The following is a 55,795-nucleotide window of genomic DNA, read 5'->3' on the forward strand; positions in this document are numbered from 1 at the left end:
AAAGCCATCGAAGCTGTCGCGCTCGACGCAGAGCCCGACGCCGACGACAGTCCCCTGCGTTGCGACCAGCGCCACGGCCCGATCGATCAGCCCCTTCCGTCCGACGCATTCGTAGACCACCTCCGGTAGGCCGCCATCCTGCTCAAGACGTGCCGCCAGGGCGTCGTCCGACAGCTCGAACCGGGTGGCGCCCATGGCCAGGGCACGGTCCTTCTGATGCGGTGCGATGTCGGCGACCACGACCTCGGCTGCGCCCAGTCGGCGAGCCCAGAATGCCACCAGCAGGCCGATGGGCCCGGCCCCGAGGACGAGGACGCGGGCGCCCGGTCGCAGCGGACGGCGCATCACCGCATGCAGGGCGACGGCCGTGGGCTCGGCCAGGGCGGCATCTTCCAGCGCCACGCCCGATGGCACAAAGCGGCACTGCCGCGCGGCCGCGACCGTGCTTTCGGCATAGCCCCCACCCTGAAGCGCCATCTGCGCACACCACGCCGGCTGCCCGGCCCTGCAGCTAGGGCAATCTCCGCAGCCCCGGAGCGGCGCGACGGCGACCCGGTCGCCGACGGCGAACTCGGTGACCTCACTCCCCAGTTCGCGGATGGTGCCTGCGAATTCGTGCCCCAGGACCGACCCTTCTGTGATCCCGAAGGTTTCGGGCGCATGGGCCATGTGCAGGTCCGAGCCGCAGATCCCGCAGGCCGCGATGTCGAGCCGGACCTCGTCGGAGGCGAGGTTGCGCCGCGGGGCCTCACCCACCACCAGGGGACGGTCAGCCCCCGCGAAAATGATCGCCTTGACGCTCATTCGATCAGCCTCCTTCGCGTTGGAAACCAGGGCGCATCGACCACGCGGGTCAGGACCCCCCATAGCCCGCCGCGCAGGTAGAGCGCCACGAACAGCGTCAGCACGCCCAGGACGACCAGGTAGGTGGCCCCGTATTCGCCAAACCACTGGTCGGCGAAGTAGAAAATCATCGCACCGATCAGCACGCCCTCGATGGAGCCGATTCCGCCGATCATCACGATGAAGATCGCGATCGAGGCCCATTCCGCGCCATAGGCCGCGGGCGGCGTGATCCTGAGTTGCGACGAGAAGTAGATCGACCCCGCCAGCCCGGTCCCCACCGCGGCGGCGACGAAGATCAGGAAGCGCAGCCGACCGACATTCACCCCCTGGCTCGCCGCCGAGACGGGATTGTCGCGCATCGCCGTCAGCGCCAGGCCATAGCGCGATCGCAGGAGCCAGTAGCTGCCGCCCACGGTCGCGATCAGCATCAGCGCACACAGAATGCAGATGCCGATGGCGCGTTCCTGGGCGCTGAACTGGGTCATGACACGCAGGCTCATCCCGGCACCGGCGTTGACGTAGCCGACATTCGTGGTGATCAGCCGCACGACCTCGGCCACGACCCATGTGCCGATGGCGAAATATGGCCCGTCGAGCCGGTGCAGCAGGCCGTAGACGGGGACCGCGAGGATAGCGGGGGCGGCCAGGCTGAGGACGATGGCGATGTAGGGATTGATGCCGAAGTTCTGTGCCAGGATGAAGGTGACATAGGCCGCCACGCCGCTGAACGCCTGCTGGCCGACCGAGACGAGCCCCGCGTAACCCGCCAGCAGGTTCCACATCTGCGCGATGGCGATGTAGCAGCACAACTCTACCACTGAGCGGATGGTCCCTTGCTCTGCCCAGAACGGCAGGCTGAGGAGGGTCGCGATCAGGCCCGCACCGATGACCATGGCGACGATGCCCGAAGCCGTCTGGGTGCGGACCGTGACGGCGGGCTCGGAGAGGGGTTGGGTCTGTGACATGGGTTCAATTCCTTCCGAAGATGCCCTGTGGCCGCACCGCGAGGACCAGAAGGAAGACGAGGTGACCGGCAAGGATGCCGAAGCCGGGGTCGATACGGAATCCGATGGACTGGCTGATCCCCAGGACCATCGCCCCCAGAAACGCCCCCCAGACCGACCCCATGCCGCCGATGATGACGGCCTCGAAAGCATAGATCAGCTGTGCCGCCCCATCCGCTGGCGCGACGGTCGACCGCAATCCCTGGAACACGGCGGCAAAGCCCAGCACGCCCACGGCTATGGCCGTGGCCAGGGCATAGACCGTCTTGGGGTTCACGCCGGTCATGGCCGCAGCCTCCACATCGGCGGCCGAGGCGCGAAGAGCGCGCCCGAACCGCGTATGGGACATGAGTTGCGACAGGCCGCCGGTCAGACAGATGGCAGCGACCAGCACGATGACCGGCAGCACGCCGATATAGATCGATCCGATCTGCCAGCTGGCCTGTTCGATGCCCCCGCCCGGCAGCGAGCGTGTGTCGGCGGACCAGACCTGCAGCATGGCGTTCTGCAAGGCCACCGACAGGCCGAAGGTCGCGATGAGCGAGGGCAACGGATCTTCGCTGACCACCTTGTTGAGCACGGCACGCTGCAGCAGCCAGCCGATGGCGGCGGCGAGCGGCACGAGCAGGACCAGAACCATCCACGGACCAATACCCAACGCCGAGGACAGGGATATGCCGATCAGCGCCAGCAGGATCATCAGATCGCCGTGGGTCAGGTTGACGATCCGCATCACGCCGAACATCAGCGCCATGCCAAGCGCGTATTGCGCGTAGAGCCCGCCCAGCAGCACCCCCTGGATCAAACCGTCAAGCCACTGCATCGCTACCTCCGAAATACGCGGCCGCGATCTGGTCGCGGCTGATCTCGCCGGAGCGACCGGTCAGGGTGATCCGTCCCTCCAGCATGCAATAGAGCCGGTCGGACGCCTGCTTCGCCAGGCTCACATCCTGTTCGACCAGCACCACCGCCGTTCCCGCTTCGGAGATCTCCGGCATGATTTCGTAGATTTCGCGGATCACGCGCGGGGCGAGGCCGAGAGAGATCTCGTCGCACAGCAAAAGGCGCGGCTGGTTCAGAAGCGCCCGCCCGATGGAGACCATCTGTTGCTGGCCGCCCGACAGGCGCTGGGCCGGCTCGCGCCGTTTCTCCTTGAGGATCGGGAACAGTGAAAACACCCGGTCCAGCGTCCATGTCCCGTCGCGGCCCGAGGCGTTGTCGATGGCGACGCGCAGGTTTTCCTCGACCGTCATGCCCGCGAACAGGCGCCGACCCTCGGGCACGATGGCCACGCCGCCCGACACGATCCTGTGCGGCGGCTCGCCGCCCACGGGCCTGCCATCGAGCTGGATCATCTCGGGCTTCACGCGGATAAGGCCCATGATCGAGCGCAGGAAGGTGGACTTGCCAGCACCATTGGCCCCGATCAGCGCCACGGTCTCGCCGGGGGCAATCTCGACATCGACTCCGAAAAGAGCCTGGAAATCGCCGTAGAAGGCCGTCAGGCCCTTGGTGGACAGGATAGGCGTCATGCGTCGATCCCCATGTAAACTCGTTGCACCTCGGGGTCGTCCATCACCGCGCGGGGTGGCCCTTCGGCGATGAGTTCGCCGAAGTTCAGCACAATCATGCGCGAGGCGACCGACATGACGGCGTGCAGCACGTGTTCGATCCACACGATGGTGACCCCGCGGTCGCGCACCCGTCGGATCAGCTCCACCAGCTCGCGGCTTTCCTCGTTGGTCAGCCCGCCCGCGATCTCGTCGAGCAGCAGCAACCTGGGCCCCGGTGCAAGGGCGCGGGCCAGCTCCAGCCGCTTGCGGTTCAGCAGGGTCAGCTTGCCCGCTTCGGTATTGGCATGCTGGATCAGGTCGCAATCGCGCAGCACGGCAGCGCAGCGCGCGTATGTCTCGCCCTCGCGGCTGCGCCCGGCGAAGGCGGCCGAGACAAGCAGGTTCTCGAAGGTGGTCATCTTGGCGAAGGGCATGGGGATCTGGTAGGTCCGCCCGATCCCCATCTGCGCCCGCCGATAGGGCGGATCGGCGTTCAGCACATTGCCGTTGAACCGCATTGTGCCTGCCGTGGGCGCATGGTCGCCCGAGATCAGGTTGAAGAGCGTCGTCTTGCCCGCGCCGTTCGGGCCCAGCACGCCCAGGACTTCGCCCGCATCGACGGAGAAATCCAGGTCGTGCAGGACGCGGTTGGCACCGAAGGACTTGCCCAGTCCTTCGGCCGCCAACATCGGCGCGGCGGACCTGTTTGGCGCCTCACTCATCTCAGTTCGACCAGTCGAGCAGCTTCATCTCGGCCTCGGGCTCGAACAGCGCGTTCACACTGTTGTCGACGATCTTGAGGTCGAACGGATAGTCCTCTCCCTTGACCCACTGCCCGCCGAAGATCGCGGTGGTCGAAACGTTCGGGTGCGGCCCGGTCGAAAAGTTCACCGGCCCGACCAGCGTGGTCATGTCGGTGGCCGCCAGCGCGTCGCGGATCGCGGCCCGGTCGAGCGGATCGGAGGACCGCTTGAGCGTGTCGAGCGCGATTTCCCAGATCGCATGGCTGTAGCCCAGGGGCTGGGTCCATTGCTGGCCGGTCTCGGCCTCCCACGCGTCGGCCACGTCGCGGCTGGTCTCGCCGGTCATCGTGCTTTCGAACTCGAACGCCGGGGTCCACCAGACCTCGGACGACATGCCGTCGCCCAGATCGCCCATCGCCTCTATCCCCGAGGGGAACAGCAATGCCGCGGCCACGGTGATCGCCTTCGGCTCGAACCCCTGCTGCTTGGCCTGGTTCACGAAGGTCTTGAGGTCGTCGACGTAGGTGATGCCGCCGACGATATCAACGCCCTCGGACTTGAACTGCGCGATCTGCGCCGTGAAGTCGTTGGTCCGTGGCTGGAAGAACCCCGGCAGCACAACCTCGTAGCCCGCTTCCATCGTCGGTGCCGGCAGGCCGTACTCCATGTTGCCCCAGGTTTCGCCATCGGCGTTCTGCGGAAACAGCATGCCGACCTTCTTGTTGGTCTCGATGCTGTCCCAGAGCCCGACGAAGGTGTTGAGCGCCTCGTCGAGCCCCCAGAAGAAGTGATAGGTCCAGTTGAACGGCTGGTCGCCGCCGCCGCGCGGGAAGATGATCGCCTGCCAGGGCGCGCCGGTGGACAGGCACGGGCATTCGAACAGCTCGGCCTGGTCGGCGGCGGGGTTGATCGTGTCGGTGGTGGTCGCCGGGATCAGCAGGTGCACCCCTTCGTTCAGGATCAGGTCGGCGGCGACCTCGGCCGACCGGTTCGGGTCGGACTGGCTGTCGCGCACGATGATCTCGACGTCATAGCGCTGACCGTTGACCTCCAGCCCGTCGGCCAGCCGCTCCTGCACGCGGGCGACGGTGAACTCGTCGGTCGCGCCGAAGAGCGCGAGCGGCCCGGTCAGGGGCGTCAGGAAACCGATCCTGATCGTGCCCGCCGATTGCGCCCGCAGCGCGCCGGGCAGAGTGAAGCTTGCCACCCCGGCGCCGAATCCTGCCAGCACCGCGCGGCGCGATGCGGTCCAGCGTCCGTCGTTGCGTCTGGTCTTGGTCATTTTTCGTCCTCCTCCCACTGGGGCGTCTGCCCCGTTTCAAACCCGGGCGCGCACCCCTCCTCGATGCCCGCGCGGGTCCCTGTCCGAAGCGGCCGGTCAGCTGATCCGAAGCCGCGATCCTCCGTCGATGTTGATCTGCGCGCCGGTCACGTAGGACGAGCAGGGCGAGGCCAGATAGAGCGCCAGTCCCTTGATATCCTCGAGGGTGCCGATCCGCCCGATGAGCGACTGCGCCTCGAACGCGGCACGATCCTCGGGATTGTTGAGGCGCCCCCCGGCGATGTTGGTCATGAAGGGGCCCGGGTTGATGCAATTGACCAGGATGCCGAAGGCCCCCAGCTCCATCGCCATGTTGCGCACGAAGTGATCGACCCCCGCCTTGGCGGCCATGTAGGGCACCCCCACGATCGCCTCGTTGATCTGGGACGCCACCGACGAGGTGACCACGATCCGCCCACCCTGCGCGGCCTTCATGTGGATCGCCGCCAGTTTCAACGTGTTGTAGACGCCGGTCAGGTTGACCTCGACCACCCGGTCCCATCTGTCGTCGCCGAAATTCTCGATCTGTCCGTCGGGGTTGCGATGGCCCTCGGGGTCCAGGAACCCGGGGCCTGCGTCGATCCCGGCATTGGCGAAGACGACGTCGATCGCGCCGTGCCGCTCCATCACCGTGTCGAAGGCCGCCGCCAGCCCGGGCCGGTCCGTGACGTCGGCGACCTGCCCCCAGGTCTGGCCGCCGATCTCCTTCACCGTTCTGTCGATCCCCGCGGAATCGACGTCGAGGATGCACACGCGGGCCCCATGCTCGGCCAGGACCTCGGCGTATCCGCGGCCGATCCCGCTTGCCCCACCGGTGACGATGACCGATTTCCCGGCCACGTCGAACATCTTCTTCAGATCGGCCATGCATGTCCTCCGCCGACCCGTGGATGCAGCAAATCGCCGTGCCCCGGGGCAGTCTTGTCGTTTCACTTGTCGTGCTGGAACAGCACCCTCCCTGCCGGCCGCCCTATCGCTCTCCCCAAGGGCGGGCCGACACTGCAAGCTTAGCGACACGCATCCGTTTCCTGTCAAACGGGGTTCTGCGCCTCGACCCGTCCAAAGTGGCGCAAGAACCTGGAAACTAACGAATTTATTGAGGGTTTGCCTCGCTTGCAGTCACATCCTATGCTTGATGAGTACATCATATGATCACTTTCGTGCGCTATTTGGTAAAAAGAGGTCCACGTGAAGCTTCCCGTCCAAAGCGAACCCTTCACCGAGCGCGGGGGAAACCCCTCGGTGCGGGAGCTTCTGTCGCTCGTGGATTTCAATCCACTCAAGGGCATTATCGAGCTCAACGGCGCCCGGATCATCATGCAGCGTGCCAATGTGGGCCATGTCATGCGCCGCGAACTGCGGGCGACCCTCGGCGAAGAGGAAACGCGCGTATTCCTGATGCGGCAAGGCTACCTGACCGGCCGGTCAGACGCGCTATTCGTGCGCGAGAACTGGCCTAACCTGAACATAGGCGACGCCTTCACGGCCGGCACGCGCCTGCATACCTTCACCGGGACCGTCCGGGTTGAAACGGTGCATAACGACTTCGACTTCAAGACCAAGCGGTTTTCGGGCGAGTTCATCTGGCACGACAGCGTCGAGGCCGAACAGATCGCCAGGGACGGGCTGCGCAGCTCGGCGCCGTGCTGCTGGACCCTTGTGGGCTATGCCTCGGGGTATGCCACCGCCTTCTTCGGCAAGCCGATCCTCTATCAGGAAAAGTCCTGCATTGCCCAAGGCAAACCCCATTGCAGGGTTGTCGGCAAGCCACTCGAAGAATGGAAACCGGACGACCCGGCCGTGGTTCGGTTCCGCGATCGCGTCCTCGCGCGCGAGCCGTCAAAAGCCGCCGCGGGCGACACCCGTTCCACCCCGTCCTCGCCATCCGATCCGATAGCGGAGCCGGTTCGCGAGGCTCTGACCCTACGACTTAGCGCGGGATTGCCCTGCCTCCTGTCCGGCCCGCCGGACAGCGGACGCCGGCAGGTGCTGGAAGCGGCAGTGCAGACCGGTGCATCGACAAGCCTTGTCTGGTGGGACGGCGCGGACCTGACGCCCGAGGCGGTGCAGGGTGACGCGGCCGCGGGCCCTGGGCCGCTTCTGATCGACGGGCCGGAACGTTGCCGGCCCGAGGTTCAGACACTCCTCGCCCGGGGCCACGTGCCGTTCCATGGCGTGACGACCCTGTCCGCCGACAGATTGCGAACCGACTGGCGAATCTCGTCGGAATTTCTCAACCTCATGGCCGTCGGGGTGGTCGCGATGCCGGCGTTTACCCAGCGGGACGCAAGCAACCGGATCGATGTGGTGACCGGACTGGCGACCGCAGTCGCATCCCGGATCTCACGCCCCATCGCGCCCGACGCCATCGCCACGCTGGCCACGGCCCCTCGGGTCACCGGCCTGTCGCAGATCACCGGCATCCTCCGACTGCACGCCCTTACGGGATGCGACGTCGAGACGGCGATCTCGACCCTTGCCCGGCCCAACCCCGATCCCGGTACCGATCCGCGCTTGGCCGCCTGGATCGACGACGCGCTGGCCCATGGCACCCTTGATCTTGGCGCGCTCGAACGCCGCATCCGGGATGCGGCCCTTGCACAGGAGTCCGGAAACCTGGCCGCCGCGGCCCGCCGCCTGGGCCTCACCCGTGCGCAACTGGCCTACCGACTGAAGGTTGATACAGAAAGAGATTGACCATTTGAGAATGCGAATTTCTCAAAACATCATGGCGGCAAATATCGTGACCGACGCGGCTGTCTCGCTAGCCACCTGACACAAAAGGAAAATCCAGGTTTCCCCTGAACTTGCGGCGGACGGTTTTTGACCTGCCGGCGGCGCGGCAGGCATAGTTTCGACCTGTGTTACGCACATAAGGGAGAGAGGCACCATGAACGTCGAGAAGAAGATCACCCAACTGCCACCCGAACCTCATCAGGCGATGATCGACCGTTACGGGCGCGAAGGCGGATATATCCCCGGCGACGATCGCAACCCTTGGGTTCCGTTCGGAGAATTTGCCGCAATCAAGCATTTCTCGTTCGATGTTCGCACGAATACCGCCGCCAATATCCTGTGGGTCAAGGGTGGCGGGCGCATCGGCACCCACAAGCACCACGGCGTCGTCAGCGCGATCACGCTCGAAGGGTCGTGGGGCTATTACGAATACGACTGGATTTCGAAGCCTGGCGATTTCGTCTACGAGCTGCCCGGCGCAGCCCATACGCTTTATTCCGACGACCCCAACGGCATGAAGGCGATGTTCTGGCTGAACGGGCCGATCGACTTCTACGACGACAATGCCAACTTCGAGTTCACGGCCGACGTGTTCTGGTTCATTGAGCATTATACCAAGTATTGTGAGGCGAACGGCCTCGAGATCGATCAGAACATGTTCGTCTGAGGTCATCCCGGCGCGCCGTTTCGAACGGCGCGCCAGACAGATGCAGTAAACCGGTTGGCAACTCTGACCCCATGACGCGGTGATCGGCTGCGGATGCCTGCTGTGCGGACGAAGCTGTCGTTCAAATGCCATCGCGCGGGTTCATAGGCGTACGGCCAAGGACGACGCGAAGGAGCACCAACGGTATGACGTCGCTGCCGGACGTGATCGAAACCTACATCGACGCCTATAACCGCAAGGACGTGGATGGCATGATGGCGTGTCTATCTGACAAAGTCGTCTTCCAGAACATTGCTGATGGTCAAATCACGGCTGAAGCAGCTGGCAGGGAAACCTTTCGCGAAATGGCAGAATTTGGTGCATCAGCGTTCGAAAGGCGACGTCAGACTGTCACGAACACGGTGACAGTCGTCGACACGACGCTGATCGAAGTCGATTATTCTGCGGTCGTAGCCAAGGATCTACCCAATGGATGGAAAGCTGGGCAGGAACTTGTTTTCTCTGGAGCTTCGGCTTTTCGTATCGAGGACGGAATGATCGCAAGCATTATTGACGAAAGCTGAGAGTGTAGAAGGGCTCCTTTCGGCCGCCTGCTGCACGATGTTCGAGTGGCCGCCCCGGCTTGGCGTAAGATTTCACACTCTCCTGCAAATGCCCCCCTATCCGTTGATCTTCGGGCTTGCGTCAGCCGGGACTTGATGACGCGCCACCGGAGAGCACCCAGTCGCTGATCCGCTTCTTGTCCGCCTGTTTGCGCCCGCAATAAACATCCATGGCGTCGGTGTCGTAGACCAAGCCATGCACGTCCGACAGGCGGCGGAGCCAGGACGGGAACGACCTGAGCCCGTCAATCGGCGGAATCCCGTCCTTTCCCAAGCCGGTCTTCCCGGGGAAATGGGAGTAGCTGACCTTGGTGGAATGCCGAAGCTGCACCCTCCATTCGGGGCGGTGGGAGGGATTTATCTCAAGGCTCAGGCTGAGGGGGTTGAACCAGTCGTGCCCACTATCCTTCTCAGGCAGGCGCACCACGATGTCCCAGTCCCTGCTTTCGGCGATGTCGAGCCCGAGCTCACGGGCCAGAGCCATCGCCTCGCCCGCCTCCTCCTGGGCCGCCTGCTGGGCAGCCAGCTTGTCGAAGAGTGCCCGGCAGGTGCTGTCTTCGGGGCCGATATCGCCCATCACCGCCTCAAGCGTACTGTGCAGGATCGCCAGAAAGTCCCGCTGCCGAGGCGTGTCCGGTGGTACGTCCGAGAGATCGCGGCAGAGCCCTGTCCGGGTTTCAGGCGCGAGGGCGACAATCAGCATCATGGCCCAGAATGTCAGGTCGGTCAGTTTGAAGCTTTCGCCCTCGGGGGCGGGCAGGCCCAGGTAATCGGCGTGGCGCAGCACCTCGAGCAGGCGAGGCGCCTCGGGTGTGAAAGAGCGGAACCTCTCAAGCTTCGCGCGTTGCGCGGGAAGGTTGATGTATCTGCCGCACTGGGTCAGGGTCTTGAGTCGGGCCTTCAACTCTTTCGCGCTATCCAGGCCACCCGCGGGCAAGGCGCCTTCCGCGTCGAAGCCGAAAAGATAAAGTCCCACCAGTCTTGGAAAAGGCAGTGGACCGGGACCGGTCATGTGGGGCACCAGCTGCCTGTATCCTTCGATCAGCAGGGGGATCTCGCCCTGAGCCACCGCGGGCGCGATATGGGTGCGTCGAAGGTAAAGTCGATAGAACGCGATGCGCTCATCCGACTCGAGAACCCGCGCGAGTTTTGTCGCGATCGGCCTGATACGATTGTGGTTCATCGTCCAGAATTTTGGCTTCGTGTCTTTGCCTTCATCGGCAATGAAAGTACGCGCCAGCGTGGCAGGATCTGTCGACGACATGGGCGGGGCCTTTCGGTTCGGGTCGGCAGAGTTTGCGATTGTACCTCGATGATGTCCATCCATGCGGCCCGCGACAGAGGCTCTGGAAGCGCCGGCGCGGCCGGACGCGAATGCCCGCGTGGCGCATCGACAATGCCCGGCCCCGATATCGCGGATCGCCATCGGTTTAGGCCTGCAATGTCCAGCGTTTGATCTGGCCCGGCTTCAAGCGGACGCCCCCTATCGCCCCCATGCGTCATGGGAGGCCGAGACGCGGCCCTTGCGGCGCAGATGAAGAATTCTCCTCGCGGCCTTCGTCCAGAACCTCCGCAAACTGGCCAAGGTACTTGCCGCAACGCAGCAAGCGCGCAACGCCTCACGGAAAGCACTTCACGGCCCATTGCCGTCACCCTGCAGACTGGTCTCCGCTGCAGCGCGGCTTCCCTGTGCCGGCCCTTCTTGCATCGCGCAGCATTGTCCGACCGACCGATGTCCGCAGCGCGGACAAAGCGGACAGTTAGGGCACGGCTTGCACCAGCATCCACGCCACCGACAAAGCGAGGATCAGCGCCATGATGCCGTTGAACACTCGCATCTGGCTTTGGCCGATCCGAGATCCGCCCCATGCCCAAGCTGCCAGGGAGAACCAGCAGATCGCACCAAACAGGATGGTGAAAACGGCCATTCCGGTGAAGCGGTCCTCCAGTGGCAGCACGAAGGTCGAGATTGATGAGAACACCGCAAGCCAGGCTTTCGGGTTAAGCCCCTGCACCACGACCCCGGACCAGAAGCCGGGAACCCTGGCGTCACTGTCCGCAGGGTGTCCGCCACCGCCACGAAGCAGCCCGCATGCCATCCACAAAAGATAGGCAGAACCAGCAAGGGTCATCGGCCATGCGAACGCCAAGACCCACTCGGCTCCGATCAGCATCCCGCTTCCGACAATCACAAGCAGCGCGAGGAAGCTGGCGGTCGCACCGCTTACGAAGCGCAGAGCCCGCGGCGCTCCATGCGTCGCACCCGTCATTGCGCCGATGATATTGACCGGCCCCGGCGTCGCCGAGGACGCCAGCGCAAAGCCGCACATGGCCAACAGCGTCTCCAGAGACGGCATCAGCGCAACAACGGAAGGCTACCGCAGATCCGGTCTACAGCCTTTCGAGGCCCGTCCAGCAGGATTGCCAGCGGCGCGTGATCCGCCAGCGGCGCAGCAGCGATGCGCGCGGAATAATCCGCATAGTCGCGGGCCTCGAAGGCCGCGCGCATGTAAGCCAGCCGCACCGGAAGGTCAGATGCAGCGGCAAACAGCCTCGGCAGGTCGGCCGCCGAGGCACCGAGCACCGGGAGCGCAACCCTCGTGATCCCGCCCAGCACCTGACCGTCTTTCGTGGTGGTGTTGGCACCGACCAGCTCGGGGCGCAGTTGCCCCAGGCTCATGCCCAGGACGGCGGCGAAATTGGCCTTTAGGCCGGTGGGCAGGGTTTCGTCCAAGATGAGAACGGGTTTCTGTGACATGGCTTTATCCTTTTCGGGACCTGCCATGTCACACTGGTTGCCTGGTAGGATTGGACGAAATTGACCTTCAGTGCCGGATCAGAGCGCCCGGCGTCACACCGTAATGGCGACGGAACTGCCGGATCAGATGCGCCTGATCGCAGAACCCGGCAGCAATGGCTGCCTCGGCGGCAGGCGTGCCGTCCAGCAGCAGGCGACGCGCCAGATCGACGCGCGCCCGCAGCACATGGCCATGCGGTGTCAGGCCCGTGGCCCGGGTGGTGCTGCGGATCAGGTAGGACGGATTTAATCCAACCTGCTCGGCCAGATCGGACAGGCTCAGGCTCTCGCCCTCCGCGACGCCGGCCTCGATCCGCTCCAGCAGGGTGCGAATGGCGGCGGGTTCGCGACCCGACTGCCGCAATTCGGCACCGCCGTAATGGGCGAAAGCCTGTGCCAGTACCGCATGCACAGCCTCTTCAGCCTCCAGTCGGCCAGCATATTCTGTCGGATTATTGAGGCACCGCGACAACCGCGCCAGCGCCCTCGTCAGCCTCAACCCTCGATCCAGCGGAGCGATCTCGGCAAAGCCCCGCAAGTCACGCAGACCGAGCACCGCGCGCGCCGCCGTCTCCGAAGCATAGAGCATATTGTATCGCACACGACCTGCAGCTGCGCGGCCGGTATGGGGTTCATCGGGGTTCATAAGCGACAGCGACCCGGCGGGCAGCACCATGCTTTCACCCCGGCATTGGTATCCGCCCGCGCCCTCTTTGATCGCACCGATGGCAAAGCCTTCATGAGAGTGGCGGGCGAAAGTCTGATTGCTGAATGAGGCTTCAAAAAGTTCGATGCCATGAAACCAGCCCAGATGGTGATAGCGATTGCGCTGCATAGAGACGCTCTATAGTCGGTCCACCTCACCGCGAAAGGCCTCTTTGGCCTCTTCGCGTCGATGCTTCCCTGCAGTCGATAGAGAGTTTTTTCAGTGATACGGTGATCGCGGGCGTCGCGATCGCTGATCCAAAGGACAGCCGCGCCTCTGCTTCGCTCTGGCGCAGCTGACGATCTTTCATTTCTTCTTTCCGCCTGCCATCGGCCCGGCGATCCGAACACGGGCTCCGGTGGCGCTGCGCGGTGTCGAAAGGACAGCAATGCGGACAGAGCTGCCGTCTGACGGCTGCTGAATGCTCGTACCGATTGGTTGATGTCCCACTGTAGGATCAAAGGTTTGAACCGCGCCGGGTCTGCCGGAGGCTGTTTTTCGCTGTTTGCGCAGCGACGGCATCGGCTTCCAAAGCTGCTTAGTATCCTTCTTCGGCTTCGGCGGGCGGGATGTTCCCGATGGGCCAGAGCAGGCGGCGGGTATTGAAACAGCCGACCCATTCGAGCGTCGCGTATTCGACGGCCATGAAACTGCGCCAAGGGCCGCGGCGATGGATAACTTCCAACTTGAACAGGCCTTTGATGGTCTCTGCGAAAGCGTTCTGCGCCTTCGAACGATCCCCCGGAATCGGACCGGCTTGAACTCATAGCGGTCTCCGACGGCCGCCGAGCAACGCCATCGGTCCGCGTGACGATGGCGTCGACAGATGGCTCGAGACCGGGCTCGCGCAGACGCTCGGAATACTTGATGGACAGGTATTGAAATCCGCGATCCGGGCGACGGACAAGTCCCATGCCCCTCGCCGGCCGGCGCTCATGGACAGCCTGCTCCAGCGCATCGAGAACGAACCCCGCATGGGCCAACTTGCTTACCCGCCAGCCCACAATCCGTCTGGCGTAAGCGTCGATGACGAAAGCGACATAAGCGAAGCCTTTCCAAGTGGCCACGTAGGTTAAGTCGTCGCCCATTGCGCTCGGACCGATGGCGCCACAATGGGCAACCCCACAGCATGTTGGGCGCGGGCACGCGGAACTGCCGATTTACCTTGTCGAGTGGACATGGCCCCCTCTTGTCCGGCACCGTCGTGCGATGTGGCTTGCCGCGAATGATGCCCTGAAGACCCATGTCTTTCATCAGCCTGGCCACCGTGCTGCGCGCGACAGCGATCCCTTCGCGTCCGAACTGCCGCCAGACCCTGCGGACACCGTAGACCTGACAGTTCCCGGCGAACACGCGGTGGATCTCGTTCGTCGGGGAAACGCCCCCCCAGACGTTTTCCTGACCCTCCTCACCCTGGCGCAGATCGCGGATCTCCCACTCAAGCGCGCTGCCCGCTGTCCACCTCGGCCTTCTTGACCCGACTGTTCAAGGTGTTCGCGGCCACCGAGGCGATCGCCTGCCAGCGTGATCCATGCTGACCCGGATTGTCGGGGACCACGCGGACCGCACGCTCGCGGGCCTCAGGGGGAGAATTTGTTCGTTGTCTTGCTCATGATGGCTCCAGCCTACTCAAGGGTTGGCGCATCCGGCAGACCCGGCGCGGTTCACATCACCTCGCGAGACATTACGCCACGCGCCCAAGTTTGTTTACATGACGAAACTTTTACCTTACTTGAGTATATGCTTTGGAGGAACCTGCTGGCCGATTGCCGGGGCGTCGCACCGAAGCAGCATCAAAGGGAGGACAGCCTTATGAAGAAATTGACCACGACAATTCTCGCATCCGCCACGCTCATGCTTGCCGCGGGCGGTGCCTGGGCCGATGGCATTGGCGCATCGCTGCTGACGCAGCAGCACCCCTTCTACATCGAGATCGCCAAGGCGATGGAAGCCGAGGCCGAGGCAAAGGATGTGCCGCTCGAGATTTCGATCGCCAACCAGGACCTCTCCAAGCAGCTCGCCGATGTCGAGGATTTCATCGTCAAAGGCGTCGACGTCCTGGTGATCTCGCCTGTCGACAGCCAAGGCGCGCTGCCAGCGATCATGAAGGCCAAGGCTGCCGGCATCAAGGTCATCACCGTCGACGTGCCCGCGCAAGACGTCGATGTCGCCTCCTACATCGGCACCGACAACTATGCCGGTGGCGTCAAAGCTGCCGAGCTGATGGCCGAAGAGCTTGGCGGCTCCGGCAAGGTTGCGATCATCGACTACCCGACGGTGCAGTCGGTGGTGGCGCGGATCGACGGCTTCCGGAAGGGGCTCGAAGATTTCCCCGACGTTGAAATTGTGGCCCAGCAGACCGGCATCACCCGCGCCGAGGCTTTGGCCGCCGCGCAGAACATGCTGCAGGCCAACCCCGACATCGACGGGATCTTCGGCTTTGGGGATGACGCCGCGCTGGCCGCGGCCGTAGCGGTGAAATCGGCGGGCCTGCAGGAGCAGGTCAAGGTGATCGGCTTCGACGGCATGGAAGAGGCGCGCAACGCGGTCGACAGCGATCCCGTCATGGTCGGCGTGGTCCAGCAGTTTCCCGACCAGATGGGCAAGATGGCCGTCGACACCGCGCTTGAACTTATGGGGGGCGCCGAAGTGCCGGCCGAGCAGCCGATCGTGCCGGGCGTCTACACGGGCCAGTAAGTGCATCGGCCCGGTCTGTCCGAACCTCGCGTTCGGACCAGCGTCTCGGGTCGCGTTCGACGGGCCAACGACCAGGGCCTGCGCGTCGCTACATCGGGCTGCCCTGCTTGGCAGGGTGGCCCCTTTACCCACATTCCCTGGAAAGGATGACGGAATGGCCGAGGCCGACATCGTCCTGCACATGACCGGGGTCCGCAAGACCTTCGGACCGGTCGTGGCGCTCAGCAACATGGATCTGACGGTGCGTGCGGGCCGCGTGCATACCATCCTCGGCGAAAACGGCGCCGGGAAGTCCACGCTTATGAAGATCCTCGCGGGTGTGCAGCTACCCTCTGCCGGCGAGATCACTTTGGATGGCGCCCCCTTTTATCCCGTCACCCCGCAGGAGGCGGCTGCACGCGGGCTGGCCATCGTTTTTCAGGAACTCAGCCTGTGCAACAACCTCTCTGTGGCGGCGAATATCCTCGCCACCCGTGAACCGACGCGCATGGGGTTCATTTCAGACCGCAAGGTTACCGCACGGGCCCGCGCTCTGGTCCACGAGCTGGGGCTTCCGATCGACGTGACCGCGCAGGTGGGCGATCTGTCCATCGCGCAGCGCCAACTGGTCGAGATCGCCAAGGGACTTAGCCACGACGCAAAGGTGGTGATCTTCGACGAGCCGACGTCCTCGCTGTCCGACAACGAGGCCGAAATCCTGTTCGGCATCATCGAACGTCTCAAGGCACACGGGAAGGCGGTGATCTACATCTCGCACCGCATGGAAGAGATCATGCGCCTGTCCGACGACATCACGGTTGTACGTGACGGGGAATACGTCGACACCGTTGCACGCGAAGACACCACAATCGACGCGCTGATCGCCATGATGGTGGGGCGCGAAATGGCCGAGATCTACCCACCGCGCATCGGGGACGTTCCCGATACGCAGGCGACCCCTGCGCTGCGCGTGACGGGTCTGACCCAGACCGGCGCTTTCGAAGATATCTCCTTCGAGGTGCGGCAAGGCGAGATCCTCGGGTTCTTCGGGCTCATCGGCTCGGGGCGCTCCGAGGTCATGAACGCTCTGTTCGGTACCAGTATGGCACGCGGCACCGTCGAGATCGACGGCGAGCCGGTCACCATCCGCTCGGCCGCCGAGGCCATCGAGCATGGCATCGGGTTTGTCACCGAGAACCGCAAGGAACAGGGGCTGGTGCTCTCGCACGCGCTCAGGCCCAATGTGTCCATGGCTGCGCTGCCGCGTTTTTCCGTGCGCGGCTTCGTACGGAGCCGGGCCGAGCGGCGCGAGGCGCTCTCCGAGGTCGAACGACTTGGCATCCGCACCAACTCCATCGAGACCGTCACCGGCACCCTGTCGGGCGGCAACCAGCAAAAGGTCGTTCTGGCCAAGTGGCTGGCCACCCGGCCGCGCATCCTGATCCTCGATGAGCCCACGCGCGGCGTCGACGTCGGCGCCAAGTTCGAAATCTACCGCATCATTCGCCAGCTCGCGTCCGAGGGGACCGCCATCCTCATGGTGTCGTCGGAACTGCCCGAGGTGCTCGGGCTGTCCGACCGCGTGCTGATCATGTCCGAAGGCCGGGTCAGCCAGACCGCGCCGCGCGACACGCTGACACCCGAAAGGGTGATGACCTTTGCAACGGGACACGTCCAATGACCGAAACCGCGCACATGACCTCTAACCGACAGGCCTACCTTCGCACGATGATGCGCCAATATGCCGGCATCGTGCTGTCGCTGGTGGCGCTGTGCGTCTTCTTCTCGCTGACCAACGACCGGTTCCTGTCGGTGGCCAACTTCACCAATATCTTTCAGCAGGTCGCGGTGATCGCCATCACCGCATTTGGCATGACATGGGTCATCCTTCTGGGCGAGATCGACCTGTCGGTGGGTTCGATCATCGCCGTGGCGGGCATGGTCGGCGCGCAGATCATCGGGCTGGGCTGGGGCTTTGCCCCGGCGCTGATGCTGACGCTGGCGGCGGGGGCGGCCATGGGGCTGTTCAACGGCGTGATGACCGCCAAGCTCCTGCTGCCCTCCTTCATCGTGACCGTGGCCACCATGAGCATCTTCCGTGGCCTCGTGAGCCTGCCCACCGGTGGTGCGCCCGCGATGAACATGGACCCCACGTGGATCGCAATCGGGGCAAACAGCTTCCTCGGTGTACCGATCATCATCTGGGTCGTGCTGGTGCTGTTCGTGGTCAACCACGTGGCTCTGGCGCACACCACCTTCGGGCGCAAGACCTACCTGACCGGCGGCAACCGCGAGGCGGCGCTGTATTCGGGGATCAATGTCGACGCCATGAAGATCCGCATCTTCATGATCTCGGGCCTGATGGCGGCCATCTCGGGGATCCTGCTGTCCTCCCGCCTCTACTCGGCCCAGACCAACGCCGGGATGAGCTATGAGCTGGACGCCATCGCGGCGGCCGTTCTGGGCGGGACTTCCCTGTCCGGCGGCGTGGGTACGATGGTCGGAACGCTGATCGGCGCGCTGATCATCGGGGTGCTGAACAACGGCATGAACATGCTTTCGGTGCCGTACTTCTATCAGCTGATCGTGAAGGGGCTGGTGATCCTGATTGCCGTCTACCTCGACGTGCGCTCCAAACAGCGGCAGGGCTGAAGCGATGAGCAAGCTACTGACCGTGGGCGAGGTCCTTGTGGAGATCGTCGCGACCACGCGCGGCGACGGCTTTCGCGAAGCGCAGCCGCTGATCGGCCCCTTCCCCTCGGGCGCGCCGGCGATCTTCGTCGATCAGGTCGGCAAGCTGGGCACCCCCTGCGCGATCCTCTCGCGCGTCGGCGACGATGACTTCGGCCGTGTCACCCTCGACCGGCTTATCGCCGACGGGGTCGATGTCTCAGGCATCGAGATCGCGCCGGGCGAGAGTACAGGCTCGGCTTTCGTGCGGTACCGCGAGGACGGGTCGCGCGCCTTTGTCTACAACATCACGCACGCCGCCTGCGGACGGATCGATTCCACGCCGGGCGGCAACGCGCTGATCGAAACCTGCGACCACATGCATATCATGGGCACGGCGCTGTCGGCGCCCGGTCTGGCCCGCCGCGCCGGCGAGGCGATCGAGCGGATCAAGGCGCGCGGTGGCACGCTGAGTTTCGATCCCAACCTGCGCCCCGAGATGCTCGGCGCGCCCGGGCTGCGCGACGCGCTTGAGCGGGTGCTCGAGCAGACCGATCTTTTCCTGCCCTCCGGAGAGGAGATCTTTCTCTTCACAAAGGCCCAGGACGAGGCCGGGGCGGTTGCCGAACTGCTGGCCCGCGGCATCGGCGAGATCGTCATCAAGCGCGGCTCGGGTGGCGCAAGCCATTTCAACGCCAAGGGGCGAACCGACGTGGCCCCGATCCCTGTTGAGGAAATCGATCCCACCGGCGCCGGCGACAGCTTCGGCGGCGCCTTCGTCAGCTTCTGGCTGGCCGGTGCGCAGCCCCAAACTGCGCTGGCCTACGCCAACGCCGCCGGCGCCCGCGCCGTGACCCGTCTCGGGCCGATGGAGGGAACCTCGAGCCGGGCAGAGCTCGACGCCATGCTGGCCTCTCACCTTGAAGGATGAAGACATGACCAACCCGCTGCACGACATTGCCGCTTGGCGCGACCGCGCGGGCCCCTCGGGCATCCCTTCGGTCTGTTCGGCCAATGCCTTGGTGCTTGAGGCCGCCATGTCCGCGACGCTGCCGACCGCGCTGCCGCTGCTGATCGAGGCGACCTGCAATCAGGTCAACCAGGACGGCGGCTATACCGGCATGACCCCCGCCGATTTCCGCGCCTTCGTCGAGAAGATCGCCGCGAGCCTGTCGTTTCCGCTCGACCGTTTGATCTTTGGCGGCGACCACCTCGGGCCCAACCCCTGGAAATCGCTGCCCGCGGCAAAGGCGATGGACAAGGCCGAGGAGATGATCCACGCTTTTTCCGCCGCCGGCTTCACCAAGCTGCATCTCGACTGTTCGATGGGCTGCTCCGGCGAGCCGGTGGCACTGGATGACGACACCACCGCCGCGCGAGCCGCCCGTCTTGCGACCGCAGCCGAGGCGGCAAGACCCGGCGGCGACATCCCCGCGCCCGTCTACATCATCGGTACCGAGGTGCCGATCCCCGGCGGCGCGATGGAAGAGCTGGGCGAACTGGAACTCACCGCCCCCGCTGCCGCACGCACGACCGTGGAGGTGCATCGCGAGGCCTTCGCCGCCGCTGGCCAGACCGATGCCTTCGGGCGGGTCATCGCCGCCGTGGTTCAGCCCGGGGTCGAGTTCGGCAACCACAACGTCATCGACTACGACAGTGCCAAGGCGCAACCCCTCTCGGGCGTGCTGGCCGACCTGCCCGGGCTTGTCTTCGAGGCGCATTCCACCGACTACCAGCGGCAGCACAACCTCGCGGCGCTGGTGCAGGACGGGTTCGCCATCCTCAAGGTCGGCCCGGGCCTCACCTTCGCGCTGCGCGAGGCGCTCTACGGCCTCGATGCCATCGCCGAAGAACTGCATCCGAACGCCCGCCCGCATGGCTTGCGCGAGACCATGGAAGCGGTGATGCTGGCCGCGCCAGAGAATTGGGACCGCTACTACGAGGGCAGTGACGGCGAACGCGCGCTGCAGCGTCACTTCAGCTACTCGGACCGGATCCGCTACTACTGGCCCCAACCCGAGGCACGCGCCGCGCTTGACGCGCTTTTCGATCTGCTTGGCGACGAAGTGATCCCTGAAACGCTGATCGGTCAGTATCTTGGCGCACGCTATGACGCTGTGCGCGGCGGCCGGCTGTCCCCGCAGGCGAGGGCGCTTGCGCTTGCTTCGGTCGAGTCCGTCATGCAGGATTACATCTCGGCCTGCGGCGGCTGAGCGCAGCATTCCCGACGACAGAGGAGCCCCGCGCCGCATGGTGACCCCGCGAAACCCGCGACAGATCAGGACGATGGAGGATTTCTCGGCCTATGTCGGGCTTTCGCGGCCGACCGTCTCGAAGTTCTTCAATGACCCCAGTTCCGTGCGCGACAGCACGCGGACCAAGATCGAGGCCGCGCTGGCCCAGAGCGGCTTTCGCCCCAATCTCTTCGCGGTCAACCTCAAGCGGCGGCGCAGCAATATTCTCGGGATCCTCATCCCGAACTCGATCGACCCGTTCTACATGGAGCTCACGCGGTCGGTCGAGAAGCTGGCGCTCGAGGCCGGGTTCTTCGCCTTCATGCTTTCGAGCAATGGCAGCCAAGAGCTGGAAGGCACCGCTCTCGACCGTCTGCAGTCGATGAACGTGGCCGGGCTCATCGTGGTGCCGACCGGGGCAGAGGCCTCGAACGACAGGCTCTCCGACCTCGAACGCGAGCTGCCCTTAGTCTATGTCGACAGCCCCCCAGACCACGAGTGCATCTTCGTCGGAACCGACAACGCGCAGAGCATGGGCCTGATGGTCGACCACCTTTGCCGCTCGGGCGAGCCGCCTTGCTACCTCGGAATGCCCGAGGTCAACCGCAATGCCATCGATCGCCGCGAGGGCTATGCTGCCGCGATGCGCCGTGCGGGCCAGGAGCCGGTGTTGCTGCCGATACCTGATCAACAGACGTGGGATTTCGAGCGCTTTGGCCACGAGGCAGCGACGGCGCTCATCCGCTCGGGCCTGCCGAGCGACACGCTGCTCTGCGCCAACGACCGGGTCGCGCTCGGTGCGCAGCTCGCGGCCTGGGAGGCACGTCTGAAGGTCGGACGCGGTCCTGATGACGATTTGCGCATCGCCGGTCACGACGACCACCCACAGGCGCGCTATGCCTGCCCGCCCTTGACCACTGTAGCCCAGAACTATGGCGAGATGGCTCGTCTCGCGATGACAGAACTACTCGGACGGCTTGACGAGGACCCCGTCAGCGCCCCCTCTCGCATCCTGCTGCGCGCCGAACTGAAGCTACGCGCCTCGGCCTGAATTCTGACGACATGCGCCCGCGCCAAGGTGGTCTGCTTGGGCGTTGTCGGGAACAGGCTGATGTAGGAGCCATCTCGTATTTTAGAGTGGTAGCTGGAACTGCATAAGCAGACCCCTTCCGTCGAGCCTCAAGTTCGCGAATGGCCATGACCTGCCACGGGTTTCTTCCTCCGCCGTCGATTGGAGCCCGCCCCCCCTTGAGGACGGACAGTAAAGCGCGCGAGATTCACGGACGAGCAGATTATCGGCATCCTCGGCGAACACGGTCGACGTATACGTCGGCGGTTCGAAGCGCGCTGACCCTTGCCGCAGTTCAAGCGTCAAGCGAACGGTCCGGCGGACCGTTCGTAGCGTAGAACGGCACGTCGGTTGGCACCTTCTACAACCGGCAGGCCAAGTTCGGCGGCATGACGGTATCGGAGGCCAGGCGGCTGAAGACGCTCGAGGATGAGAGTTCGGCATGAGGCCGCCATCGGTCCGAAGCCCATGCCGGACAAGCTAAAGAAGCTTCTGGCCGAGCCGATGCTGGGCTTGGTTGCGATGAAGCAGCTGGTTTCAAAAAAGTGGTGACGATGATCCGGCAGCGTTGCCGGGACGAAGGATCGAAGATGACAAGACGGCCGAGATGGAGCAAGAGCCCTGTTTTCAAGGCGAAGGTCTCGCCGGCAGCCCTGAACGGTGACCGGACGATGAGCGAGCTGATGACACAGTTCGACTTGTACCATCACCAGATCAAGCTGGAGAAGGATCAGCTTCTCGAGGGCCTTGCGGACGTGTTCGACGACACGCCCGGGAGCAAGGAGCCTGAAATCCAGGTCGCATCGCTGCTCGAGAAGATCGTCCAGCCCACGCTAGAGGATGATTCTTCGTCCGGAGCGCTGGAAAAGGCCGGTCTGTTGCCTGGCAGAAAGAAGTGGCGGTCGAGGCCACCAGCTGAGCCTCACGCGACAGGCCGTGCTGCTGGGGATCAGCCGAGGCAGCTTTTCCTGTGCGCCGCGTCCAGCCGCAAACACGGCGCCTCGAAGCGCGGCCGTCAGCCGATCTGCGCAACCGCGCCGCTCCCGACCACCTAGTCCAGCCCGGCCACGCGGATCGCGTCACGCCTTTACCTTTCTGCGCGTCAAAGCCGTTACCGCAGGGACGCCGTGGATGGCAGTGACTGATCCCATGGCTCCGGCCTGCCGTATATCGGCAAACCGAAGCCATGGGATGATCCGAGCCAAACAAGTGCCAGGATTCGATCTCTCCGGGAGCTCACCTGACATCAAGACTGTCGTGGGCGACTATTGGCTGGGGCACGCAGTCAAGGGCTTCAGGCCAATTCGGGCTCGCGGTCACAGGCACGCCCCTCGGCATCGAACAGATGAAGATCCGAAGCGGAGAAGGCCAGATGAACGATGTCGCCCGGCTGGGGCGTGTCGTCGCCGGAATTCTCCACGAGGAAGACCGGCGCGCCTTCGATCTCCACGTGCAGGAGCGACCCACCGCCGGTGTATTCGCTGATGGAGACCCGGCCGCACAAGATCCCCTCGGCCTCGTCCACAATGCGAAGATGCTCGGGACGGAGGCCGGCCTGCGTGGCGCCGCCCGTAGAGAAGCCCGCGCGCTGCAAGGGTGACCGGATCGCCTCGACCGGGCAAACGTTCATCTTTGGACTACCGATGAACTGCGCAACGAAGACGTTGTCCGGCCTTGCGTAAAGCTCCTTGGGAGTGCCGACCTGCTCGATACGGCCGTCCCGCAGGACGACAATGCGGTCGGCCAGGGTCATCGCCTCGATCTGGTCGTGTGTGACGTAGATCGTGGTGTTGCCGAGCCGCCGGTGAAGCGCAGCGATCTCGGCGCGCATGTGTACGCGGAGTTCCGCATCGAGGTTGGAAAGCGGCTCGTCGAAGAGAAAGACCTGGGGATCTCCCACAATGGCCCGGCCGATGGCGACGCGCTGCCGCTGGCCCCCCGAAAGCTCGCGCGGGTAGCGGTCGAGCAGCTTGTCGAGCTGGAGCGTGCGGGCGGCCTCGTTCACGCGGCGCTCGATCTCGTCGACGCTTTCCTTGCGCACCTTGAGGCCGAATCCCATGTTCTGGCGCACGGTCAGGTGCGGATAGAGCGCGTAGCTCTGGAACACCATCGCGAGCCCTCGCTTGGCGGCCTGGACTTCATTGACCTTGCGGTCGCCGATCCAAAGCTCGCCGCCCGAGATGGTCTCAAGCCCCGAGATCATCCGCAGCAGCGTGGACTTGCCGCAGCCGGAGGGCCCGACGAAGACGACGAATTCGCCGTCGGCGACGTCAAGGTCGATGCCGCGGATCACCTCGAGCTTGCCGAAGGACTTGGTGAGATTTCTAACGGTCAGTCGTGTCATATCGTACCTTTCGCTTCAGCCTTTCACGCCGGACATGGCGAAGCTTTCGATGATCTGCCGCTGTGCGATCAGGTAGACGATCAGGATCGGCACCACGGCAAGGCTCGTCGCCGCAAGCTGCAGATGCCAGAGCGGCGCGCCGTAGGGGTCGGTGAAGTTCGACAGGGCCAGCGGCAGGGTGAAGTTCTCGAGGCTGGAGATGAAGACCAGCGGTTCGAGGAAGAGGTTCCACGAGAAGAGGAAGGTGATGATCGCCACGGCGGCAAGGGCGGGCCGCGACATGGGCAGGGCAATCTTCCACCAGATTCCGGCGCGGCTCAGCCCATCCATCTTGCCCGCGTCCTCGAGTTCCTTGGGCAGGGCAACGAAGTACTGGCGCATGAGGAAGGTCGCCATGACGCCGTGCGGGCCGAAAACCGGCAGTAGGATCAGGGGCACGTGCGTGTCCATGACGCCGAGCCACTTCATCAGGAAGAAGTTTGGCACGATCGTCACCTCTTCGGGGACCATGAGCGCCGACATCAGGAAGAGCATCAGCAGAGCCGCCCCGGCAAAGCGCATCCGCGCCAAGGCATAGCCCGCCAGTGAGGACAGCAGCAGCGTCAGCACCGTGACCGCGCAGGCGATGTAGATAGAGTTGAAATACTGGCGCGCGAAGGGCTGGTATTCGAACACCTCGACGAAGTTTTGCCAGCGCCACGTACGGGGGATGAGGCTCGGCTCGCCGAAGATCTCGGTCGGGCCCTTGAAACCGGACGAGATCATCCAGAGAAACGGGAACAGGAAGGGGATCGCGACCACCACAAGCGAGAGCATCCAGCAGATGCGTTTCACGGTGGCGAGTTGCGGTTGCGACAGGGCCATCAGGTCGATCCTTTCTGACGCAGGATGAGCTGGACGACCGTCAGGGCCAGCACGATGACGAACATGATCATCGCCAGCGCCGAGGCATAGCCAATCTCGAAGAACTCGAAGGCCTGCTGGTAGATGTAGAAGGCCAGCACGAGGGTGCCGTTCTCGGGGCCGCCGCCGGTCATCAGGTAGATGTGGTCAAAGACCTTGAAAGAGCCGATGGTGGTGATGACCATGATGATCAGGGTCGTCGGCGCCAGCAACGGCCAGATCACCATGCGGAAGATCTGCCATTCCGAGGCCCCTTCGAGGCGGGCGGCCTCCTCGTAATCACGGGGGATGGACTGAAGCGCGGCGATGTAGAGGATCATGTTGAGCCCCACCATCTTGAGCACGCGCGTCACGATCACCGCAGCCATGGCCCAGTTCGGCTCGCGCAGCCAGTTCGGACCGTCGATGCCGACCGTGGCAAGCATCTGGTTCACCGCCCCGGCATCGCCCTGAAGCAGGAACTTCCAGACGATTGCCCAGGCTACCGCCGAGGTGACCACCGGGGCGAAGAAAATCGTGCGAAAGAAGACGACGCCCCGGAAGGGACGGGCCAGCGCCATCGCGAGCGCCAGCGCGAGGGCCATGTTCATCGGAACGAGGCCGGCGGCGAAGATCACCGAATTGCGGATGACCTGCCAGAAGTCGGGGTTCTGCGTGAGAGCGTCCTCGTAGTTGGCGAGCCCGACGAAGATGGTGTCCTGGCTCAACAGGTTCCACTCGGACAGCGAGTAGAAGACCACCGCGATCAGCGGCCCGAGGAAGAAAATCAGGAAGCCGATGAGGGTCGGGCTCACGAAGAGCCAGCCCTCGATCGTCTCGCGGCGCTTCAGGGTCAGCCACGGCGCGCGAGGGGCGCGCACCGTGGTCCCGGGTTCGTTCAACGAAGCCATGCGCGGGGGCTCACAGCTCGTCCTGGATGGCAGCGCAGACTGCCGCGAGCGTCGCCGGCACGTCAGCATCGGCCCGGAAGAGCGCGTCGAAACGCGGCTTCATCGCGGCAAGGATTTTGGGCGCGTTCTCGTGGCTGGGCAGCACGCTGCCCTGCTTGATTGCGTCGCTGACATAGGCCATCTGCTCGGCCGGGATCAGCTCGTTCGCATCGATGAAAGCATCGCTGTCGAGAACCGAGGCCCGCGCCGGCGGGAAGAACTGCGCCATCACCGCGACGTTTTCGGCATTGGTCATGAAGGCGGCGAACTCGGTCGCCAGCTCCTTTTTGTCGCCTTGGGCGAAGACCGAGATGCCGGCCTGTCCGATGATTGGCGCGGCGCCAGCGGGGCCGGTGGGCAGCGGTGCGATCCCCCATTCAAAGCCCGCCTCGGGCATCTTCGAGGCGCGTGAGATCTGGTTGACCGTCATCGCGGCGCTGCCCGAGAAGAAATCGCCCTGTTCGCCCGGCGGCACGATCGATTGATCCTCGAAGATCATCCCGTGCAGCATGGTCACCGCCTCGACCGCCTCGGGATCGTCGAAGCCGCATTCGCCGTCCTGCCAGGCGTGCCCGCCATACGCGCGGATCGGCGGCATGATCGCGTGCATGATCCGGCTGTCGTAGCCTTCGCCGTCCTTGAATTCGAAGCCCCAGGCGTCGTTGGCCTCGGTCAGCTTCAGGGCGGCGTCGCGGAACGCTTCCATTGTCCACTCGCCGGCTTCGGCCATCGCGAGCGGATCCTTGAGCCCCGCGGCCTCGAACATCTCCTTGTTGTAGAAGACCATGAACGGCGAGGTGGAGAACGGGATGCCGTAGACCGCGTCGCCGTCGCTCCAGAGGTCCATCGCCGGGCCGGAGAAATCGTCAAGGTCGTAGCCCTCGGTCTCGCGCAGGGCGGGGCCGATGTCCTCGACGACGCCGGCGGCGATGAAGGCCGGGATGCTGTCCTCGAACATCCAGCCAAGGTCGGGCGGGTTGCCGCCCGCGATCTGGAAGGTCAGCTTCTGGGTGTAGTCCCCCGCCGGGATGGTCTCGAAGCGTACCGTCACGTCGGGGTGGCTTTCGCGGAAGCCCTCGGCGATGCCGTTGAGCATCGCGAGATGGGCGTCGTTGCCTGTCCACACGGTAAAGCGCAACTCCTGCGCGCAGGCGCCCCCGGCAAGCAGCGCCGATGCGACGACACCGGCGGCGAATAGTCCTTGTCTCGTCATGGTTAATCCTCCCTTTTTCATGATCTTCCACTCCTCCGTTATCCGGGCCGGGTTAAGGGCCCCGCACGCGGGGCACGGGCAGTCCGGCGACGCCGGCGTCGAGCGCCAGAAGCGCCCCTGCCCGCGGCTCCTCGGCCGCGGTCCGCCCCTCCGGCAGCACCGACATGCTGGTGACGCAGAGCGTTCGCATGTCGGGACCGGCAAAGCACAGGTTCGTCGGTCGGCTGACGGGCAAGTCGACGTGCATGAGTTCCCGCCCTTCGGGCGAGACCCGGACGATGCGCCCGGCGTCGATCGCGGCGAACCAGTAGCAGCCCTCTGCATCCATAGCGGCGCCGTCGGGCCGCCCGGTTGCGGGCCGGTGAAAGACGCGGCGGTTCGATAGCGCGCCAGTCGCGCGGTGGAGCTCGAAGGCCCAAATGACGCAGACCTCGGGATCGCTGTCGCTGAGATAGAGCGTCCGGCCGTCCGGTGACACGGCAAGGCCGTTCTGCGTGCGAAGGCCGTCCAGCACCCGGACCGGGCCTGTCGGGTCCAGCCGGTAAAGCGCACCGCCTTGCCCGCTGCCCCGGGGCATCGCCATGGTCCCGGTCCAGAACCGGCCCTGCATGTCGGGGGCACCGTCGTTCATCCGCCAGCCGTTTGCCGGACCGTCCGGCGCGGCGACCTCGGTGCAGGTGCCGTCGGCACCGACGCGGCTCCACCCGTTGCCGAGCGCGGCGAGGACCTCGCCCCCGGCGGTCAGTGCCAGCGCAGAAGGCTTGCGGTCAAGCGCGATGCTCTGGGCCGTGCCGCCGGACAGGTCAATGCTGCGAATGGCGTGACCTTCGATATCGCACCACCAGACACGGTCGCTGCCAGGATCCCAGAGCGGAGCCTCGCCGACGATGTCGGGCCCCGTATGAAGCACGCGGACGGAATGCGCCGATGCGGTCATCCCGGCACCTGCGGCAGCGCTCCGGGCGCGTCGCCCGCGGTCCAGCCACCATCCACCGGGATCTCCGCCCCCGTAATGTAAGAGGCACCCTCACTGCAGAGCATCAGGACCGGGGCGACGCAATCCTCGGGTGTCCCCTGACGACGCGCCGGGATCTTGGCGGTGACGGCTGCCAGGAACTCAGGGTCGGCGTAACGCCCGGCGGTGCGTTCCGTCTCGATCGCGCCAGGTGCGATGGCGTTCAGGGTCACGCCATTGGCCGCGACCTCCCGGGCGAGCGCCCGCAGCGCCGTAACCTGAGCCGATTTCATCGCGGCGTAAGAGAGGGTCTCGGCGCGTGGACGTGCCGCCATGACGCTGCTTACCGCCACAACGCGGCCCCAGCCGCGCGCCGCCATGGGCGGGACGAGGTGCTGGCAGAGCGTCAACAGCGATCCCAGATTGGCCGCGAGATGGTCCGAGAGGCCCTGCGCCGTGATCTCCTGCCAAGGGCCGCGTCGTTCGATTGCGGCATTCGCGATCAGGATGTCGACGGGGCCGCCGGACAGAACCCTTCGGGCAAGGCCCTCGGCCGCGCCGTCGCGGGTGAAATCGGCCTCGTGGATCTCGGTGTCGAGCGTTTCTCGCGCGCCGCCGGGGTTGCCGAGATGGTGCAGCACCACCTGCGCGCCCTCGGCCGCGAGGCCGCGCGCGATCGCCCGTCCGATCCCGGCATCGGCCCCGGTGACAAGGGCGCGGCGACCCGCGAGAGAGCCGGCCTCAACCATTGCCCCTCGGCTCCCCTGCCACTTCGAAGGACGCGATGTCAGCCGCCTCGTAATGGCGGTCGATCATGCGGACGGCGTCTTCGGGATTACCGTCGCGGATGGCGGCGAAAAGGTCGGCGTGGCGGTCCACCGTCGCTTTCCAGTCGGCGCGGGTGCGGCTCGACCGGCGCGAAAAGAGCTGCGAAACCTCGCGCTGGACCGAGCGCATGCCTTCGACCTGCATCCTGATCATTGTGTTACCGGTCGCCATCGCCATTCCAAGGTGAAAGGCGATGTCGGCAGCAGTGAAGCCGTCCGGCTCTTCAAGGCCGTCGTACATCTCGGCCAGCGCCTCCTCCATCGTGGCCAGCCCCTCGGGGTCGCGCCGCGTGGCAGCCAGGCGGGCGATCCCCGTCTCAACAAGGTGGCGCATCTCGTTGGCCTCGCGCAGACGCGTCAGGCTCGACCGGACGGCATAGCCATAGATCCGGTCCAGGGGCTCGCCGGTGATCGCCTTGGCGCGCGCGACCTTGCCCTGCTGGGTCTGGATCAGGCCGGCGCCGGACAGCTGGCGCAGCGCCTCGCGGGCGATGGGCTTGCTGACGCCGAATTCCCTGGCGATCTCGCCCTCGGACGGAAGGGCGTCGCCGGTGGCGATGCGTCCGTCGAACAGCGCCGAGGCAATGGCCTCGGACACCGTGTCGGCCAGGCGTGGCGGCGCGGTCAGCTTGGCGGCGAAGATGGGCTTGTCGGTCGTCTCGTCGGGCATCTCGAATCCTTTGGCTGTCTCCTTCCTAGCCGCTTCCTGACAACCTAGCAACTAAGTTGGTTAGTTGCCAAGAAGTCAGCTTGTGCTTACGGTTGCCCTGCGCCGGCCGCGTCGGCGCGCCAGAGGAGGATAATTCGTGCGAGAAGGTGACGCACACCGGATCACCGAGGTCATCGCGCATCCGCTGACCCACAGGCTGCCGGCCCCCACGCAGACATCCTGGGGTCGCTACGACAGGGTCTCGATCATGTTGGTCGAGGTGCGGACCGACACCGGGATCATCGGTTTCGGCGAATCGCTCGCGCGGTTCGCGCCCTGCGCCTACGCGGAGCTCGTGGAGACGGCGCTGGCGCCGCGACTGATCGGCCGCGACCCTCGCCACATCGGTGCCAATTGGGCATTGATGCGAAGAGCGCTCAGCGGCCGGGCGGGCGGGATGCTGATCGAGGCCATCGCCGGGATCGATATCGCGCTCTGGGACATCGCGGGCAAGGCGTCAGGACAGCCGATCTGGCGCCTCCTTCAAGGCGAGGGAACGCCGGCAGTGCCAGTCTACGCGGCCTCTGTTGGCTGGGGCGATGACGACAGGGCGGCAGAGGAAGAGGCGGTCGATTTCGTCGGCCGCGGCTTCACCAGCCTCAAGGTCAAGATCGGCGCACCGGTCATTGCGGCCTGCCGCAGGATCGAGCGCATCCGCGCGGCTGTCGGTGATCGGGTCGAACTGACCGCGGATGCGAACTGGGCCTACGACCTCGACTGCGCGATTGCCGTAGGGCAGGCCCTCGCCCGAAACGGCTACACCTGGTTCGAGGAGCCGCTGCGCCCCGAGGACGAGGATGGCTACCGCGCGCTCCACCGGCGATGCGAGGTGCCGCTTGCCGCGGGCGAGAGCAACTACACGCTCGACCAGGCAGCTCCGCTTGTCACCGACCAGACACTCTCGGTTCTGCAGCCCAACATCACCCGGTCTGGCGGAATTACCGAAACCTTGCGCATGGCGCGCCTTGCCGCGGCACATGGCGTCGCCTATGCGCCGCACGTCGGAATGTCCGGTATCGTTTGCGAAGCGGCCAGCCTCCACGTCGCTGCTGCCATGCCGAACACGCGGATCATGGAGTGCCCATGCAGCGCGAACCTCTTCAAGTCAGAGCTCGCCGATCTCGCGCCGGGCGCTGCTCGTGCCGAAGGCGGCATGCTTGCGGTTCCCGAGGGGCCGGGCCTTGGACTGGAGATCAACCGGGACGCGCTGTTGCGCATGAAAGCGCTGGCGCTTGAGGAGGTCGCATGAAGGGCGCGACCACCGGCGGCATCCGAATCTCGGACGTGATTGCCCATCCGCTCACCCAGAAGCTGCCGCGCCCGACTGTCACCTCGTGGGGCAGCTACGAAGAGGTCTCCATGGTCCTCGTCGAGGTGCGTACCGATGCCGGTATTGTCGGCATCGGCGAGACGCTCGGCCGCTTCGCGCCGCGGGCCTACGCGCGCCTTATCGAGACGGCGCTGAAGCCGCGCCTTGTCGGGCAGCCCGCCGCCTCGATCGGAACCCATTGGGCCGGCATGCGTCGCGCGCTGTCAGGCCGTGCAGGCGGGATGCTGCTCGAGGCCATGTCGGGCGTCGACATCGCGCCCTGGGATATTCTCGGCAAGACCGCCGGCCTGCCCGTCGCCACGCTGCTGGGCGGCATGAACCGGACCGAGATCGATGTTTATGCCGCGGCCGTGAACTGGGGCCCCCTGCCGGAAATGGAAGCGGAGCTTGCCGCGCTGATCGCGCAGGGCTTCCCGCTGATCAAGGTGAAGATGGCTCGCCCGGTGGACGAAGCGATCCGCCGGATTGAGGCCATGCGCCGAAAGGCTGGCGACGGAATTGCCCTCTGCGTCGACGCCAATTGGGCCTACGAGCTCGACGAGGCGATCGAGGTGGGGCACGCCCTTGCCGCCAACGGATACACCTGGTTCGAGGAGCCGCTCGCGCCGGAGATTGAGCAGGGATACGAGGAGTTGCGTCGCCGCTGCGCCGTGCCTCTTGCCGCAGGCGAAAGCAATTTCACCGTGGACCAGGCAAAGCGGCTCGTCACATCGCGCACGCTGTCGGTGCTGCAACCGGACGTGGCCCGCGCCGGCGGCATCACCGAGACCCGCCGCATGGCCGATTTCGCCGGGGCATTCGACGTGGCCTACGCGCCGCATATCGGCATGTCCGGCATCGTCTGCGAGACCGCCTCCGTCCATCTCTCTGCCGCCATGCCGAATTTCCGCGTGATGGAATGTGAGGGCGACCGCAGCCCCTTCAAGACAGAGATCGCCGATCTGGCCCCGGGCTGCCTGCGCCAGCGCGGCGGCAAGCTTGACGTGCCGGCCGGGCCGGGGCTGGGCCTCATGATCGACTGGGATGCGGTGGCGCGCCTTCGCAGCCCCGAATGACACAACCCGAGGAGCACACTATGGAAAACCGCGCCCCCGCGGATGAACTCGAGACACAGCTGCTGCGTGCATTGCGTCTGTCTGACCCCGACCTCAGCCGGTTCGACCCGATGCGGCGGATCATCAGCCATGACGACTTCTCGCGCGGCCACTGCGGCTGGTCGCAACTTGTCGGCAATTACGAGGACACACTGGACACGATGCTGCCGGGATATGCCCAGCACACAAGCGCCATGCTCTCGACCCTTGGCCATTGGGATGCGGGATCGCACGGTGGCATTGACAGCAGCTACGCACTGAAGATCGCAACCCGACCTCGCGCAGGCGCCCAGAACGTGGCGATCAAGCGGCTGACCATGCGGGCGCGCTGCCCGATCCGCTTCGAAGCCTACGTGACCTTCAAGCCGGAAGCGACCGAGCTGAAGCTTGGCGACACCGACGTCCGCTCGTTCGGCTTTCTCTTCGACCTCCAAGGGGGTGACCGCGATGACGGGGTGGAGCGCGTCATGCCCCACATGCGCTTTCTCAACGCGGCCGATGGCCAGCACGTCCAGAAATGGCAGTACAAATCCCAGACGGCCAAGATGCTCGACATCGGCGACGGCAGCAAGACCAACAGCCACTACCACCTCGCCCCCGAGGGGTGGGAGGACCTTCCCGGCGGCACGCAGCGACTCTGCTACAACGAGATCGCGACAAAGGTGAACTGGAGCTACATCCGCTTCGACTTCGACCTTGCCGAGATGAAGGCCCTGGCCTTTCAGTGCAACGACCAGGTTTTCGATGTCTCGGGGTTCGAACCGATGCGCATCCCGGCCATGAAGAACCTCTGGTGCATGCTCAACTTCGGCATGTTCACCGAGACCGACGTGGACAAGCGCGCCTTTCTCTACATCGACTCGATCTGCATCTCGGGGGACTTCTGATGCTGCCGGAGAATGTCACCGCCGTCGTCGCACGCAATGAAATCTGGTCCGGCCACTCTGCGACCGAACCCTACGAGGTCGGGTGGGCCCGCGAGGCGATCATCTTCGTGCGCGCGCTGAAGCAGCCGCAGGGCCACCAGCCCGAGGCTGTGGTCGAGCTGTCGCCAGACGGGATTCACTGGGTTCCCGAGGGGACGACCCTGGCGATGCCCAAAGCGAAAGATGCGGTCTCTTTCGCCCGCATCCTCCATTTCGGAAACTGGCTGCGTCTGCGTGCCAAATACGACGAGGGCGCCGAAACGACTATACTCGTGACAATTCACCTGAAAGCCTGAGTCGCGCAGACGGCAACGCCAGCTCGCGGGCAAACGGGCGGCAGGCGTGATTCAAGCTGGCAACTTCGATGTGGACCAGCTTGGCACGAGACCTGATGCCGGACGACGGGCGGTCAGTTGATCTCAAACGTTCATCTCGGCCGTCTACGCCCTGAAGGAAGGCAAGCCGAATGGCTACCGCCGTGTCCTCGATGGGATTTTCTGGAGCGCTTTAACCGGGCTCCAAGGCGGGACCTGCCCGTCATCGCGAAAGAGCCGAAAAAATTGAGCTTGCGGCGGCCCAAGCATGGGGAGCAGCGCAACAAAACTGCAGACTCTCGTTATGAATGAGGGACCCAAGAGGGGGCAGGTCAGCGACCGCGATCTTCTGGCTTTGAGAGAGAACGAGTCCCAAACCTGGAACCACCTCTCAATATGCGGCCAAGGTCTCCCCCGGCTCCGACGGCTTCGCTTGGTTCGAAGGAAACCAAACTCCGGCAGCGCAAGTTGCGTCAGATAGCAATAAGAGAGCTTCGTAATGAAACCAGTCCTTCTGATACTCCCATTCGTTGCAGTCGTGTCAGGTTGCACAGATCCCGCGCCCCAAGTCGAACGTCCGATGGACGAAGTTCCGGCGCAAAGCGTCCTGCCGACCGGCCAGCGGCAATACAGCTTCGAAAACGGCTGCGATGTCATTCTTGAGGCCAAGGCTGCAGTCCTTGTGCGCGAGGATCCCGAATGCGCTTTGCATCACCGTGACATCGCATTGCTCTACGCTTCCGGCGACTGACGCCAGAACCACCCGATCCAATTCATTTCGGCCGCCCTTTCGGGCGGCCTTTTTCATGGAGATTGCTACTTTCTAAGTGTCTAATCCCACGGTTTAATGGTGTGATCCTTTCGCAGGAATGGAAGGAAGCACGACCTGCTCCCCTGAACCGTCCTCGTTTTGAGGTTAGCCTGTTCTCCAGACGAGGAGACAGACGATGAAGAGAAGCCGGTTCAGCGAAGAGCAGATCATCGGCACCCTGAAGGAGCACCAGGCGGGGCTGGGCGCGAAGGAGCTGTGCCGCAAGCACGACATCAGCGATGCGGCCTTCTTCAAGTGGCGGTCGAGATATGGCGGCATGGAGGTGTCGGACGCCGGCCACTGAAGGCGCTGGAGGCCGAGAACGCGAAGCTGAAGAAGATTTTGGCCGAACGGATGCTCGATGTCGCGACGCTGAAGGAGATGTTGGGAAAACTTCTGAGGATGTGGCCATTTCCGCCATCGGTCCGAGGACAATGGACGCATGTTCGAGGCGGCGTGCCGGGGACTGGGCCATGACGGAGAAGGGCTACTCGCAGCGGCGAGCCTGTGCGCTGGCCGGGATCGACCCGCGCGTGTATCGAAGGCAGCCGACCAGGCCGGAGGACGGAGAGTTGCGCCAGCGGCTGCGGGACCTGTCCGGCGAGAGGCGACGGTTCGGTTATCGGCGTCTGTACATCCTGCTGCGACGGGAAGGCTGGGCGCTGAACTGGAAGAAGCTCTACCGGATCTACCGGGAAGAAGGCTTAACAGTCCCTAAAAGAGGCGGCCGCAAGCGGGCACTGGGGACCAGGGCGCCGATGGCGATCCCGCAGGCGCCGAACCAGCGCTGGTCGCTGGACTTCGTGTCGGACAGCCTGAGCGATGGCCGCCGCTTCCGGGTGCTCTCCGTGATCCACGACTTCAGCCGGGAAAGCCTGGCTGCGGTCGTCGACACCTCGCTGTCAGGGCAGCGCGTTGGCCGTGAGCTCGACAGCATCGCTCGGGTGCGCGGTTATCCATGCATGATGGTCAGCGACAATGGGACGGAGCTGACCTCGAACGCCATCCTCAAATGGCAGGAGGAGCGCCGGGTCGAATGGCACTACATCGCTCCGGGAAAACCGATGGAGAACGGCTTCGTCGAGCGCTTCAATGGCCGCCTTGGGGACGAATGCCTCAACGAGCATCTGTTCGCCAACCTGCGTCGTGCCCGCAGTCTGATCGCGGCGTGGCGCGATGACTACAACCATCACCGCCCCCACACGAGCCTCGACGGACTCACCCCGTGGGAGTATCACCAAAGGTCGAAAGAGGGCCAAACCCTGAACAGAGCCAACCTATAAACCCGGTCCCGAAGGGGAGCAGGTCGCTCAGGCGCGTATAGCCGCGGCACGAGGACCCTCTGCCGTATCCGCGACTTCATGCCACGAACCGCGCAGTCCATCCAGACGCGAAAGGCGCCGGAGCATCTGCCTCGGCGCCTATATCAAAGTCTTTCAGGAAGCAGCCCAGGAGCACGAAGTAGTACCTTCAACCCCTCACCCCCTTGCGCAGATTTATGCTTCCGTATGCGCATTCATCTGCTTTCTCTGACTACGTCTCGCCGAAGCGATCGGCCTCTCAGTTCAGTGGCTTCGACAGGAGCAACATGCGCACTGTCCAAGCCAGTCCATGCGAGAGGCGATGGTCGGTCGAAGCGTCTCACTGGACCAGATGCCGAAAGGAATACCCGCGAAGGCGACTGAACGCGGGTGCATCCACGTCCTTCGAAATAGACCCCGGCCGGATCTTGTGGCCTATTTGGCCGCAACTTGATCCCGATTTACAACCCTCAGTGCGTCCAGGCGCCGCGGCGGTCGGTGGCGAAGTTCTCGCCGTAGCCGCGGGCGCGGACGTTGGCGCCGCGCTTGCGGGGCTGCATGACCACCGCGTCGATGCCGTGGTGGCGGGCGTAGTCCAGCGCCTCTTCCTTGGTGTCGAAGCTCAGCCGTACCTGTGCCTGCGTGTCGCCCGAACTGGTCCAGCCCATCAGCGGATCGATCTCGCGCTGCTCGTCCGAAACAAAGTCCAGAACCCAGCGCTTGGTCCGGGCCATGCCCGAAGACATCGCGGTCTTGGACGGCTGATAGATACGGGCGGGCATGACGAGACCTCATCTGGTTCCGGGCGCATCCTGTATCCGGGATTCACGTCTTCAAGGCAAGGGCGCGCGACGCGACAGGGCTGACGCAAGGTTTACCCGGAAACTTTACCCCGGAACACCGGTCCGCGAGGGCCCTTGCGGGCTTGTCCCCGCGGCGCCGACCGCCATGTTAGGGGAACGTCTGCCCGGAGCCTGCCCGATGCCGCACAATACCACCGACATGCCGATGCACCGCCCCGAGGTGCTGACCCGCCCCAAGCTGGAGGGCGGCAAGACCTTCCGCATGCAGACCGAGTTCGCCGCAGCGGGCGACCAGCCCACCGCCATCGCCGAATTGGCCGAGGGCGTGCGCACTGGCGAGCGCGACCAGGTCCTGCTGGGCGCCACCGGCACCGGCAAGACCTTCACCATGGCCAAGATCATCGAGGACACGCAGCGCCCCGCCATCATCCTCGCCCCCAACAAGACGTTGGCGGCGCAGCTTTACGGCGAGTTCAAGGGCTTCTTTCCCGACAACGCCGTGGAATACTTCGTCTCATACTACGACTACTACCAGCCCGAGGCCTACGTGCCGCGGTCGGACACGTATATCGAGAAGGAATCCCAGATAAACGAGCAGATCGACCGGATGCGCCACTCGGCCACCCGGGCGCTTCTGGAACGCGATGACGTGATCATCATCGCCTCGGTGTCCTGTATCTACGGCATCGGCAGCGTCGAGACGTACTCGGCGATGACGCAGGACCTGTTCGTCGGCAAGGAATACGACCAGCGGCAGGTGATGGCCGACCTCGTGGCGCAGCAGTATCGCCGCAACGACCAGGCCTTCCAGCGCGGCAGCTTCCGCGTGCGCGGCGACGTGATCGAACTGTTTCCCGCCCACCTCGAAGACCGGGCATGGCGGTTCTCGTTCTTCGGCGAGGAACTCGAGTCGATCGTCGAGTTCGATCCGCTGACGGGCGAGAAGACCGGCAGTTTCGAGCGTATCCGCGTCTATGCCAACAGCCACTACGTCACCCCCCGCCCGACGCTGAAGCAGGCCGTGACCCAGATCAAGAAGGAGCTGCGCCAGCGGCTCGACCAGCTGGTGAACGAGGGCAAGCTTCTCGAGGCGCAGCGGCTGGAACAGCGCACCAACTTCGATGTCGAGATGATGGAGGCCACCGGCGCCTGCAACGGGATCGAGAACTATTCGCGCTACCTGACCGGGCGCGCGCCGGGCGAGCCGCCCCCGACCCTGTTCGAGTTCATTCCCGACAACGCCATCGTTTTCGCCGATGAAAGCCACGTCTCGGTGCCGCAGATCGGCGGCATGTACCGGGGCGACTACCGGCGCAAGTTCACGCTGGCCGAACACGGCTTCCGCCTGCCGTCGTGCATGGACAACCGCCCCCTGAAGTTCGAGGAGTGGGACGCGATGCGGCCGCAATCCGTGTTCGTCAGCGCCACGCCCGCGGCGTGGGAGCTGGAGCAGACCGGCGGCGTCTTCACCGAACAGGTGATCCGCCCCACCGGGCTTCTCGACCCGCAGGTCGAGATCCGGCCGGTGGAGATGCAGGTCGACGACCTGCTGGACGAGATCCGCCGCGTGTCCGAGGCGGGGTATCGCACGCTGGCCACCGTGCTGACGAAACGCATGGCCGAGGACCTGACCGAATACCTACACGAGCAGGGGATCAAGGTGCGCTACATGCACTCCGACATCGACACGATCGAGCGGATCGAGATCCTGCGCGACCTGCGACTGGGGGCCTTCGACGTGCTGGTCGGGATCAACCTGCTGCGCGAGGGGCTCGACATCCCCGAATGCGGGCTGGTCGCGATCCTCGACGCCGACAAGGAGGGGTTCCTGCGGTCCGAAACCTCGCTGATCCAGACCATCGGCCGGGCGGCGCGGAACGCCGACGGGCGGGTCATCATGTATGCCGACCGGATCACCGGCAGCATGGAGCGCGCGATGGCCGAAACCGACCGCCGCCGCGAAAAGCAGATCGCCTATAACGAGGAACACGGCATCACGCCCGCGACGATCAAGAAGAACGTCGACGACATCCTTTCGGGTCTCTACCAGGGCGATGTCGACATGAACCGGGTCACCGCGAAGATCGACAAGCCGATGGCGGGGGCGAACCTGCAGGCCGTGCTCGACGGGCTGCGCACCGACATGCGCAAGGCGGCCGAGAACCTCGAATTCGAAGAGGCCGCGCGCCTGCGCGACGAGGTGAAGCGGCTCGAGGCCGTGGACCTGACCGTGTCGGACGACCCCCTCGCCCGGCAGCAGGCGGTCGAGCGCGCGAGCGCCGCCGCCGTCGCCTCTTCGGGTCGGTCCACGGCGGGGCGCCCGGGCCAGCGCGGCGGAAACGTCAAAAGGAAAAAGCGCTAGCGGTCCCGCCCTCGGGCCATCGGCCCGGGGCGGGCGCAACCTAAAGGCGCGCGGGCACAGGCAAGTTGGCCCGCGCGGCCCTTCCGTCAGCAGTATCTTCCAGGCGACGCTTTCGCCCGTCAGCTGCCGGACGTGCCGTCGAGGCCTGCGCCGTGCTGCGCGGCAACAAAGCGGCTAGCAGGCCAGCCCGTCGGGGCTAGATTCGCGCCGTTTCGGCAGCGGGTCTGCCGACCCTCGCGCTGACCCGTGCCTAGATGGCTTGGCGCGCGCCCTCGCATCTCCTCGCCCTCACGGGGACCCTGCCTGGTGCCCCGGCCTACGCGGTCGCTTTGCGCGGCGCCGCCGCTCCACGTGAAACGTTGGGGCCGGACGCGGTGTCTTGCATGTCTTCCCGACGCTGGTGCCGGAACGGAAAAAGGGGCGGCTTTCGCCACCCCTTTCCCAAGTTTCCGACATCCCCCGTCGGGGACACGGATGCCAGGTCTTACTGGCTGTCTTCCATCTCGCCTTCGGCAGCGGGGGCTGCGGGATCGGCGGCCATGCCGGTGCCCGTCGCCGTGCCGGTGGCGCCCATGTCGCCGGTCGCAGCCGGATCGTTCTGCATGGCGTTCTGCTCGGCTTCCTGCTCCTGCTCTTCGGCGGTCACGAACTCAGGCGCATTCTCCAGGTCTTCCTGGGTCGAGGAGGTCACGAGACGCAGGTCGCCGTTCTCGTCTTCCACCACTTCGATGCTGTCGATCTCGATCGCGACCAGCTTTTCGCCGATGCCGAGGAAGCCGCCCACACCGATCACCACGCCTTCAACGGTGCCGTCGAAGTTGATGATGAAGTTGTTGATGTCACCCACGGTTTCGTCGGTGTCGTTATAGACGGTCGCACCCATCAGCTCGTTGGCGAGGATCGTGTTGTCGCCTTGCATGGTGATCTGACCCTCGACGGGCTGAGCGGCCTCTTCGCCTTCGGCCTCTTCGCCTTCGGCCATGTCGCCTTCGGCGGCCATGGTGTCGGCGTCGGTGGTCATGTCGGCGCTAGCGTCGGCGTCAGCATCCATGTCACCGCCGGTGGTGGTGGTCATGGTGTCGTCGCCATCGGTTTCCGCTTCGATCTCGGCTTCGGCTTCATCAGCGGCGGCGTCCATCTCGGCGCCGGCCTCTTCGGCCTCCTGCTCGATCTCGTCGCCGGCTTCCTCGGCCTCTTCGGCGATGGCGTCACCAGCGGCTTCGGCGGTGTCGGCCGCCTGCTCACCGGTGTCTTCGGCCTCTTCCAGAACCGTGCCGTCCTCATTGGTGTCCTGCGCCGCGGCATATCCCAGCGGGGTGCTGGCGAGCAGAGCAATCAGGGCGATGCGGCTGGTGGATTCGAAAATACGGGGCATTACTGTCCTCCCGGAAAAGGCCCACGGCGTTCGACCGTCGGGCTGGTGTCGGTTTATGTGCGACTAAACCAACGTTAGGGATTTCGGTTCCTTAGATCGGCGAAAGCTCGCCTGACCGCCCCGTTTTGCCACTTAGCGAAAGATCAGCCGCACGAGGATCAGAAGCGCGACCGCCCCCAGAAATGCCGCCAGCAGAAGAACCAGCAGCCCGCCGCCGACGATCACCCCCAGCCCCAGCGCAGCCGCCACGAAGGGCAGCGCGACCGCGCCCAGCACGCCCAGCGCCACCAGCCGGGCCCGGTGCCCCCCCGCCACGACACTGGCGATCCACCCCACCACGGCGCCGACCAGCGCCATGACAACAAGCGCGAAGATCCCCAGCGCGCCAAGAACGTCTTCCATCGGTTCGACCTCTCCGTCCTGATACCTGGCCTTTTAATAGCTTCTTAAGCATCGGCGCCTACCCCGGAAAGCTGACCGGACCGGACGGGCGATTTCGATGCTTCGAATTTTCTGCGCCTTACTGCTCTGCCTGACATGGGCCACGCCCCGCGCCATGGCGCAGGCCTGGCCGCGCGAGGATGGGGCGGGCTTTGCCTCGATCTCCACCGAATTGACCGACGGCGCCGGGGGCCTGCGGGACTGGAGCAGCGTCTACCTGGATTACGGCCTGACCCCGCGGCTGTCGTTTTCGTCCAAGATCGGCGGGCGCGCGGACCTTTCCGCGCATGAGGCCTGGGCCAGCCTGCGCGTCCCCCTGCCGCTGACCCTGCCCGGCGTGGCGTCGCTGCGCGGCGGGCTGGGCAGGTGGGCCGATGACGGTCGCCCGACCGTTTCGACCCTGCGGCTGGGGGCCGCGTGGGGCAAGGGGCTGTCGCCCGGCGACCGCAGCGGGTGGGTGGAGCTTGACGGCCTGGCCGAACTGGCGCGCGACCGCGGGCGGGTGAAGCTGGCGGCGACCCTTGGCCTGAACCTCGATCATGGCGGGCACGCGATCCTGCAGGTGCGGGCCGAACCGGGCGCCGGGGGGCAGGGCCTTACGCTGGCGCCCAGCTACGTGCATCCCCTGCACGGCGCCACCAAGCTGCAGCTGGGGCTGCTCTGGACCCCGTCCGAAGGCGAGGCCGGCCTGATGCTCGGCTCCTGGCTCGAGTTCTAGGGGCAGCGGGCGCGGGTCAGTCATGCGCCGCGGATGTCACGCGCGGGCGGCGCCGGGATGCCCCGATCGGACCCCGTCACCGACGCGCCTGTCAGACACGCTCCAACGCGGCGTGGTGCAGCGCGACCTCGCCAGCGCGGGCGGCGCGGACCCGGGCCGCGACCTCGTCCGACACGGCGGCCGCGCGGTCGGGCGACTGGTTACGGCGCGGCAGTTCGACCTTGCCGAACCGCTCGGCCAGGAACGCCTCGAACCGGTCCCAGGCCTCGTAGGCAAAGACATGATCGGGCGGCGCCACGTCTTCGCCCGCCCCGACGAAACGGTCCTGCGATCCGATCTGTGCAAAGGGCCGGGGCGTGGGAACCAGGGTTTCCAGCAGGAACTCCTCGGCTGTCACCCCGGCGGCGCTGCGGGGAGAGCCGCGCGCCTCGTCCCGACTGCGATAGCGATACCAGCTGAGCAGCCTGTCGACCGGCTCGCGCAGCACGAGGAAGACCTCGGGGCGCGGGCCGTGGCGGGTCAGGATCGGCTCCATCTTCCTGCGGTAGACCGGCACCGTCATGTGCTTGAGCCCCGGCGGCGATGTCGCTTCCAGCCCCGCGCGGCCGCGCAGGGCGGCCTCGACCGCGGTCGTCCCGGTCTTGGGCACGGCCAGAAAGACCAGAGCCTGCTTGTCGAAATAGAGCATCGCGCGCCCTTCGTGAAACCTTGCCGGCCCCAGCCTATCACGCGCGACGCCCGCCGCCATAGCGGCCGCTCCGCCCCCAACCCGACCCCGCCCGGGCGCAGGCGCCGCGGGGCCGGGAAAGGGCAGCCTCAGTAGGGGCGGTCCATCCGGACGGTCAGCTGCACCTTGCCCTTCGTCGCCTCGGGGAACTGCAGGCGGACCTGGTCGTTGCCCGCGCCCTGCATCACGTCGATCCCCGGCATCACGTATTGCGCCACGTTCGCACTGTTGCGCAGCCGTCCCTGCGGGGTCAGCGCCTCGACCGTGCGGGTCCAGCCGTCGAAGGGCAACCATGCGCCGGGGGTCAGCGTCCAGGTTCCCTGCGGAGTGGTCTGGGTGAACTCCAGCGTGACGGGGTTCACCGTCTCCTGGTCGACACCGTTGAAGGTGTTGCCCCGGAACTCGATAAGCCGCGACCGCGACATATCCAGCGCGCCGTCGGCGGCGTTCACCCGGTCCACCCGGGCGATCGCCCCGTTCAGAGTGCGGAACACGTTGCCGGTGACGCTGAGACCCTGCACGAAATGCCCCTGCCCGCGCGGCCGGATCACCAGCCACGAAAACGATCGCGCGACATCGTTGGCGGTGAAGATGTTGCCGGTGATCGTCAGGGCACCAAACGAAAAGTCATTGCCCTGATCCGGCGTCGCGTCGTGTTCGTTCGACCACTCGACGATGTTGTTGTCGATGTAGTTGCCGGTGATGAAGGTCTTGCAGTTGGTGCGGGTCAGCAAGAGCCCCGCCTGGCGGGGCGAGTTGTCGAAGGAATCGCCCTGGAACCAGTGGTTGCCGGTGATCGAGTTGCCCGCCCCCGCCAGCACCATCGAAATCCCCATCCGGGCAAAACGGTTGTCGCGGATCTTGGGGTCGTTTTCGTTGACGTTGATCGCCACCGACTGGCGTTGCGTCGATCGCACCCCCTGCTCGTTCGAGATGAACTCGGTCCGGTCGACCTGCAGGTTCTGGCAGCCGCTGGCATGCGAGGTGATGCCGCGGTGGCGCGGCTTGTTGAAGACGCAGTCGCGCACCTGGAACGTCTTGCCCTGCGGCGCCAGCAGGATGCCCGAGGCAACGCCGTTCAACTGGAACTCGATATCCGTCAGCAGGAACTTCGACAGCACCTCGAAGCCCGAGAAATCCAGCAAGTAGCGGAACCTGGTAAACCCGTAATCCTGGGTCGACGCCGCTGCGTAAAGCGGCTGCGACAGCGTGACGGTGCCCGCCGCGGCGTTCTTGGCGCGCACGTAGACCTCGCGCCCGACGCCCTGGCCCGATACCCGCGCGCCCACCTCGATACCGCCGACACTGGCCACGTTCGTCAGAACGTTGGGCGAGCTGCGGTTGTAGCGCGCGCTGCGCGTCACCGTCGACACGCCCCAGGCAGCCCCGTCGCGGGCCTTCAGTTGGCCGTTGCGCACGACGCGCCGGATCTCGAAGCTGCGGGGGCTGCCCACCACGGCGGCCACGTCGATGGGCGCGTCGATCTCGATCTGCCGACCGCCCAGGTCCAGGCTGTCGTGATCGACGTTGTTGAAGAGCGCCTGAAGCGCCTTCTTCAGGCCCGTCTCCTCGTCCCCGAAGGCGGCGGCGTAGGACGGAAAGTCGAAGTTCCGGCGCAGGACCAGGCGGCGTGCGGCGGGCATCTCGACCCGGCCCACGAACCGCGCGGGGCTTTCCAGCGTAACGTCCCGATCCAGGCGGAACACGCCTTCGGGAAAGACCAGCGCCCGGCCGTCCGCCGCGGCATCCGCGGCCTCGACCGCGGCGCTGTCGTCGGTCGATCCGTTGCCGCGGGCGCCATAGTCGCGCACATCGACGAAATCCAGCATCTCGGGCAGGAAGGCCGTGGTGATATCCTCGATCACCAGATCATCGATCCGCACAACGCCGCCGGTGGGGCCGGTCAGGTCCAGCCCGAAATGGCCGTAAAGCGGCTGCCGTCCCCAGACCATGTCGACCCCGCCGCGGTTGCCGACGCCGATGATCGCCGACACCTCGACGACCTCGCCATACGAGGTCAGCGCGACCGAGGGCCCGGTCTCGGTCAGCCCCCCGACATGGGCGCCCCCCGCCCCGCCGGCCCAACCGGCGATACGCACCGACGGCAAGTTGCCCGAGATCGCCTTTACCCGCGTCCGGACGCGCAGGTAGGTGCCCGGCAGGATCGGCGTTTCGCCGGTATAACGCAGCCGCTGGACCGAGTCGGTCTTGACCAGTTCGAGACAGCCGCCGAAATCCTGGTCCGCCGGAACATAGGCGGCCGAGGCCGCCGTGTCGTAGGTTGCCGTGCCCGGCGTGCCGTTGCCGCGTGAAAACACGTCCAGCCCGTTCGCAAAGGGCGGCGGCATCAGTTCAAGCCCGTCGGTGATCGCCTTGTTCATCGCATTCCCTTTCCCGTCGCCGCCCGCCCGCAGCACGCCGCCCTTCCGGGCCCCGCAGGTCAGGCGGGGGCTTGGGGCGTGCGCTGTGGAGCGGGTCGGATGGCCAGAGCCCGCGGCTCCGGATCGGGCGAAGGGATAGCAGGACGGGCGTTAACCCCGCCGCAACCCTGCGTACGGTGGTGTGCCCGCCGCAACGGTCGGGACGATATGGCGGGGGGCACGGGCGGGTTTCGCTTCCCGCCGCCCGCCCGGGCGCCTTTTCCGGAGGCCTCAGGCGCCCACGGCGTCGGCGGTCAGCAAGCGCACGGCGCCAATGCGCCAGCCCTCGGGCGTCGCGATCATCTCGTAGTCCAAAAGGTGCAGCGCCCCCGATGAATCGCGGACCATAACCTTCTGATGCAGGCCGCCCGCGACCTCGCTCAGCCCGAGGAACTCGACCTCGGCCGGGCGATGCACCATCGGGTAGCCGTTGCGCACCATCGCGCCGAAACGGTCGGGCGAGCCGAACATCGCCTGTATTCCCGGCGCGGCAAAGTCGAAGGCGGTGACGAAATCATCGGCACGGAAGGCCGCGAACTGATCCCCGATCACCGCCGCGATTGCCGCCTCCCTGCCCGCCTCGGCGCCCACGTCCGCCCCCTGTTTGGCCGCCTCCCCCGACGCCTGCGCGTCCTGCGCCCCCGCGGGCGCCCAAAAGCTGGCAGACAGGGCAAGGCCGCAGCCCATGAACAGGGCAAGGCGCAGGTCGAAAAAAGTGCAGCATGCGGGAAAGGGTATGCGGGGCATAGGCAGGCATCCAGGTCTGGCGTTTCCGTTACGTCATGCGTAGTCACGTAGCCTGGCGCCCGGCGGTTTCAGCCCAGGGACCGGAACGGCTCACGCATCCGTGAGTTAAGCGACAGAAGCATGCGGAGCCCCTGATGTCCTACAGCCTCAAGCCCGGGTCGGAATCACTGCAATCGGGTCTGCGCCGGATTGCGGCGGATCAGCTTGAGGCCGGGATCGCCGCGCTCGACGCACCGCTCTCCGACAGCGACACCGATCTTCATGCCGCGGTGCACGACGCCCGCAAACGGGTGAAGAAGCTGCGCGGGTTGATGCGCCTCGTCCGTCCCGGGTTCGATGGCTACGCGGGGGAAAACGCCTATCTCCGCGATTCCGCGCGTCTTCTGTCCGAGTTTCGCGACCACACCGCGCGGATCGACAGCTACGACAGCATCACCTCTGCCGACACCACGCTGGACCGCAGCAGCCTGGGCCCGATGCGCCGGCAGCTGACGATGGAGCGGCGCGAGGCGGCGACCGGCTCGGACCTCGGCGACCGCATCGCCGGGTTCCGCGACGCGCTGAAAACCACGCGGGGCCATGTCGGCGACTGGACGCTCAAGGGCAAGGACGACGAGATCCTTGCCGACGGGCTAAAAACCACCTTCGCCCGTGCCCGCGACGCGATGGAGACCGCCCGGTCGGGCAATTCCGGGCGGGCGGGCAACCCCGAAGACATGCACGAATGGCGCAAGCGGGTGAAGTATCACTGGTATCATGCCCGCCTTCTGCGCAGGCTGTGGCCGCCGGTCATGGCGCCGCATATAGACGCGGCGGACCGGCTGGCCGACACTCTTGGCGCGCATCACGACCTTGTCGTCTTCGCCCCCCTGATCGGCTCCGCGCCCCTGAACGACACGGCGCGCGCCGCGCTCGCCGCCTCGGTCGAGGCTCAGGCCGCCGCCCGGGCGGACGACGCCCGGGACCTGGGCGCACGCCTTTTCGCGCCCCATCCGAAGTGGATCGCGAAAACATGGTCCCAGTGGTGGATGCTGGCCCGGTGACGGGCCGGGGGCCCTCAGCGCCCTTGCGCCCGCCCCACGCCGCGCCCTAACGTTGCGGCACCGCAGCGAGGGGCACCATGGCCGGACATATCCTGACACTTGCCCAGCAGAAGGGCGGCGCCGGAAAGACCACGCTGGCGGTCAACCTCGCCTGTATCGCAGCAACGCGGGGGTTGCGGGTGGCCCTGCTCGACACCGATCCGCAGGGCAGCCTGGGGCGCTGGTTCATGACCCGGCGCGACCGGGTCGAGGATCCGGGTTTCACCTTCTCGACCGCCAGCGCCTGGGGGGTGTCCTACGAATGCGACAAGCTCGTGCGCGACCACGATCTGGTGGTCGTCGACACTCCGCCCAAGGTCGATGCCGACCTGCGCCCCGCGCTGCGCGCGGCCAGCCTTATCGTTGTGCCGGTCGCGATTTCGCATCTCGACCTCTGGGCACTGGGCTCGGTGCTGGAGCTTGCCCAGCGGGAACGGCGCGCGACCCGCGTCGTGCTGAACCGCGCCGCTCCGCGCGCCCGGCTGACCGGGGACGTCGAACGCGCCATAGCCGAGCTCGACACCGAGCGGGCGCAGACGATCATCCGCAATCGCGTGATCTATGCCGAAACGCTGGGCCACGGCGCCGGTGCGGCCGAAACCAAGCCCACCGGCCCCGCCGCGGCCGAGATGGCAGCGCTTTGGGACGAGCTTGCCGCGGTGCTCTGACAGGCATGCGACGGGGGCGCACGGGCCCGCCGCGCCCCGCACCGCCATGACGCATCGCCCTGACGGCCCGCCGCACACGAAAACGGGCGCCCAAGGGCGCCCGATGCGGTTTTTCATGCCATGCCCGGGGGGCCTCCCCGCGCCGGGGCTTCAGGCGAGGGCGAGGTTGGTCGCGCTCTGGCGCCCGTCGCGGCCCGATTCCAGGTCGAAGGTCACCTTCTGATCGTCCTTGAGGCCCGTCAGGCCCGCCCGTTCGACAGCCGAGATGTGGACGAAGACGTCCTTGCCGCCGCCTTCAGGCGCGATGAATCCAAAGCCTTTGGTGGTGTTGAACCATTTCACGGTACCAGTGGCCATTTCCGTAGTCTCCCAATCGTGTCGTCGCTGTTCGCAGCAGTGCAACAGCCTGGCGCAGTCAGGTCTTGATCGAAGGCCTGCACGCCCGCAAAGCGGCGGACAGCACCCGACAGATCGTAACGTCGCGGTTCAGCGGTATGAGGCGAGAGATGATTCGCTGCAAGCGTGAATTGGCCCCCGGCCATTCGCCTGCGCATCTCCGCCCGTCTGGCCCGGATCGACCCGGCTGGGCCCCGATCCGCGATCCCACGGAACCCCTGCGGCCCAGCTTTGTTGGCCGGTGGGATTGCGGGACGCGAAGGGACGGGCATGGCAGAGGACGACACGGGCCGGCGAAAGGGCCGCCGCTTTCTTCCCTGGCTCCTGGCGCTCGCTGTTCTGGGCATCGGTGCGGCCCTGGCCTTCGCGGCGGTGATCCTGCCCGGCGGCGAGGAAGAGACCCAGAAGGCACCGCCCGGCCCGCTGGTCGAAATCGCCACCGCCACCCGCACCGACCTGCCCGTGACCGTCACCCAGACAGGACTTCTGCGCGCGGGCGCCGAACTGGTGCTGGCGCCGCAGGTGGGGGGCCGCGTCGCCACCATAGGCGACGGATTTTCAACCGGGGCGCGGATGGCCGAGGGCGATCTGGTCGTCGCGCTCGATCGCGATCCGTTCGAGGCCGATGTCGCCTCGGCCCAGGCCGCGCTGGCCGGGGCCGAAGCCGCGTCTCAGGCCGCGCAGTCCGACCTTGCCCGACAGCGGGAGCTGGAGGGCGAAAACGTCGTGGCCGCGTCGGTGGCCGAGGATGCCGCATCTGCCGCCCGGCAGGCGCAGGCGCAGGTCGCGCAGGCCGCGGCCCAGTTACGCACGGCCGAGATCGCGCTGGAGGAATCGCGCGTCACCGCGCCCTTCGACGCGCTTGTGTTGCAGACCGACGCGGTGAAGGGGCGGCTTGTCTCGGCGGGCACCAGCCTCGGCACCCTCGCGCTGGCAGGCTACGCCGAGGTCGCCGTGGGGCTGTCCGAAACCGACTTCGCGCTGCTGGGCGGCGCCGAAGGGCTGATCGGCGCGCCGGTCGCCCTGACCCCCGAACGGCTGAACGGAGGGGAGGTCGCGCCGCGGCTGGGCACGGTCACCGCCGTGTCGCCGCGGATCGAATCCGCGGCCCGCACCACCGAGGTCATCGTCAGCATCGCCGATCCCTTTGCCCCCGGCCCCGATGGCGGCACCCCGCTGCGGGTGGGCGAGGTCGTGCGCGCGGCCTTCGCCCTGCCGCAGGCGTCCGCGCCCTTCGTCGCGCCCCCGGGCGTGGTGCAGCGGGGCGAAACGCTCTGGGCCGTGTCGGAGGAGGATCGGCTGATCCCCCTCGACGCCACGCTCGAACGCAGGATGGACGATTTCGTGCTGCTTTCGGGCGAACTTGAGGGCGTGCAGCTGCTGCTGACCCCCGTCGACACGCCGGTCGAGGGGCTCAAGGTGCGCGTGACCGAGGGCGACCCCGTGACCGTCGACCGTCCCGAAGACACCGCCGCCCGACGCCTGGCCGATGTCGCGGTCCCCGACGTCGCCGTCCCGGGCGAGGTCGCGGGCGGCGGCGCCGCAACGGCACAGGACGACGGCGCCGCCGCAGGCGGCAGCTTTTCCGTGCAGGGCGGCGGTGCGGGGGGTAGCGGTGCGGCGGGCGGCGGTGCGGCCGGTGCCGGCGCCTCTGCCGCGCCGCAGTCGGGCAGCGCGGCCCAGACAGGCGGAACCGCAAGTGGCGGCAGTGCAGGCGGCGGCAGTGCAGGAAGCGGCCCGTCTTCGGGACTAGGCGCCGCGGGGGACCTCGGGGTCGACGGCAGCGCGGGCCCGCCCTCCCTCCCCTCCCCGGTCCAGGGGATCGGACAAGGCGGCGGTTCTGCCGGTGGCCCCTCCGGTGGCGCCGCCGAAGGGGCCGGTGGCGCGGCGGCGGGTGGCGGCGCTGCAGGCGGCGGCTCGCGTGGCGGTTCGGGAGACGGCTCGGGCAGCGGAGCCTCGGCTGGCGGGCCCGGCGGGGCGCAGCAATGAAGGCGCTGATCCGTCAGGCGCTTGAAACCCGCGTCTTTCCGAACCTGCTGATGATCGGCCTCGTCGTCGCGGGGCTGCTGTCCCTGGCCACGATCACCGTCAAGAACTTCCCCGACCTTTACACCGGCGCGGTACAGGTCACCGTGGTCTATCCCGGCGCCACGCCCGAGGATGTCGCCAATTCGATCGTCGAGCCGATGGAGACCGCGCTGCGGGGGCTGGACGGCATCCGCAAGATCACCGCGACCGCGTCCGAGGGGCAGGCCCAGGTGACAGCCGACCTGACCCGCGGCGCCGAGGTACAGCAGGTCCGCGACGATATCGAGACCGAAGTCGGCGGCATCACGGTCCTTCCCGCCGCCGCCGAGGAGCCGGTGGTCGTCGAGCTTGAACCCGACGAGCTGGCGATCCAGTTCGTGCTGTCGGGCGACCTGCCCGCGCAGACGCTCAAGGATCTGGCCGTGGGCGCGCGCGAGGATCTGCAGGGGATCGAGGGGATCAGCCAGGTCGAGATCTCGGGCCTGCCCGAGGACCAGATCGCGGTCGAGGTGCCGGAATGGCAGCTTCTGGCCTATGGCACCGACCTGGGCACGCTGGCCAGCCGTATCGAAGCGGCGACGGCGGATTTCTCGGCCGGGACGCTGACCGGCGCCGATGAACGCATCGCCGTGCGCGCCGCGGGCGAACGCCAGACCGGCGCCGAGCTGTCCGACCTGATCCTCTTCAGCTCGCCCGCCGGCGCCCAGGTGCCGCTGGGCGACGTGGCCCGCATCACCGACGGGCTGTCCGAGGAGCCGATGCTGGCCGAACTGGGCGAGGCGCCGGCGATCTTCCTCAACGTCTACCGCGCGGGGTCCGAGCCGCTCTTGAACGTGGTCGACCTGACGCGCAGCTACGTGCAGGACGACCTGCGCCCGCGCCTGCCCGACACGGTGACCGTGACCGAGTGGCGGAACGAGGCGACATCGCTGCGCGGACGGATCAACCTTCTGGTCAAGAACGCGCTGCTGGGCGCGGCGCTGATCCTGGTCGTGCTGACCCTGACACTGGACCTGCGCATCGCGGCCTGGGTCGCCTCGGGCGTGGCGATCTCCTTCGCGGGGACCTTCGTGCTGATGTCGCTTTTCGGGGTGTCACTGAACCAGCTGACGCTTTTCGGCTTCATCCTGTCCCTGGGCATCGTGGTCGACGACGCCATCGTGGTGGGCGAGGCGGTCTATACCGAACGCCAGTCGGGCAAGCCCGGGCGGCAGGCGGCGATGGACGGGGCGGGCCGCATGGCGCGGCCGATCTTCTATTCCGTCTCGACCACCATTCTCGCCTTCCTCCCGCTTCTGCTGCTGCCGGGCGAATCGGGGTCCTTCCTGACGCCGGTGGCCGCGGTCGTGATCATGGTGCTGGTGCTGTCGCTGATCGAAAGCTTCTTCATCCTGCCACAGCACCTGGCCGGGCTGCGCACCGGCGAGCCCCGCCGTTTCTCGCCCCGGCGCCTGACCGATCCGCTTCGCGCCCGCGTCGGCGGCCGCATCGATCGCTTTGCCGACACCCGCGTGCGGCGATGGGGCGACGGGATCGCCGCCCATCCCGGGCCGGTCCTGGTGCTGTGCACGGGCCTGCTGCTCGCCTCGCTCGCGCCGCTGACCTCGGGTCTCGTGCGGTTCGTGTTCTTCCCGGATATCGAGGGCAACTTCGTCTCCGCCGCGCTGGAACTGCCCGAAGGCACCTCGGCCGCGGCGACGCGCGCCCGTGCCGCGGACCTCAGCGCAGCGATGGACCGCGCGGCCGGGCGGCTGGCCGAACAGTCCGAAACCGGCGCAGACGACATCCTTCAGGCCACCGCGATCACAATCGGCGTGCCTTCGGTGGGCGGCCCCGGCGGCAGCGGCGGCGTGCAGACGTCGAACACCGCGCGGGTCGAGGTCAAGGTGGCCGATGCAGAAACCCGCGACTTCGAGGCGGCGCAACTGGTCGACCTCTGGCGCCAAGAGGCGGGCGAGATCCCCGGCGCCCGCTCGCTGTCGTTCTCGTCGAGCGAGGTGGGCCTCGGCGCCGATCTCGAGCTGAATGTTTCGGCCGATACGCCCGAGGCGCGCGCCGACGCCGTGGCGCGGATCAGGGAGGACCTCGCAACACGCCCCGGCGTGACCGCCGTGCGCGACAGCGAAGGATCGGCCTCGGAGGAGGTGGTCGTCGACCTGTCCGACCGCGGCCGTGCGCTTGGCCTCAGCCTTGCCGACGTGGCGCAGGCGCTGCGCGACGCGCTATACGGGGCCGTCGCCACCGAGATCCAGCGCGATCGCGAAGAGGTCGAGGTGCGCGTGCGTCTGCCGCAATCCGACCGCGACACGCTGGCCGACCTTGAAAACCTGCGCCTGCCCGTGGGCGGCGCTTTGGTGCCGCTGCGCGAGGTCGCGACCCTGTCGTTCCAGCCCAGCCCCGCCACCGTCACCCGTATCGACGGACGCCGTGTCACGACGATCAGCGCCGATGTCACGGGCGAGGCCACCACCGGCGGGGCCGAGGCCGGGCGCATCCTCGATACGCTCGTCCCGCAACTGCAGAAGGACCATCCCGGCCTGCGGGTCACTCTGGGCGGCGAACAGGAAGAGCAGTCCCGCTTCGGCCCCGCGCTGGGGCGCAACGTGGCGGTCGCGCTCTTCGGCATCTACGCGTTGCTGGCGCTGGCCTTCAGATCCTACGTCCGGCCCGTCCTTCTGCTGATCGCCATGCCCTTCGGCATGATGGGAACAATCCTGGGGCACTGGGCGCTGGGGCTCGACCTGACGTTGCTGTCGATGTTCGGGCTGATCGGGCTTCTCGGGATCCTGATGAACGACGCCCTGCTTCTGGTGATGAGCATCTTCGAAAGGGTCGAGGCGGGCGACGACAGGCCCATCGGCGCGGCCATGGCTGAGCGGCTGCGGCCGATCCTGCTGACCACTCTGACGACGTTCCTAGGGGTCACGCCCCTGATCCTGGAAACCAGCCTTCAGGCGCAATTCCTGATCCCCACGGCGGTGGCCCTTGGCTTCGGGCTTCTGGGGGGGTCGGTGATGACCATGGCCGTCGTGCCCGCCGCGACGGCGATCTACCTGCGCCTGCACAAGCGGTGGAAGCCCTCCGGAAACCGCGCAGACGACGCCCCCGCCACGGCCTGAGCCACCGGATTGCCAAGCGGCATGTTCCCGCCCGGCCCTTGCGCGACTTTCCCCCCCGTGCGGCAGCGGCGGCAGACGGCCAGATTATACGGGCGATGGCCCGGGCCCGGCGCCTGCTCGGGTCCATGCCCCCACCGGATCGTGAGGCGGATTTCCGCTACGCCGGTTGAACGCGCCGCCGGGACGGACCACGTCTTTGGGGACCGCGGCACAGACGCCGCCCAACCAGCGAAAGGAGACGCAATGACATTCGCAAAGCGCCTCACCACCGCCCTTCCCGTCGCCGCCCTCGTGACCCTGCCCGTCGCGGGCTTCGCGCAGTCAGCCGACAACAGCGATACCGAGACGATGGCGCCCGACACGCAGGCTGGCACCGAGATGCAGGCCAGCTCGGACTTCAGCGATGAGCAGCTGGACAGCTTCGTCGACGCGGCCATGGACGTCGCCGCCCTGCGGCAGGACTATGCCATGCGCATGAACGAAGCCGAGTCCGACGAGGCCCGGCAGACCTTGGTCGATGAGGCCAACACCGAGATGCGCAGCGTCATCGAAGAGGCCGACGGCATCACTGTCGACGAGTACATCGAGATCGGCGAAGCCTCGGCCGCGGACGAAGAGTTGAACGAGCGTATCGTCACCATGTTGCGCGACCGCATGCCCGAGCAGCCCGGCGGCGGCACCGCCAGCCCGCAAGGCGACGGCTGATCGCGGATTCCGATCGCCCATGGCGACCCGAGGGGCGTGGCGGGAGACCGCTGCGCCCCTTTTTCGTGCGGACGCCTCTGCGTCTGGGCGGACCTTGCCAGACAGCCCGTTCATGGGATGGCATTCTGACGCCCCTTCCGGGGCCCACGACGCCGGTTCCTCGGGCTCGGACGCCCCGCCAATGCGCGTCCGGTCATCCGAACGGCGATTGGCAGGCAACAATGAAGGAGATCTGCACCGCCTGCGGCATGCCCTCACCGGGATGCACGTTCAGCCCTCAGCCCTCAGCCCTCAGCCCTCAGCCCTCAGTGGCGAGCTACCCCTGAGTCGTCCGGTCAAACGAAAAACGGCGCCCCAAGGGGCGCCGCTCAAATCTTTCGCCGGGCGTCAGCCTCAGGCGAGGGCGAGGTTCGTCGCGCTCTCGCGGCCGTCGCGGCCCGATTCGACGTCGTAGGTGACTTTCTGGTCGTCACGCAGGTCGGTCAGACCAGCACGCTCGACGGCAGAAATGTGCACGAACACGTCTTTGCCACCGGTCTCGGGGGCGATGAAACCAAAACCTTTTTGGCTGTTGAACCACTTCACGGTGCCATTGGCCATCGTGATATCTCCTGTCATTGTACCGCCCGCAGTATGCGGCGGCTCGGCTTGTCGTCGGTCGCGATCGAGTGACTGAAAGCCGTGTGAGCGGAGACAGTAGGTCGAAAGAGAATAACTCAGCGATGTCGGGTATGACATCCTTTACGGCGTCTGGCAAGTTTTATCGCACCGTCGGCCAAAACACGCCGCGGCCCTCGTCGTGCCCGGTCCCCGATCGCCCCCGGGCGGGGCAGTGGGGCCGACGGCTGCGCCGGCCCCCGTCGCGCCCTAGCGCGAGAACTTCTTGTGCCGCATCCGCTTGGGTTCGACGGCATCCAGCCCCAGACGGCGTTTCTTGTCTTCCTCGTAGTCTTCGAAGTTGCCTTCGAACCACTCGACATGGGCGTCGCCCTCAAAGGCCAGGATGTGCGTGCACAGCCGGTCGAGGAAGAAACGGTCGTGGCTGATGATCACCGCGCAGCCGGCGAATTCGGCCAGCGCGTCTTCCAGCGCGCGCAGCGTTTCGACGTCCAGGTCGTTGGTCGGTTCGTCGAGCAGCAGCACGTTGCCGCCCCGCTTGAGCAGCTTGGCCATGTGCACGCGGTTGCGTTCGCCGCCCGACAGCAGGCCGACCTTCTTCTGCTGGTCGCCGCCCTTGAAGTTGAACGCCCCGCAATAGGCGCGGGAGTTCATCTGCGCCTTGCCCAGCTCGATGATCTCGGCCCCGCCCGAGATCTCCTCCCAGACGTTGGCCTCGGGGTCGAGCGTGTCGCGCGACTGGTCCACATAGGACAGCTGCACCGTGTCGCCGTATTCGATGCTGCCCTCGTCGGGCTCTTCCTGCCCCGTCAGCATGCGGAACAGCGTCGTCTTGCCGGCGCCGTTGGGGCCGATCACGCCGACGATGCCGCCCGGCGGCAGCGAGAACGACAGATCCTCGATCAGCAGGCGGTCGCCCACGGCCTTCTTAAGCCCGTTGACCTCGATCACCTTGGACCCCAGCCGCTGGCCGTTCGGCACGATGATCTGCGCCTTGCCCACGCGCTCGCGCTCGGACTGGCTGGCCAGCTCCTCGTAGGACTTGATCCGCGCCTTCGACTTGGCCTGCCGTGCCTTGGCGCCCTGCCGCATCCACTCAAGCTCGCGCTCCAGCGTCTTCTGCTTGGTGCGGTCCTCGCGCGCCTCCTGGTCCAGCCGCTTTACCTTCTGGCCCAGCCAGTCGGAGTAGTTGCCTTCGTAGGGGATGCCCTTGCCGCGATCGAGCTCCAGGATCCACGACGTGATGTCGTCGAGGAAATAGCGGTCGTGCGTGACGATCAGGATCGTGCCCTTGTAGTCGATCAGGTGCTGTTGCAGCCACGCGATCGTTTCGGCGTCGAGGTGGTTGGTCGGTTCGTCCAGAAGCAGCATGTCGGGCGCTTCCAGCAGCAGCTTGCACAGCGCCACCCGGCGCCGTTCGCCGCCCGAAAGCGAATCGATGTCGGCATCGTCCGGCGGGCAGCGCAGCGCCTCCATGGCGATGTCGACCTGGCTGTCCAGATCCCACAGGTTCTGGCTGTCGATCACGTCCTGAAGCTCGGCCATCTCGTCGGCGGTCTCGTCCGAGTAGTTCATCGCCAGGTCGTTGTAGCGTTCCAGGATCGCCTGCTTGGCCTTCACGCCTTCCATGACGTTCCCGCGCACGTCCAGCGCGGGGTCAAGCTCGGGCTCCTGCGGCAGGTAGCCCACGCGCGCGCCCTCGGCCGCCCAGGCTTCGCCGGTGAAATCCTTGTCGATGCCTGCCATGATCTTCAGCAGCGTCGACTTACCGGCGCCGTTGACGCCGACGACGCCGATCTTCACGCCGGGCAGGAACGACAGGCGGATATCCTCGAAGGTCTTCTTGCCGGTGCCGTAGGTCTTCGAGACGCCGTCCATGTGGTAGACATACTGGTAGGAAGCCATGTGAACCCTCTGCCTTGCTTGGATCCGGTTTGTAGCGGGGGGACTGCGCCGGGGCAAACGGCTTTCCCGCCTGCCCATACCGCGACTGCGCTCGCACGATCGGGGAACCGTGCGACCGAGGCGGCGTTGCCCCCCGAGCCACTTCTGCCGGAAAGCCCCCCATATCGTGAGCACTCCTCCCCCGTCCAGCCCCGAGACCGAACAGCCGCGCAAGCCTGGCGATGTGGCGGGGCTCGGCACCACCCGCATCGCCGAGGCCATCGCCACGGGGGAGTTTGGTATCCTGCACCGGATCGAGCTTCTGCTATGGGGCATCTTCCTGCTGGCCGCCTTTGCCGCGTTCTACTTCGCGCAGGTGGTGCTGATGCCCATTGTGTTGGCGTTGCTGATCACCCTGACGC

Annotated in this window: 52 protein-coding genes and 2 pseudogenes (2 of these 54 only partly in view); 26 read left to right on the top strand and 28 right to left on the bottom strand. The window is 66.1% G+C overall.

Going from position 1 to position 55,795, the window contains the following annotated elements:
• From EKE94_RS09515 to EKE94_RS09545, 7 genes are all read right to left on the bottom strand, one after another.
• Positions 1-804, bottom strand: partial view of a zinc-dependent alcohol dehydrogenase gene (locus tag EKE94_RS09515; protein ID WP_127906388.1) — the 5' portion only. The gene continues 225 nt to the left of window position 1, outside the view; 804 of the gene's 1,029 nt are visible here — the first part of the coding sequence; its start codon is at positions 802-804; its stop codon lies off the left edge, out of view.
• Positions 801-1,811 (bottom strand): branched-chain amino acid ABC transporter permease, encoded by a 1,011-nt coding sequence (locus EKE94_RS09520; protein WP_127906389.1) that lies wholly within the window; start codon positions 1,809-1,811, stop codon positions 801-803. Before EKE94_RS09520 ends, EKE94_RS09515 begins: the two co-directional genes overlap by 4 nt.
• 4 nt (positions 1,812-1,815) lie before the next feature.
• Positions 1,816-2,673: a branched-chain amino acid ABC transporter permease gene (locus EKE94_RS09525; RefSeq protein WP_127906390.1), complete on the bottom strand. Its 858-nt coding sequence runs from the start codon at positions 2,671-2,673 to the stop codon at positions 1,816-1,818.
• Positions 2,660-3,382 (bottom strand): ABC transporter ATP-binding protein, encoded by a 723-nt coding sequence (locus EKE94_RS09530; RefSeq protein WP_127906391.1) that lies wholly within the window; start codon positions 3,380-3,382, stop codon positions 2,660-2,662. Before EKE94_RS09530 ends, EKE94_RS09525 begins: the two co-directional genes overlap by 14 nt.
• Positions 3,379-4,092 (bottom strand): ABC transporter ATP-binding protein, encoded by a 714-nt coding sequence (locus EKE94_RS09535; RefSeq protein ID WP_127906392.1) that lies wholly within the window; start codon positions 4,090-4,092, stop codon positions 3,379-3,381. Before EKE94_RS09535 ends, EKE94_RS09530 begins: the two co-directional genes overlap by 4 nt.
• A 34-nt stretch (positions 4,093-4,126) precedes the next feature.
• Entirely contained in the window at positions 4,127-5,428 is a 1,302-nt protein-coding gene (locus EKE94_RS09540; RefSeq protein ID WP_127906393.1) for an ABC transporter substrate-binding protein, read from the bottom strand.
• A gap of 96 nt (positions 5,429-5,524) precedes the next feature.
• Positions 5,525-6,334 carry an SDR family NAD(P)-dependent oxidoreductase gene (locus tag EKE94_RS09545; protein ID WP_127906394.1) on the bottom strand — a complete coding sequence of 270 codons (810 nt, stop codon included), beginning with the start codon at positions 6,332-6,334 and terminating at the stop codon, positions 5,525-5,527.
• Positions 6,335-6,709: 375 nt separating this feature from the next.
• Between EKE94_RS09545 and EKE94_RS09550 the strand changes: the two genes are divergently transcribed.
• The 3 genes from EKE94_RS09550 to EKE94_RS09560 all read left to right on the top strand — a co-directional run bounded on the left by EKE94_RS09550 (position 6,710) and on the right by EKE94_RS09560 (position 9,433).
• On the top strand, positions 6,710-8,164 hold the full coding sequence (locus EKE94_RS09550) for a XylR N-terminal domain-containing protein (protein WP_164870876.1): 1,455 nt from the start codon (positions 6,710-6,712) through the stop codon (positions 8,162-8,164).
• 193 nt (positions 8,165-8,357) lie between these two features.
• Complete coding sequence (locus EKE94_RS09555; protein WP_127906396.1) at positions 8,358-8,870, top strand: 2,4'-dihydroxyacetophenone dioxygenase family protein; 513 nt, start codon at positions 8,358-8,360, stop codon at positions 8,868-8,870.
• A 185-nt stretch (positions 8,871-9,055) separates the two neighbouring features.
• Complete coding sequence (locus tag EKE94_RS09560) at positions 9,056-9,433, top strand: nuclear transport factor 2 family protein (protein WP_164870877.1); 378 nt, start codon at positions 9,056-9,058, stop codon at positions 9,431-9,433.
• A gap of 121 nt (positions 9,434-9,554) precedes the next feature.
• Here the strand turns inward: EKE94_RS09560 and EKE94_RS09565 are convergent, their stop codons facing one another.
• From EKE94_RS09565 to EKE94_RS09585, 5 genes and pseudogenes are all read right to left on the bottom strand, one after another.
• Entirely contained in the window at positions 9,555-10,736 is a 1,182-nt protein-coding gene (locus EKE94_RS09565; RefSeq protein WP_127906398.1) for a hypothetical protein, read from the bottom strand.
• 496 nt (positions 10,737-11,232) lie between these two features.
• A complete protein-coding gene (locus tag EKE94_RS09570; protein WP_127906399.1) occupies positions 11,233-11,829 on the bottom strand; it encodes a LysE family translocator in 597 nt (198 codons plus the stop codon).
• Positions 11,829-12,230, bottom strand: coding sequence for a DUF2000 domain-containing protein (locus EKE94_RS09575; protein WP_127906400.1), 402 nt, complete (start codon positions 12,228-12,230; stop codon positions 11,829-11,831). Before EKE94_RS09575 ends, EKE94_RS09570 begins: the two co-directional genes overlap by 1 nt.
• A 67-nt stretch (positions 12,231-12,297) precedes the next feature.
• Positions 12,298-13,104 carry an AraC family transcriptional regulator gene (locus EKE94_RS09580; protein WP_127906401.1) on the bottom strand — a complete coding sequence of 269 codons (807 nt, stop codon included), beginning with the start codon at positions 13,102-13,104 and terminating at the stop codon, positions 12,298-12,300.
• 409 nt (positions 13,105-13,513) lie between these two features.
• Positions 13,514-14,588: pseudogene (locus EKE94_RS09585) on the bottom strand (IS3 family transposase).
• Positions 14,589-14,787: 199 nt separating this feature from the next.
• On the opposite strand from EKE94_RS09585, the gene EKE94_RS09590 reads away from it, so the two are divergent.
• The 8 genes and pseudogenes from EKE94_RS09590 to EKE94_RS09625 all read left to right on the top strand — a co-directional run bounded on the left by EKE94_RS09590 (position 14,788) and on the right by EKE94_RS09625 (position 22,679).
• Positions 14,788-15,672, top strand: a complete 885-nt coding sequence (locus EKE94_RS09590; protein ID WP_127906402.1) for a substrate-binding domain-containing protein — start codon at positions 14,788-14,790, stop codon at positions 15,670-15,672.
• A 154-nt stretch (positions 15,673-15,826) separates the two neighbouring features.
• On the top strand, positions 15,827-17,332 hold the full coding sequence (locus EKE94_RS09595) for a sugar ABC transporter ATP-binding protein (protein ID WP_127906403.1): 1,506 nt from the start codon (positions 15,827-15,829) through the stop codon (positions 17,330-17,332).
• Positions 17,329-18,303 carry an ABC transporter permease gene (locus EKE94_RS09600; protein WP_206615052.1) on the top strand — a complete coding sequence of 325 codons (975 nt, stop codon included), beginning with the start codon at positions 17,329-17,331 and terminating at the stop codon, positions 18,301-18,303. Before EKE94_RS09595 ends, EKE94_RS09600 begins: the two co-directional genes overlap by 4 nt.
• 4 nt (positions 18,304-18,307) lie before the next feature.
• Positions 18,308-19,252, top strand: coding sequence for a tagatose kinase (locus EKE94_RS09605; RefSeq protein WP_127906404.1), 945 nt, complete (start codon positions 18,308-18,310; stop codon positions 19,250-19,252).
• 4 nt (positions 19,253-19,256) lie between these two features.
• Positions 19,257-20,534 carry a D-tagatose-bisphosphate aldolase, class II, non-catalytic subunit gene (locus tag EKE94_RS09610; protein ID WP_127906405.1) on the top strand — a complete coding sequence of 426 codons (1,278 nt, stop codon included), beginning with the start codon at positions 19,257-19,259 and terminating at the stop codon, positions 20,532-20,534.
• Between the two features lie 37 nt (positions 20,535-20,571).
• Positions 20,572-21,606, top strand: coding sequence for a LacI family DNA-binding transcriptional regulator (locus EKE94_RS09615; RefSeq protein WP_206615053.1), 1,035 nt, complete (start codon positions 20,572-20,574; stop codon positions 21,604-21,606).
• A gap of 240 nt (positions 21,607-21,846) precedes the next feature.
• Positions 21,847-22,170, top strand: a pseudogene (locus EKE94_RS19225) (hypothetical protein); the annotation flags it as partial.
• A 125-nt stretch (positions 22,171-22,295) separates the two neighbouring features.
• Complete coding sequence (locus EKE94_RS09625; RefSeq protein WP_127906406.1) at positions 22,296-22,679, top strand: hypothetical protein; 384 nt, start codon at positions 22,296-22,298, stop codon at positions 22,677-22,679.
• 239 nt (positions 22,680-22,918) lie between these two features.
• Here EKE94_RS09625 and EKE94_RS09630 read toward each other — a convergent pair whose 3' ends face one another.
• From EKE94_RS09630 to EKE94_RS09660, 7 genes are read right to left on the bottom strand one after another with little or no spacing between them, the layout of a single operon-like run.
• The gene (locus EKE94_RS09630; protein WP_127906407.1) at positions 22,919-23,968 is read right to left on the bottom strand and encodes an ABC transporter ATP-binding protein; all 1,050 of its coding nucleotides are present in this window, start codon (positions 23,966-23,968) and stop codon (positions 22,919-22,921) included.
• Positions 23,969-23,983: 15 nt separating this feature from the next.
• Positions 23,984-24,832 carry a carbohydrate ABC transporter permease gene (locus tag EKE94_RS09635; protein WP_206615054.1) on the bottom strand — a complete coding sequence of 283 codons (849 nt, stop codon included), beginning with the start codon at positions 24,830-24,832 and terminating at the stop codon, positions 23,984-23,986.
• Entirely contained in the window at positions 24,832-25,761 is a 930-nt protein-coding gene (locus EKE94_RS09640; RefSeq protein WP_127906408.1) for a carbohydrate ABC transporter permease, read from the bottom strand. Before EKE94_RS09640 ends, EKE94_RS09635 begins: the two co-directional genes overlap by 1 nt.
• Positions 25,762-25,771: 10 nt before the next feature.
• Complete coding sequence (locus EKE94_RS09645; RefSeq protein ID WP_127906409.1) at positions 25,772-27,013, bottom strand: ABC transporter substrate-binding protein; 1,242 nt, start codon at positions 27,011-27,013, stop codon at positions 25,772-25,774.
• 52 nt (positions 27,014-27,065) lie between these two features.
• Positions 27,066-27,950: an SMP-30/gluconolactonase/LRE family protein gene (locus EKE94_RS09650; protein ID WP_127906410.1), complete on the bottom strand. Its 885-nt coding sequence runs from the start codon at positions 27,948-27,950 to the stop codon at positions 27,066-27,068.
• Complete coding sequence (locus EKE94_RS09655; RefSeq protein WP_127906411.1) at positions 27,947-28,717, bottom strand: SDR family NAD(P)-dependent oxidoreductase; 771 nt, start codon at positions 28,715-28,717, stop codon at positions 27,947-27,949. The genes EKE94_RS09650 and EKE94_RS09655 overlap by 4 nt, the downstream gene beginning before the upstream one ends.
• Positions 28,710-29,465: a FadR/GntR family transcriptional regulator gene (locus tag EKE94_RS09660; protein WP_127906412.1), complete on the bottom strand. Its 756-nt coding sequence runs from the start codon at positions 29,463-29,465 to the stop codon at positions 28,710-28,712. The genes EKE94_RS09655 and EKE94_RS09660 overlap by 8 nt, the downstream gene beginning before the upstream one ends.
• 136 nt (positions 29,466-29,601) lie before the next feature.
• Between EKE94_RS09660 and EKE94_RS09665 the strand changes: the two genes are divergently transcribed.
• The 7 genes from EKE94_RS09665 (at position 29,602) to EKE94_RS09690 (ending at position 35,262) form a co-directional block, all read left to right on the top strand.
• The gene (locus tag EKE94_RS09665; RefSeq protein WP_206615055.1) at positions 29,602-30,753 is read left to right on the top strand and encodes a mandelate racemase/muconate lactonizing enzyme family protein; all 1,152 of its coding nucleotides are present in this window, start codon (positions 29,602-29,604) and stop codon (positions 30,751-30,753) included.
• Entirely contained in the window at positions 30,750-31,889 is a 1,140-nt protein-coding gene (locus EKE94_RS09670) for a mandelate racemase/muconate lactonizing enzyme family protein (RefSeq protein ID WP_127906413.1), read from the top strand. The genes EKE94_RS09665 and EKE94_RS09670 overlap by 4 nt, the downstream gene beginning before the upstream one ends.
• A gap of 20 nt (positions 31,890-31,909) precedes the next feature.
• Positions 31,910-32,815: a DUF6772 family protein gene (locus EKE94_RS09675; RefSeq protein ID WP_127906414.1), complete on the top strand. Its 906-nt coding sequence runs from the start codon at positions 31,910-31,912 to the stop codon at positions 32,813-32,815.
• The gene (locus EKE94_RS09680) at positions 32,815-33,150 is read left to right on the top strand and encodes a hypothetical protein (RefSeq protein ID WP_127906415.1); all 336 of its coding nucleotides are present in this window, start codon (positions 32,815-32,817) and stop codon (positions 33,148-33,150) included. Before EKE94_RS09675 ends, EKE94_RS09680 begins: the two co-directional genes overlap by 1 nt.
• A 598-nt stretch (positions 33,151-33,748) precedes the next feature.
• Positions 33,749-33,919, top strand: a complete 171-nt coding sequence (locus EKE94_RS18650; RefSeq protein WP_164870878.1) for a hypothetical protein — start codon at positions 33,749-33,751, stop codon at positions 33,917-33,919.
• Between the two features lie 196 nt (positions 33,920-34,115).
• Positions 34,116-34,283 carry a transposase gene (locus tag EKE94_RS18895; protein WP_407940892.1) on the top strand — a complete coding sequence of 56 codons (168 nt, stop codon included), beginning with the start codon at positions 34,116-34,118 and terminating at the stop codon, positions 34,281-34,283.
• Entirely contained in the window at positions 34,249-35,262 is a 1,014-nt protein-coding gene (locus tag EKE94_RS09690) for an IS3 family transposase (protein WP_407940893.1), read from the top strand. Before EKE94_RS18895 ends, EKE94_RS09690 begins: the two co-directional genes overlap by 35 nt.
• Positions 35,263-35,750: 488 nt before the next feature.
• Here the strand turns inward: EKE94_RS09690 and EKE94_RS09695 are convergent, their stop codons facing one another.
• Complete coding sequence (locus EKE94_RS09695; RefSeq protein ID WP_127906417.1) at positions 35,751-36,062, bottom strand: ETC complex I subunit; 312 nt, start codon at positions 36,060-36,062, stop codon at positions 35,751-35,753.
• A 199-nt stretch (positions 36,063-36,261) separates the two neighbouring features.
• Here EKE94_RS09695 and uvrB point away from each other — a divergent pair, with 199 nt between their 5' ends.
• Positions 36,262-38,445, top strand: a complete 2,184-nt coding sequence (gene uvrB, locus EKE94_RS09700; RefSeq protein ID WP_127906418.1) for an excinuclease ABC subunit UvrB — start codon at positions 36,262-36,264, stop codon at positions 38,443-38,445.
• 484 nt (positions 38,446-38,929) lie between these two features.
• On the opposite strand, the gene EKE94_RS09705 is transcribed toward uvrB, so the two are convergent.
• Both EKE94_RS09705 and EKE94_RS09710 read right to left on the bottom strand, forming a co-directional pair.
• On the bottom strand, positions 38,930-39,820 hold the full coding sequence (locus EKE94_RS09705; RefSeq protein ID WP_127906419.1) for a PRC-barrel domain-containing protein: 891 nt from the start codon (positions 39,818-39,820) through the stop codon (positions 38,930-38,932).
• A 132-nt stretch (positions 39,821-39,952) separates the two neighbouring features.
• Positions 39,953-40,222, bottom strand: coding sequence for a GlsB/YeaQ/YmgE family stress response membrane protein (locus EKE94_RS09710; RefSeq protein ID WP_127906420.1), 270 nt, complete (start codon positions 40,220-40,222; stop codon positions 39,953-39,955).
• 97 nt (positions 40,223-40,319) lie between these two features.
• Here EKE94_RS09710 and EKE94_RS09715 point away from each other — a divergent pair, with 97 nt between their 5' ends.
• Positions 40,320-40,979 (top strand): hypothetical protein, encoded by a 660-nt coding sequence (locus EKE94_RS09715; RefSeq protein WP_127906421.1) that lies wholly within the window; start codon positions 40,320-40,322, stop codon positions 40,977-40,979.
• 91 nt (positions 40,980-41,070) lie between these two features.
• Here the strand turns inward: EKE94_RS09715 and EKE94_RS09720 are convergent, their stop codons facing one another.
• The 3 genes from EKE94_RS09720 to EKE94_RS09730 all read right to left on the bottom strand — a co-directional run bounded on the left by EKE94_RS09720 (position 41,071) and on the right by EKE94_RS09730 (position 44,873).
• On the bottom strand, positions 41,071-41,667 hold the full coding sequence (locus EKE94_RS09720) for a sulfotransferase family 2 domain-containing protein (RefSeq protein ID WP_164870879.1): 597 nt from the start codon (positions 41,665-41,667) through the stop codon (positions 41,071-41,073).
• Positions 41,668-41,795: 128 nt separating this feature from the next.
• Entirely contained in the window at positions 41,796-44,087 is a 2,292-nt protein-coding gene (locus tag EKE94_RS09725; RefSeq protein ID WP_127906423.1) for a glycosyl hydrolase family 28-related protein, read from the bottom strand.
• A 270-nt stretch (positions 44,088-44,357) separates the two neighbouring features.
• On the bottom strand, positions 44,358-44,873 hold the full coding sequence (locus EKE94_RS09730; protein WP_235855970.1) for a DUF4864 domain-containing protein: 516 nt from the start codon (positions 44,871-44,873) through the stop codon (positions 44,358-44,360).
• A 134-nt stretch (positions 44,874-45,007) separates the two neighbouring features.
• Here EKE94_RS09730 and EKE94_RS09735 point away from each other — a divergent pair, with 134 nt between their 5' ends.
• Together EKE94_RS09735 and parA are read left to right on the top strand one after the other, a co-directional pair.
• Positions 45,008-45,916 carry a CHAD domain-containing protein gene (locus tag EKE94_RS09735; RefSeq protein ID WP_127906424.1) on the top strand — a complete coding sequence of 303 codons (909 nt, stop codon included), beginning with the start codon at positions 45,008-45,010 and terminating at the stop codon, positions 45,914-45,916.
• A gap of 77 nt (positions 45,917-45,993) precedes the next feature.
• Positions 45,994-46,623 carry a ParA family partition ATPase gene (parA, locus tag EKE94_RS09740; protein WP_127906425.1) on the top strand — a complete coding sequence of 210 codons (630 nt, stop codon included), beginning with the start codon at positions 45,994-45,996 and terminating at the stop codon, positions 46,621-46,623.
• A gap of 150 nt (positions 46,624-46,773) precedes the next feature.
• Here the strand turns inward: parA and EKE94_RS09745 are convergent, their stop codons facing one another.
• On the bottom strand, positions 46,774-46,980 hold the full coding sequence (locus EKE94_RS09745; protein WP_127906426.1) for a cold-shock protein: 207 nt from the start codon (positions 46,978-46,980) through the stop codon (positions 46,774-46,776).
• Positions 46,981-47,289: 309 nt separating this feature from the next.
• Between EKE94_RS09745 and EKE94_RS09750 the strand changes: the two genes are divergently transcribed.
• The 3 genes from EKE94_RS09750 to EKE94_RS09760 all read left to right on the top strand — a co-directional run bounded on the left by EKE94_RS09750 (position 47,290) and on the right by EKE94_RS09760 (position 52,871).
• A complete protein-coding gene (locus EKE94_RS09750; protein WP_127906427.1) occupies positions 47,290-49,008 on the top strand; it encodes an efflux RND transporter periplasmic adaptor subunit in 1,719 nt (572 codons plus the stop codon).
• The gene (locus tag EKE94_RS09755) at positions 49,005-52,166 is read left to right on the top strand and encodes an efflux RND transporter permease subunit (protein WP_127906428.1); all 3,162 of its coding nucleotides are present in this window, start codon (positions 49,005-49,007) and stop codon (positions 52,164-52,166) included. Before EKE94_RS09750 ends, EKE94_RS09755 begins: the two co-directional genes overlap by 4 nt.
• A 243-nt stretch (positions 52,167-52,409) precedes the next feature.
• Entirely contained in the window at positions 52,410-52,871 is a 462-nt protein-coding gene (locus EKE94_RS09760; RefSeq protein ID WP_164870880.1) for a DUF4168 domain-containing protein, read from the top strand.
• Between the two features lie 393 nt (positions 52,872-53,264).
• Here EKE94_RS09760 and EKE94_RS09765 read toward each other — a convergent pair whose 3' ends face one another.
• Both EKE94_RS09765 and ettA read right to left on the bottom strand, forming a co-directional pair.
• Positions 53,265-53,471, bottom strand: coding sequence for a cold-shock protein (locus tag EKE94_RS09765; protein ID WP_127906430.1), 207 nt, complete (start codon positions 53,469-53,471; stop codon positions 53,265-53,267).
• A gap of 267 nt (positions 53,472-53,738) precedes the next feature.
• Positions 53,739-55,394, bottom strand: coding sequence for an energy-dependent translational throttle protein EttA (gene ettA / locus EKE94_RS09770; protein WP_127906431.1), 1,656 nt, complete (start codon positions 55,392-55,394; stop codon positions 53,739-53,741).
• Positions 55,395-55,560: 166 nt separating this feature from the next.
• On the opposite strand from ettA, the gene EKE94_RS09775 reads away from it, so the two are divergent.
• Positions 55,561-55,795: the 5' portion of an AI-2E family transporter gene (locus tag EKE94_RS09775; protein WP_235855971.1), read on the top strand. It continues 983 nt past the right edge of the window; 235 of the gene's 1,218 nt are visible here — the first part of the coding sequence; it begins with the start codon at positions 55,561-55,563; the stop codon falls past the right edge of the window.

The organism is Mesobaculum littorinae (assembly GCF_004011175.1).
Taxonomy (GTDB): Bacteria; Pseudomonadota; Alphaproteobacteria; order Rhodobacterales; family Rhodobacteraceae; genus Tranquillimonas; species Tranquillimonas littorinae.

What these genes read in the sequence shown, in the direction of transcription:
- EKE94_RS09520 (WP_127906389.1), bottom strand. Translation starts at nt 1,811, where the DNA reads ATGTCACAGACCCAACCCCTCTCCGAGCCCGCCGTCACGGTCCGCACC.
- EKE94_RS09525 (WP_127906390.1), bottom strand. Translation starts at nt 2,673, where the DNA reads ATGCAGTGGCTTGACGGTTTGATCCAGGGGGTGCTGCTGGGCGGGCTC.
- EKE94_RS09530 (WP_127906391.1), bottom strand. Translation starts at nt 3,382, where the DNA reads ATGACGCCTATCCTGTCCACCAAGGGCCTGACGGCCTTCTACGGCGAT.
- EKE94_RS09535 (WP_127906392.1), bottom strand. Translation starts at nt 4,092, where the DNA reads ATGTTGGCGGCCGAAGGACTGGGCAAGTCCTTCGGTGCCAACCGCGTC.
- EKE94_RS09540 (WP_127906393.1), bottom strand. Translation starts at nt 5,428, where the DNA reads ATGACCAAGACCAGACGCAACGACGGACGCTGGACCGCATCGCGCCGC.
- EKE94_RS09545 (WP_127906394.1), bottom strand. Translation starts at nt 6,334, where the DNA reads ATGGCCGATCTGAAGAAGATGTTCGACGTGGCCGGGAAATCGGTCATC.
- EKE94_RS09555 (WP_127906396.1), top strand. Translation starts at nt 8,358, where the DNA reads ATGAACGTCGAGAAGAAGATCACCCAACTGCCACCCGAACCTCATCAG.
- EKE94_RS09560 (WP_164870877.1), top strand. Translation starts at nt 9,056, where the DNA reads ATGACGTCGCTGCCGGACGTGATCGAAACCTACATCGACGCCTATAAC.
- EKE94_RS09565 (WP_127906398.1), bottom strand. Translation starts at nt 10,736, where the DNA reads ATGTCGTCGACAGATCCTGCCACGCTGGCGCGTACTTTCATTGCCGAT.
- EKE94_RS09570 (WP_127906399.1), bottom strand. Translation starts at nt 11,829, where the DNA reads ATGCCGTCTCTGGAGACGCTGTTGGCCATGTGCGGCTTTGCGCTGGCG.
- EKE94_RS09575 (WP_127906400.1), bottom strand. Translation starts at nt 12,230, where the DNA reads ATGTCACAGAAACCCGTTCTCATCTTGGACGAAACCCTGCCCACCGGC.
- EKE94_RS09580 (WP_127906401.1), bottom strand. Translation starts at nt 13,104, where the DNA reads ATGCAGCGCAATCGCTATCACCATCTGGGCTGGTTTCATGGCATCGAA.
- EKE94_RS09590 (WP_127906402.1), top strand. Translation starts at nt 14,788, where the DNA reads ATGAAGAAATTGACCACGACAATTCTCGCATCCGCCACGCTCATGCTT.
- EKE94_RS09595 (WP_127906403.1), top strand. Translation starts at nt 15,827, where the DNA reads ATGGCCGAGGCCGACATCGTCCTGCACATGACCGGGGTCCGCAAGACC.
- EKE94_RS09600 (WP_206615052.1), top strand. Translation starts at nt 17,329, where the DNA reads ATGACCGAAACCGCGCACATGACCTCTAACCGACAGGCCTACCTTCGC.
- EKE94_RS09605 (WP_127906404.1), top strand. Translation starts at nt 18,308, where the DNA reads ATGAGCAAGCTACTGACCGTGGGCGAGGTCCTTGTGGAGATCGTCGCG.
- EKE94_RS09610 (WP_127906405.1), top strand. Translation starts at nt 19,257, where the DNA reads ATGACCAACCCGCTGCACGACATTGCCGCTTGGCGCGACCGCGCGGGC.
- EKE94_RS09615 (WP_206615053.1), top strand. Translation starts at nt 20,572, where the DNA reads ATGGTGACCCCGCGAAACCCGCGACAGATCAGGACGATGGAGGATTTC.
- EKE94_RS09625 (WP_127906406.1), top strand. Translation starts at nt 22,296, where the DNA reads ATGAGCGAGCTGATGACACAGTTCGACTTGTACCATCACCAGATCAAG.
- EKE94_RS09630 (WP_127906407.1), bottom strand. Translation starts at nt 23,968, where the DNA reads ATGACACGACTGACCGTTAGAAATCTCACCAAGTCCTTCGGCAAGCTC.
- EKE94_RS09635 (WP_206615054.1), bottom strand. Translation starts at nt 24,832, where the DNA reads ATGGCCCTGTCGCAACCGCAACTCGCCACCGTGAAACGCATCTGCTGG.
- EKE94_RS09640 (WP_127906408.1), bottom strand. Translation starts at nt 25,761, where the DNA reads ATGGCTTCGTTGAACGAACCCGGGACCACGGTGCGCGCCCCTCGCGCG.
- EKE94_RS09645 (WP_127906409.1), bottom strand. Translation starts at nt 27,013, where the DNA reads ATGACGAGACAAGGACTATTCGCCGCCGGTGTCGTCGCATCGGCGCTG.
- EKE94_RS09650 (WP_127906410.1), bottom strand. Translation starts at nt 27,950, where the DNA reads ATGACCGCATCGGCGCATTCCGTCCGCGTGCTTCATACGGGGCCCGAC.
- EKE94_RS09655 (WP_127906411.1), bottom strand. Translation starts at nt 28,717, where the DNA reads ATGGTTGAGGCCGGCTCTCTCGCGGGTCGCCGCGCCCTTGTCACCGGG.
- EKE94_RS09660 (WP_127906412.1), bottom strand. Translation starts at nt 29,465, where the DNA reads ATGCCCGACGAGACGACCGACAAGCCCATCTTCGCCGCCAAGCTGACC.
- EKE94_RS09670 (WP_127906413.1), top strand. Translation starts at nt 30,750, where the DNA reads ATGAAGGGCGCGACCACCGGCGGCATCCGAATCTCGGACGTGATTGCC.
- EKE94_RS09675 (WP_127906414.1), top strand. Translation starts at nt 31,910, where the DNA reads ATGGAAAACCGCGCCCCCGCGGATGAACTCGAGACACAGCTGCTGCGT.
- EKE94_RS09680 (WP_127906415.1), top strand. Translation starts at nt 32,815, where the DNA reads ATGCTGCCGGAGAATGTCACCGCCGTCGTCGCACGCAATGAAATCTGG.
- EKE94_RS18650 (WP_164870878.1), top strand. Translation starts at nt 33,749, where the DNA reads ATGGACGAAGTTCCGGCGCAAAGCGTCCTGCCGACCGGCCAGCGGCAA.
- EKE94_RS18895 (WP_407940892.1), top strand. Translation starts at nt 34,116, where the DNA reads ATGAAGAGAAGCCGGTTCAGCGAAGAGCAGATCATCGGCACCCTGAAG.
- EKE94_RS09690 (WP_407940893.1), top strand. Translation starts at nt 34,249, where the DNA reads ATGGCGGCATGGAGGTGTCGGACGCCGGCCACTGAAGGCGCTGGAGGC.
- EKE94_RS09695 (WP_127906417.1), bottom strand. Translation starts at nt 36,062, where the DNA reads ATGCCCGCCCGTATCTATCAGCCGTCCAAGACCGCGATGTCTTCGGGC.
- uvrB (WP_127906418.1), top strand. Translation starts at nt 36,262, where the DNA reads ATGCCGCACAATACCACCGACATGCCGATGCACCGCCCCGAGGTGCTG.
- EKE94_RS09705 (WP_127906419.1), bottom strand. Translation starts at nt 39,820, where the DNA reads ATGCCCCGTATTTTCGAATCCACCAGCCGCATCGCCCTGATTGCTCTG.
- EKE94_RS09710 (WP_127906420.1), bottom strand. Translation starts at nt 40,222, where the DNA reads ATGGAAGACGTTCTTGGCGCGCTGGGGATCTTCGCGCTTGTTGTCATG.
- EKE94_RS09715 (WP_127906421.1), top strand. Translation starts at nt 40,320, where the DNA reads ATGCTTCGAATTTTCTGCGCCTTACTGCTCTGCCTGACATGGGCCACG.
- EKE94_RS09720 (WP_164870879.1), bottom strand. Translation starts at nt 41,667, where the DNA reads ATGCTCTATTTCGACAAGCAGGCTCTGGTCTTTCTGGCCGTGCCCAAG.
- EKE94_RS09725 (WP_127906423.1), bottom strand. Translation starts at nt 44,087, where the DNA reads ATGAACAAGGCGATCACCGACGGGCTTGAACTGATGCCGCCGCCCTTT.
- EKE94_RS09730 (WP_235855970.1), bottom strand. Translation starts at nt 44,873, where the DNA reads ATGCCCCGCATACCCTTTCCCGCATGCTGCACTTTTTTCGACCTGCGC.
- EKE94_RS09735 (WP_127906424.1), top strand. Translation starts at nt 45,008, where the DNA reads ATGTCCTACAGCCTCAAGCCCGGGTCGGAATCACTGCAATCGGGTCTG.
- parA (WP_127906425.1), top strand. Translation starts at nt 45,994, where the DNA reads ATGGCCGGACATATCCTGACACTTGCCCAGCAGAAGGGCGGCGCCGGA.
- EKE94_RS09745 (WP_127906426.1), bottom strand. Translation starts at nt 46,980, where the DNA reads ATGGCCACTGGTACCGTGAAATGGTTCAACACCACCAAAGGCTTTGGA.
- EKE94_RS09750 (WP_127906427.1), top strand. Translation starts at nt 47,290, where the DNA reads ATGGCAGAGGACGACACGGGCCGGCGAAAGGGCCGCCGCTTTCTTCCC.
- EKE94_RS09755 (WP_127906428.1), top strand. Translation starts at nt 49,005, where the DNA reads ATGAAGGCGCTGATCCGTCAGGCGCTTGAAACCCGCGTCTTTCCGAAC.
- EKE94_RS09760 (WP_164870880.1), top strand. Translation starts at nt 52,410, where the DNA reads ATGACATTCGCAAAGCGCCTCACCACCGCCCTTCCCGTCGCCGCCCTC.
- EKE94_RS09765 (WP_127906430.1), bottom strand. Translation starts at nt 53,471, where the DNA reads ATGGCCAATGGCACCGTGAAGTGGTTCAACAGCCAAAAAGGTTTTGGT.
- ettA (WP_127906431.1), bottom strand. Translation starts at nt 55,394, where the DNA reads ATGGCTTCCTACCAGTATGTCTACCACATGGACGGCGTCTCGAAGACC.